This is a genomic window from Chimaeribacter arupi (assembly GCF_002858805.1).
In the GTDB taxonomy this organism is placed as follows: Bacteria; Pseudomonadota; Gammaproteobacteria; order Enterobacterales; family Enterobacteriaceae; genus Chimaeribacter; species Chimaeribacter arupi.
In genome coordinates this window covers 1-57671 of the sequence record NZ_PJZI01000008.1, presented here as the reverse complement: position 1 = coordinate 57671, position 57671 = coordinate 1, and the positions used below count along the sequence as shown (strand labels likewise).

The following is a 57671-nucleotide window of genomic DNA, read 5'->3' as shown; positions in this document are numbered from 1 at the left end:
GGGAAGAGGTCGCCCCGCTGTCATTGATGCCCGGCCAGCTGGTCATCCGCGACTCCATCGCCCAGGGGCCGTATGCGCAGTGAGGTTAACGTTGCTCCCCACTCATCGCGGCCGGTGTGCCTGCGTTAATCAGCAGGCAGCCGTTCATCCCTTCAACATCCCCTACACGGTGCAGTGCCGGTAAACACGCTTTACCGGCACCCTCTAAAAGCTCAGCCCCACCCTCAGCTCTCGATCGAGATATCTTTATTGCTGGTCTCTTTGCTGAAATACGTACATGCCGCAGATACCAGGGCTAAAAAGACCATATACCACGCGATGGCGTAAGGTGTTCCGAAATAGCTCAGTAAAAAAGCCCCAATGATCGGCGCAGTGCCGCCACCGACAATTCCCCCGACATTGGTTGCCATGGCAAAGCCGGTAAAACGGACTCCGGTGCTGAACGCCTCGCCGGTGAAAGAGGCGACGGCACCGTAAACCAGCCCATAGCTGATCATTAATAAGCTTGCCCCTGCCAGCATCGGCATAAATTCCCCGCTGGAATACAGGGTCCAGAACGGAAAGGCGGATAACGCCGTCACGGCAAACCCGATAAGCATCATTCTGCGGCGCCCGATTCTGTCAGAGAGCGCGCCCGCCAGGGGGACGACCACAAGATGCGTGCAAATGGCCAACATCACTACCGCTAGGACAAGGCTGTTGGACATGCCGAGATCTCTTTGCGCATAGCTCATTGAAAAAACGGTAAATAAATAGAAGGTAGAGAAGTGGCAAATGTTTGCCCCGGCCACCAGCAGGAGCTGTTTCGGGAATTTTGTAAACAGGGTCATGGCCGGGGACATTTCTGGTTTAGCTGCTTGCGCCCTTTTGGCGGCGGCTTCCACGAAGACCGGGGATTCTTTCACTTTCGATCTGACAAAAACGCCCACCACCAGGAGCGCCAGGCTGGCCACGAACGGTATTCTCCAGCCCCAGGCGTAAAACTCGTCCGTGGGCAGCACCGAACTGACGATCAGGAGTAAGCCTGCCGAACCAAAAAAGCCAAATACCGGGCCGATGTTGTTTATTGCGGTATAAAAGCCCCGTTTTCGCCGGGGTGCGTGCTCCAGCAGCATCAGAACCGCGCCGCTGTATTCACCTGCAAAAGCAAACCCCTGAATAAAGCGCAAGATACACAACATGATCGGCGCCCAGATACCGGCGCTGGCGTATGTCGGCAGTAAGCCTATCGCCACCGTACTCAGCCCCATGACAATCAGCGTCATGTATAATAATTTTTTCCTGCCTATTCTGTCCCCGAAATGGCCGATGACCAGGGAACCGAGCGGGCGGGCAATAAATGAAATGGCAAATGAGGCCAGTGACGCTAACCGCGACACGGTTTCATCCGCTTCGGGAAAGAACAAAGGCGCAAATATTAAGGCCGCAGCAGTGCCGTACAGGTAAAGGTCATAGGTTTCCAGGGCCGTACCAAACAGGCTGCCGGCAACCACATTTTTCATTGATTTATTATTATCGGCGTCAGTACTTTCACTATGTGTAGGTGTTTGTTCCGAGACAGAGATGTTCATCGTTATTATCCTTCAGTGCAGGTGCTTTTTATATCAGCCAACGTTTTTCAGCGTTGCTTACCCTTCAGTGCCTGAACAAAATAGGTTTCATCCCCCATTTGGCCGCCCTTCAGCGCTATTTCCAGCCCTGACAAAAACGGTTTTTCAGATAACGCCTTACATAAAGGCGCGCCGGGTGAAATAGCCGATTGGATAACCAGCGCATCAGGGGCGAGTATTTTCGTCACCTGGCTTGACGTATCGCCACCTGAAACCACGATCCGTTTAAGCGGGTGCCGCTCCAGAATTTTTTGGGTGATAAGCCCAAGCTCAATACTTAATGCCTTCCCCCCCTGGGTTTTAGCCGCTTCAGGGCTGGCCCCCCGGGACACCATGAACGTGATCATGTCGGCGATACGTGCATCATCCGGGCCTTTTGCCGTATGGATGACCACATTTTCCCCGCCCTGCAGCAGTTCAATGGCTTTATCAATGATGTCCTGCGCGGCCTGTTGCTTTTCGTTTTCAGAAATCAACGCCCTGGCCTCTACGCCAATCTCAACAAAGCCATGTTCTATGGCCTTTTTAATCTGTAAATAGCTAAACGGGGAGGCGCTGCCGGATATCACCAGCAATTGTTCCACCGGCGTTAAAGACGTATCCGGTGCCGGGCTGTGGTCAATCTGACCAGACTGCTGCCAGTGCTGGATAAGGCCATATTCAACCCCTGAGGAGCCGACGACAAACAGCGGCGATGACTGTTCAGCGAAGGTTGTCAGGATATTACCGACAGCCGTAAGGTGGGCGGGCGTTGCGCCATCAAATAAAATGGCATCGTCATTTTCAGCCATCTTTTCCAGCGCCGGTTTTAACCCGGTGTCGTCATCCAGTTGGTTAATCGTGACCCGGCCAAATTTCAATGATTTCTGTTTTCCGATATGCAATGCCAGATCGGCTTCATGCATTGGCGTAATAGGGTGGGATTTCATCACCGGATGACGATCAATACGGTGGACGGCATGATCTGTTTTTGAAAGCGCAAATAAATTGCCGAAAATACAGTACCGCCCCAGCGCAGGGTTACCGGCCACCACCGGTACGGCGCTTTTTCCAAATATTGCTGACGCCATACCGATAACATGGCCGATATTCCCGGTTTCAGGTGAACTGTCGAACGTTGAGCACACTTTGTAATGAACAACCTGTGGGGCCAGTGCTTTTAACGCCGAAAAGACCTCAGGAAGGGTGTTATCCATCTCGTCGGGAGACATGGCGCGGCTGTCTCCTGCTATGCCTATGGCGTCAAACGTCCCTAATGTGCTTAATAACCCGGCAGAAGGGGGCGTCAGGAACATCGCACATTTCAGCCCGGCAGCCGCCAGCACTTCCAGCGCATCCGATGACCCCGTGAAGTCATCGCCATAAAATGCCAGTCTGAGCCCAGGCTGCGTGGTTGTCTGCTGCGTGTTTGCATGCATAGTTATGCCCCTCCAAATTTTTCCAGGGCAGCCGCCAGCGCCGGCCTGGTTTTGGCATATTGATGAACAGGAACCTGATGAATAGCGGCCTCCCAGCCTTCGCGCATACTTTGTACGCCGGCAGCGATACCGCCCGGATGGCCGATGATGCCGGCACCTGCCAAATGCATCAGATCGACTGATTTAAGGTGGCGATAGAGATCGGGTGCCTGCCCTGCCCATTGCCCGGAAGAGAAAACAGGCATGACAGGTTGCACACCCGAAAAGGGCGTCAGGCAATGTAGTGCTGAATCAATGACGGAGTCATCAGGCTCCCAGAATTTGCTCTTGATACCGTTAACATGTAAATGGTCTATCCCGCACAGGCGCCAGATTTTCTGATAAGCCGGGAAGGAGAAGCCGAGACTGGGGTTCCGGGTTAACGCGCCCCATCCGTTACGGTGGCCATGAATCGGCAGCTGCGAGTGCTTGCGGATATGTTCAACGGCCGAATGGCCTACCCAGTTAAGATTCAGCATGATACAGGTGCCGCCTGCCTCTGCGACAGCATCATGCCTGCGCAGCATCTCATCCACACTGCCGGAGATATTGATGGCATACATCGGCATACGGCCCAGGCGATCGGCATGTTTTTTTATGACAGGCATCACCGCATTCAGGCGGGCATCGAAGGTCGCGTAGTCAGGGCTGGCGGTTAACTCATCATCTTTAATGAAGTCGATACCGCCTGCGCAAAGCTCATCCACGACCTGAGCGGTCTGCTCCGGCATCAGGCCAATGCTGGGCTTAATGATGGTGCCGATAATCGGCCGGTCATGAATATTGCAAAGCGTCCGTGTTCCTTCAATGCCAAACTGCGGCCCGGCAAACTTCGTCGCAAACGGCTCAGGCAGCGTGATATCCAGCAAACGCAGCCCGGTCACTTCACCGATTTCAAACAGGTTTCCCGCCACGGTTGTCAGTAAAGCAGGGATATTGACGCCAATGTTTTCGATGGGAAACGCAATTTCTACCTGTCCGCGGAAATAGTGTTCTGAGGCGTGTTTTCGCTTCAGAAACGCGCTGTGCAGCGAAGCCGCATTGGCCGGCGCCTGTTCGGTAATTGACACCACCCTGGCACGCGATCTCTCTTTAAGCTCAGCGGATTCCCCAGGCAGAGAGATAAACGTTCCGCTGGATTGTTCGCCGGCGATAATTTCACTGACTTTCTCAAGAGGGTAACTGCTTTCCACGAAAAACAGTGCGGTAAACTCTTCTCTTGCGGGTGAAGATGAAAGCATATTAATTCCTTATTTATTAATAATGTGCACAGGGTCTTAATACTGAAAATCAATTTTCAATATACATTGACGGCCTTTTTTGCCTATCGATATGATTTCCGCGGAAGAGGAGAAAAAGTCACAGCCAACCGGATCGGCGGTCATCAGCCTGTGCTGAAATATGGAGGAAAATCAGTATGTCCAGACCACTCAGGCCCTCGCTTAATGCACTCCGGGCGTTTGAAATGACCGCGCGAAAAGGGGGATTCACGGAAGCAGCAAATGCGCTTTCTGTGACGCATGGCGCAATCAGCAGGCATATCAGGGCGCTGGAAGAATTACTGGGCGTCACGCTGCTTATCCGCACGCCGCAGGGCACCACACTGACGGCGGAAGGGGCCAAACTGGCGGCCGGGCTGAGTAAAGCCTTCGGCATGATTCAGGAAAGCATTGATGACGTCCGGCCGCGGCCGCTTGAGTTGTCCTGTTCCGCGTCAATCATGATGTACTGGCTGTTGCCGAGAATGGGGCGGCTTCACAGCAGCTTCCCGGCTATGGAAGTCGGCTTACGCACCGGGCATGGCCCCATCGATTTCGCACTTGACGGCGTCAGCGTGGCCATCCGCCTGGCAAGCATTCCTGTGCCGTTCGGGATAACACCTGTGCCGTTAATCGATGAATGGGTCGGCGTCGTCTGTGCCCCGGATTACCTGGCGTCTTCCGGGGTGAAAGAGATTGCCGATCTTAAACATGCCCGACTGCTGGCGACCCGGACACGGCCGGATGCCTGGGAAAGCTGGTATCGCGCGAACGATGCGGAATTCCCCGCCGGGAGTGAGCTGGAGTTTTATGAGCATTTTTATCTGATGATAAAAGCCGCCAACGTCGGCCTGGGGTTTGCCAACACCCCAAGGATGCTGGTGCGTGAAGAGCTCGAAAAAGGCAGCCTGATCGCGCCTTTCGGCTTCGTCAAAGGCCCTGAGAAGTTAGTGCTCTGGATCTCACCGAATGCTGAATCGCGGGAAGACACCACCCATCTGGTTGAATGGATCAGTGCAGAGATGGCAGGAAATTAAGGCTGGCTCCAGGGGTTAATGACGCGCCTGCCCTGGCAGACAGGCGCGGGATACCTTAAATATCGCCGGCCCCCCAGGCCAGGAAGCCCCCGTCAACCGGCAGGACAATCCCATTGACATAGGCGGCGGAATCGGAGGCCAGATAGCTGACGGCACCGGCAATCTCGGATGTCAGGCCATAGCGCCCGAGCGGGATGGCTTTGCTGTATGCCTGACGGAATGTGTCGCTATGCAGCTCTTTCGTCATCGGGGTGTCAACCGGGCCGGGAGCCACCGCATTCGCCGTAATCCCGTATTCACACAGCTCTACGGCCATCTGGCGGGTCAGGGCGATAACCGCCCCTTTGGATGTGCCATACGCAGTCCGCCCTTTTCCCACTGCCCTCAGCCCGGCGACAGAGGCAATATTAATAATCCGGCCTGCGTTATTTTTTTTCATCAGTCTGGCTGCTGACTGGCAGCAGAGGAAGGTGCCGGTGACGTTGATAGTCATTGTTTTAGTGAACACGTCAGCATCGAACTCCAGGAACGGCATCGTTTTGGCGATACCGGCTGAGTTCACCAGTACGTCGCAGCGGCCAAACTCTTTATCTATCCACGTAAAGGCCGCATCAATACTTTGTGGTGAGCTGACATCCATATGACAGGTTGAGGCTGCCAACCCTTTGGCGGTGAGTTCTTCGCAAAACGCGTTCGCGGCATCGGCGTTAATGTCACAGATAATGACGTGGAAATGTTCCGCAGCCAGTTTTGTTACTACTTCTGCGCCAATGCCCATCGCACCACCTGTTACAACGGCAACTTTCTTATGTGTAGTAGTCATAATGTCCTTGAGCGTAGTTGAGGTAAGCATGATCTTCTTTTGCACTCTATGAAGAGCCACTTCAGAGCGCAATGGATAAAAAATCACTGGCCGCTGACAAAAAATCACCCGGCCACCCTCGCTCTGTTTAAAAAAACCGTTGGGACAGCCAGGCAGAAACAGGGGGAGTGCGCGCCCTGGATGTGAAAAAATGTTTACAGCACGGATCTATGCCGATTAACATTTACTCATACTAATCAGCGAAAACTATCGCAGTGATACGTAACGCGGGCGGGCGGGCTGCCGATAACTAGAGCTACCCTTACTTTATCCGGTGTATCTGATGCGATTGAGTTTCCTGAAAAAGTTCCCTTTCCTGAGCAGTTTGCGTTCAGCCGCGTCGTTCAACGCGCTTGGGCAAACCATGCCCGTTATCGAATTCAGCCCTGCTGGGATCATTCAAAAGGCCAGCCCGCTTTTTCTGGCAACGATGGGATACACGGCTGATGAAGTCCTGGGCCGCCACCATAGTCTGTTCTGCCCCCCTTCCCTGGTCAGTTCACCGGCATACCGCCGCTTCTGGCAACGCCTGGCGGCCGGGGAGACCTTCAGCGATAAATATCTGCGGCTGGCGAAGGGCGCGCGCCCGGTATGGCTGGAGGCGAGTTACATTCCGGTCACTGACTGGCGCGGCAGGGTATGCAAAATCATTAAAATCGCCGCTGACATCTCCGACCGTATGCAGTCAGTGCTTGAGCAGGAATCCGTCATCACCGCCATCAACCGCTCGATGGCGGTCATTTCCTTCGACCCGGCGGGCATCGTTCGCGATGTGAACGAAAACTTCCTGAAAACGACCGGTTATCAGCGGGATGAGGTGTTGGGGCAGCACCACAGGATGTTCTGTTCAGAAACGCTGCGCAACAGCGCGGAATACCGGCAGTTCTGGGAAAGGCTGAACCAGGGGGAGTTTTTCTCCGGCCAGTTCCCTCGCCTGAACCGCCGCGGTGAACCGCTCTGGCTGCGTGCGACCTATAACCCTGTTTTTAACAACGAAGGTCAGTTGTACAAAATTGTGAAGTTTGCGTCGGATGTCACGGAGCAGGTTCTGCGTAATCAGCGGGAACAAGAGGCGGCCGTTCATGCCTGGGATATGGCGGTGCAGACCCGCGGCAGTGCGCAGGCCGGAACCGAGGTGATTGAGAACAGCATCCGGATGGTGGAGAAAATTATGCAGGGGATGAACGTTGTCTCCGCTGATATAACGCGCCTCAACAGCCAGTCTGACAGTATTGACGGCATGGTGGAAACCATCCGCAGCTTTGCCACGCAGACACGGCTCATCGCCCTTAATGCCGCTATTGAGGCCTCCAGGGCGGGCACCTCCGGCAGAAGTTTTGCGGTTGTCGCGGCGGAAGTGCGTAACCTGGCAGCGAGTGTCAGTGATGCCACCGAAAAAATCGAACGGGTGGTGGCCAGCAATAACCAGCTGGCGAAAGACGTGCTTAAAGGCATTGAAAGCAGCCTTAAGAATACCTGTGAAGGGGGCACGCTCATGCGCGAAGCCGGTGAGGTCATCGCCAGCATCCAGAAAAATTCAGAAGGTCTGGAGAGTGCGGTTAAGGATGTGGCCCGCTCAGTGAAAGCGGGCTGACAGGGGTAAATGCAGCGCGTGGGCACCCTGCCCCACGCGCCGTGGGTGATCAGTGCCGGGCACCCATTGGCTGCCCGGAATGTGGCTGGGCGTCAGGGCGGATCCGGAACCAGATCGCATACATCGCAGGCAGGAAAACGAGGGTAATGATCGTGCCCCCCAACGTGCCGCCAATCAGCGTATAGGCCAGCGTCCCCCAAAATACCGAATGTGTCAGGGGAATAAAGGCCAGAATCGCAGCCATTGCCGTCAGCAATACCGGCCTGGCCCGCTGTACCGTCGCCTCGACCACCGCATGGAACGGCGCGAGGCCCTCTTTCTCGTTATGATGGATTTGCCCAATCAGAATCAGCGTGTTGCGCATCAGGATGCCCGACAGCGCAATCAACCCGACCAGCGCATTGATGCCAAACGGCTGATTGAAAAGCAGCAGCGTCGGCACCACACCGATCAACCCCAGCGGTGCCGTAAGGAAGACCATCATCATCGCCGACATGGAGCGCACCTGAAGGATGATGATCAGCAACGTCATGGCCAGCATGATGGGGAACAGCGGTGCCATCGCTTTGGTGGCTTTGCCTGATTCTTCAATTGAGCCGGCCATTTCAATGCGGTACCCGGCCGGAAGCGCGTCAATAACCGGCTGCAACTGTTTCATCAGTGCGGTGGAGACGTCCGGTGGTTGCAGGTTTTCAGCAATATCCCCCCGCACGGTAATGGTGGGCGTACGGTCACGACGACGCAGCACCGGATCTTCCATCCTGACCTCGACATCCCCAATTTGTGACAGAGGAATACGCTGGCCCGCACTGCCGACTAACGTGAAGCCGGCAATTTTGGCCGGATCGAGACGGATATCGCCTGCGGCACGGCCGGTCACCTGTACCTGGCGTATATCTTCACGCACCGTGGTAATCGGCACGCCCGAGAGCAGGAACTGGAGCTGCTGGGCGACACCGGCGGACGTCAAGCCGCTCGCCTGGAGGCGATCCTGATTCAGGGTGAAGTGCAGCGCCGGCACCCGCGGCCCCCAGTCGGTGTTGACGGTTCTCATCATCGGGCTTGCCTGTAACACGGTTTTCACCTTGTCAGCAATGCCGCGCAATGTGGCGGGGTCCGGCCCCATCACGCGCCAGGCGACCGGGAACGGTGAATACGGGCCAAACACCAACTGGGTCACCCGCACACGTGCTTCAGGTACCAGCCCATCGGCAGCCGCTTCCCGGAGCCGGAACTTGAGCGCCTCGCGTGACGTCTGGCTGTCTGTCAGTACCACAATTTTGGCGAAGGAGGGATCGGGCAATTCAGGCGCCATCGCCAGATAAAAACGGGGCGACCCCTGCCCGATGTAGGCCGTGACGATCTTTGCCTCCGGCTGCTTTTTCAGCCAGCCTTCGATTTTCGCCGCGGCGGCGCTGGTCTGCTCTATCGAGGTGCCGTAAGGCATCTGGACTTCCACCAGCACTTCCGGCCGGTCAGAGGTGGGGAAAAATTGTTTTTTCACCAGCCCCATTCCCAGCACCGCCAGCATGAAGAGGGCGACAACGGTTCCGGCCACGGCCCATTTCCGCGCGATAACGCGGGCCAGCACCCGGCGAAAGCGCTGATAGCGCGGGGTGTTATAGAGGGCGTCATGCCCGCCTTCCACCCTGGCAATCTCCGGCAGCATCCTGACGCCCAGATACGGCGTGAAGGCGACGGCCACCACCCAGGAGGCAATCAGGGCGATGCCCACAATCCAGAACATATTGCTGGTGTATTCACCCGCCGTGGACTGTGCAAAGCCATTGGGCATAAAGCCTACGGCCGTCACCAGCGTACCGGCCAGCATCGGCGCGGCGGTATGGCTCCAGGCATAAGCCGAGGCCTTGATTCTGTCGTAGCCCTCCTCCATTTTTACCACCATCATTTCGATGGCGATAATGGCATCATCAACCAGTAACCCCAGCGCCAGGATCAGCGAGCCGAGGGTAATCCGGTCAAAGTTTTTGCCCGTCGCCGCCATGACCACAAAAACCACCGCCAGCGTCAGCGGCACTGCCGCCGCGACCACCACCCCGACGCGCCACCCCATGCTGACAAAGCACACCACCATTACGACGAGCAGGGCGACAAAGAATTTCACCATGAACTCATCCACCGCAGAGCGGATGTTCACGGACTGGTCGGTCACTTTCGTCAGGGTCATGCCCAGCGGCATGTTTTCATTGATTTTAGCCGTGGCGGCATCCAGCGCGTGACCCAAATCCAGGCCGTTCCAGCCTTCACGCATCACCACGCCCAGCAGCAGCGCCGGTTCATTCTGGTTGCGGATCAGGAAGGTGGCGGGATCCTCATAACCGCGTTCGACCGTGGCCACATCGGAGAGCTTGAGCGTTTTGCCCTGTGCGACAAGCGGCGTTTCGCGGATCTTCTGCAACTCATCAAAGGCCCCATCAAGGCGGATAAAAATCTGCGCGCCGTGGGTCTCAATGGCCCCCGCCGGCGTCAGCGCGTTCTGGCTGTTTAACGCAGAGAAAATATCCTGTGGAGAGAGGCCCACCGTCGCCAGGCGATCATGCGAAAAGGCGACGTAAATCCGCTCGGCCTGTTCCCCGATAATATTCACTTTCTTCACACCGGGGACATGCAGCAACTGCTGACGCAATGCTTCTGCATCACGCACCAGCCGCCGCTGGGGCTCTCCTTTCGCTTTCAGCGCAAACAGCGCAAAAGTGACATCGGCAAACTCGTCATTCATCATCGGCCCGCTCACACCGGCAGGGAGATTTCTGGCCTCATCGCCCAGTTTCTTGCGTGCCTGATAGAACGCCTCCTGAACCTGTGACGGCGGCGTTTTGTCTTGCAGGGAAAGCGTAGTAAATGCCATCCCCGGCCGGGTATACGTCTCCGCCCGGTCATACCATGTGAGTTCTTGCAGCCGTTTTTCCAGCGGCTCGGCCACCTGATCCTGCATTTCCTGCGCGGTCGCGCCGGGCCAGGCGGTGATGATGGTCATCTGCTTGACTGTAAAAGGGGGATCCTCAGCCCGCCCAAGCCCGAAGAACGATATGATACCGGCGAGCGTGATGAGAAGAATCAGGAACAGCGTGATTGAACGCTCGCGTACCGCAAGCGCGGATAGATTGAACCCTCCGGCGCTCATGGCAGGCTCCCCACTGCGCCGGCGGCCTGTTCGCCCAGGCGCACCGCCTCCCCTTCATGCAGAAGGTGCGCGCCCAGCGCAACCACCTTTTCCCCCGGCATCACGCCGCCGGTGACACGCGCTGCCTCATCGCTCAGGCTGAGCACCCTGACGGGCTGCCACGACACCTTCGCCGGCTGGCCTGAAATCCGCCAGACACCAGGCCCGTTGCCCGGATCGTAAAGCGACGCCAGGGGCACCTGCATAACCTGGCTGTCGCCCCGGTTTGTCGTGAGGTGAAGCGTGACGGTTGCCCCCAGCGGCGCGTTCGCCAGCGCCCCCGTCAGCACATACCGCGCCTCAAAAGTGCGGGTCACCGGGTCGGCGGCATCGGAGAGCAGCCGCAGATGGGCAGCCACAGGCTGCGTTTCGCTGCCGTAGAGGGCGGCCTGCGCCTCGCTTCCGACAGCGGGGCGCAGCGTCTCCGGCAAGTGCACCAGCGCCTCACGCTGACCGGCCCTGGCCAGCCGGATGACCGCCTGCCCGGCGCTCACCACCTGGCCGGGTTCTGCCAGCGTCTCCATCACCACGCCGTCTGCATCGGCCGGCAGCACCGCATAACCCATTGCGTTTTGCGCCACCCCGGCCTGCGCCTGCGCGGCGCTGAGTTCAGCCCTGGCCGCATCAGCCGCCGCCTTGATCTGATCGAACTCAGACGCCGACACGGCCCCGGCAGCGACAAGCCCACGGTAACGCGCCTCATCATTACCGGCTTTTTTCGCCCGCGCCCTGGCGGCATCCACCGCCTGTTGCTGCGCCTGGGCCTGTAACCTGAGGTCAACCGGATCCAACTGCATCAGCGGCTGGCCGCGTTTAACGGTCTGGCCGGTATCCACAAGGCGTTCAAGAATTTTACCCTGCACCCGGAAGCCGAGGTCACTTTGCGTACGGGCGACCACCACGCCGGTGAAGGCGCGTGACGTATCGGCCGCACGCTCCACAGTCGCTGAGCGTACCCGCGGGGGCTGTGTGCGCGGATCGTGCGCGGGGGTGTTATCACCGCAGCCCACCAGGGCAAGCGGCAGGAGGCAAACCACCAGACGGGCTGAATAAAGCCTGAGCATGGGAACCCTGATTGGTTAATAGGAAGGTATCCGCATTCTCAGACCAGTGACCAATAAAGTCAATAGTCACTAATCAGGGTGACAGGCTTCTCAGGATGAGGGAGGAAAGCAGCACAGCCGCCGTCGGGGCGGTATCCAGGTTGTACTGTAACTGGACAGGACTGATGAAAGGACGCATCACGAGATAAATCGCCTGGGTGGCTTCATCCAGCGGGGTTTTCCGCTCGAACTCCCCGGCCTGCCTGCCTTCGGCAATGATGCTTTCAATCAGCGACCGCAGACGCGCCTCATATTTCTCCGTTGAAGGCCACTTGTCGCGCGCTGCCACGGCGGCAATGTCATAGAGCTTACGATCGTGGAAAAACAGGTCGCTGCCGGCCTCGGTAAGCGCCCTGAACAGGCGGCGCAGCTTCTCACAGGCTGACGGGGCATCCGCGATGGCGGCGTGCACCACCGACATCATCATGTCGAGCCGGTTGGCGCAAATCACCTCGCCGATAGCCTGCTTGGACTCAAAAAACTTGTAGATATAGGCTTTTGAAAAACCTATCGATTTTGCCAGTTCTGAGACAGTGGTTTTTTCATAGCCATAGTGACCAAAATGCGCCGTGGCGGCGTCCACTATCTGATCCCGGACGTTGTGGTCAAGCGGACCACGTGATGAGGGTACGTTCACATGTTTCGTCATTTTTTTAGCTTAGCCCGAAGGCTCTGATTGACAATAAGTAACCATTTAGTAATTTAGTCACTCTTTAAGGCTGATTCAAGGTGCTGCCTGTTCCCCTGACGGACGCAGAGGCCTGGCTCGTCATCCGAACGCGGAGTATAACCGCTGCGGCAACAGCGACGAAACGGATCTCAACACCCGTGCAGCAGTCGCCCGGCAGGTGCTTGCACCTTCGCAGAACTGGCCTGAGTCACTCATCACTGTGCCGGCGGTTTTGGAGAGGAAAATGAAAAGAGTGGGAATTCTGGGGGTTGATCTACGGGCTGAAGGCGTCATCAAGGCACTGTTTAAGGCAGCCCCGGACGCGCAAGTGTTTCTTTCGCCCGGAAACAGCGAAGCGGCCCAAAATGCGGCAAGGGAGTACCCCTGCTGGACACTGGATAATCATCAGGCGGTTGTTGATGAAGCAGACATCATTTTTATTAATACCGCCCCTGCCGCCTTGCCCGCACTCGCCGGCAGTATTGCGCTGCGGCCTTCACACACACTGATTTCACTGGTGCCGGGGGTTCAAATAAGCGAACTCCGGCAGAGGTTTACGCATTTTGATTGCGCCAGGGCGTTGCTCGCCCCGGTCAATGATGCGGGCCATTCAGTGGTGATTTTGACGGCGGGCCGTCAGGACATAACGCCTCTGTCTGCGTTGTTCGGCTCAGTCAACCTGCTGAGCCGGGAGTCGGAGTTCAATGTGGCAGAAACGGCGCTGCGTTAAACCCACCGCTGTTTTCACTCGTCCCCCAAAGGCCGGTTAGGGTATGCATCCGGCATGACGGCGAAACGCAACGGCCTGGTCAGGCAGGCAGGCGGAGGCCAAAAATCGTGTTCCCGCGCTCATGCCGGTAATACGCGCTGCCGCCGTGCAAGGTGGCTATCGCGCTGACCAGCGACAGCCCCAGCCCGCTTCCCGCCGTATGGCGGACATTATCGCCCCGCCAGAACCGTTCGAATACTTTATCCGGTTCGGCAAGCGCGTCACCGGCATTCGACACCTCAATCTCAATGACGTCACCGCGATCAACCGTGCTGACAGAGATCGTTCCTTTGCCGGGCGAATAACGGATGGCATTGGTCAGCAGGTTGGTCATCGCCCGCTGGAAAAGCATTTTGTCCGCGGTGAGGTCTCCTTCGGCATGAAGCTCGATGAACATCTCCCGCTCTTCCGCCAGGGGTTCAAGGAAATCGATCAGCATTTCCAGGGCATCATGGAGGGAGAACGTCTCTTTATTGAGTTTGATGTTGTGGTGCGTGGCGCGGGCAAGAAAGAGAATGTTCTCCGTCAGGCGCGACAGCCCCTCCAGTTCTTCAATGTTCCCTTCCAGCAGGGCCTGGTATTCCGCGGCTGAACGCTCATGGCCAAGCGCAACCTGATTCTGGCCGAGTAACACATTGATGGGGGTGCGTATCTCATGGGCCAGATCGTCGGCAAACTGGGTCAGCCGGATAAAGTCCGTTGATAAGCGCTGGCGCATATCATGCAGCGCCTCACCGAGCGGCAGCAGCTCCTTCGGTATCGCCTGGAGCGACACCGGGTGAGTGAGCCTGTCACTGCCGGTTTCTGCCATGATCTGGCTTAACCGGCCGATCGCGCGAAGCCCCCGGCGGATAAGGAGCGGGCTTACCGCGGCACACAGCAAAATGGCCGCCAGTGACACCAGAATGCTTTGCCGGCGATAACGTTCCAGCACCAGCGCCCGCTCCCGCGCGACGCGTGCCAGGGTAATCGTGACCGGCCCGGCCTGTGAGTTTGCCTGCAGGCTGAGCGCCGAGGCTTCCGTGTCGTCAGCATTGACCCAGCGGTGCAACTGTTTCTCATTGGGTGGGCTGCTGACCGGCGTCGGGGAGAGCGCGGGCAACGCAACACCGGTATGGTTGATACTGACGTTTTGCTCATGCGGCGACCGGATGCTGAGAATATCCTGGCGGATGTCGACCATACGGTTGAAATAGAGCGGCAGCGAGCCGGGCTGGGCACCATCTTCAAGCAACTGCCTTAATTGTGCAGCCCGGTTGATCAGCGTTTGATCGTCGCGCCACACCAGTTCGCTGCGTAATGCGTTATACAGTATCAGGCTGATGCCGCCGCAGGCCATCGCCATGATCAGCGTGAAAATCGCCGTCAGCCGGAGCGTGAGAGAGGGGCTATACACTGCCCGGCTCCTTTTCAGACAGGCAATAGCCCATGCCCCTCACCGTGGTAATGAGTTTTTTGGGAAAAGGATCATCCACTTTTCGGCGCAGGCGGCGGATGGCGACATCCACAATGTTGGTTTCACTGTCAAAATTCACCCCCCAGATTTCGCTGGCAAGCAGCGTCCGCGGCAGGATTTCCCCGTGCCGGCTGGCGAGCAGCCACAAAAGCATAAACTCTTTGCGGGTGAGCGCCACAGGTATGCCGTCACGCGTGACCTGAAAACGGGCCGAATCCATGACCAGATCGGCCACGCGAAGCACCGAGCTGTGCGGCTGGTGCTGCCGGAGCTGATTCTTTACCCTGGCCAGAAGCTCAGCAAAGGAGAACGGTTTTACCAGGTAATCATTCGCGCCAAGCTCCAGCCCCTTGACCCGGTCCTCCACGGAATCCCGGGCGGTGAGGCAAATAACGGGGGTGTTGCCGGCGGTACGCAGGGTTTTCAGCACCTGCCACCCATCCATACCCGGCAGCATAATATCCAGTATCACCAGGCTGTAGGGGTGCGACAGCGCCAGATGCAGGCCGTCCCGCCCGTCCGCTGCGTAATCCACAATATAGCCTGCCTCTTCAAGCCCTTTACGCACCCAGGCGCTGGCTTTCAGGTTATCTTCGATCAGTAACAGTTTCATCCGGGCAGTTTGCCACGAATTCTATGGCCGCCCCAGCGTTTCAGCGCCAGATGACAATATGGTCATCTTTCTGACAGGCAATGTGGAGACCCGCACGGGTATAACAGCACGGTGATTAACCCAGGGGAGTCAAACACAACGCGTTTCTGACATCCCGCTGCCATTCCAGTCAACGAACACGCCCTGTTGCGTCCCATTGTGGCTGAACCGGTACGGAGAGACCCCGTACCGGGGAAGCGCATTCAGAAGGAGAAGAAATGAAACGTTTTATGATTGCCATGATGCTTGCTGCGGCACCAGGCCTGGCCCTTTCTGCCGAACCGGCTGCCGTCTATGACATGACGCAGGAACTGAGCAGTAAACTGGCAACAGAGGCATTGGCTGTCTGCCACGGTATGAACCGTCAGGGCGTGGTGGCGGTGGTGGATCGGGGCGGGAACCTGGTGTCACTGATGAGGGATGACAACGTCGGGCCGCATAATACGCAGGCCGCCTGGCGTAAGGCTTTCACGGCACTCTCGACGAAGACGCCGACCAAACAGTTTGCCCGGCAGGCGCAGTCCTCCCCGGACACCGTTAACCTGAATACCGTAAATGAGTTACTGCTGCTTGGCGGCGGCGTACCGGTGAAATATCACGGCCAGGTGATTGGTGCCGTCGGCCTCGCCGGTACCGGCGGCGCAGAGTCTGATGACCACTGTGGGAGCGAAGCGATTAAGCGGGTACTCGGGGAGAGCGGGCAACAGAAATAACAGGGAAAGCGCGGGCAGTGTGTTTTCCCCTCTCGCCAGGGCGGGAAAGAAGCCTCTTCCCCGCCCTGGTTTGTTGCCGGTTTTTATTCACGCCTTACGCCCCAAATACCCGGCGCAGGTTATTGCGCCGGTGGGGTGTTTCCGGCGTTAAGGCTAAATTCCCTGAAGTAGTGCTCCATCATATTCCGCAGGGCTTTACCTATGGCGGCATATTCATATTCGTTAAGGTTGGCCAGAGAAATACGGCCGGCAGGTTGCTGGGTGCCGAAGCCTGAACCAGGCAACATCACAATGCCGGTTTCATCAGCAATCCGGAACAACAAGTCGGTGGGGTTAAGCGTTTGCTGCACCCAGCGGGCAAAATCGTCGCCATAAACCTGACGTGAGATCGCCTCCAGATCCAGCAGGGTATAATAATCGACTGCGTTATCATCTTCCTTGTGCGTAATCCCCAACTCCCGGTACAGCACCGCCTGACGGCGGCGGATAATTTCTGAGACTGCCGCCTTATAGCCGTTGTCACCGTCCATGAGTGCAAACAGGCTGAACAGCACCATTTGTACCTGCTGCGGTGTGGAGAGCCCGGCGGTATGGTTAAGGGCCACGCTACGGCTGTCTGCAACGACGCGATCAAGGAAACGCAGGGCCGCGACGTCGGGGGTCAGCGAGGTATAACGCTCATGCAGGCGGTTTTTTTCTTCCGCGCTGAGGTTGGCTATTTTGTCGTCCAGAATATTATTTTGATGCGTGGCAATCACGCCAAGCCGCCAGCCGGTGGCACCAAAATATTTCGAGAACGAGTACACCAGAATGGTATTTTGCGGGCAGGTGGCAAACAGAGATTTAAAATCTTTGGCAAAGGTGCCGTACACATCATCGGTGAGAATAATCAGGTCTGGCCGCTGTTCGACTATTTTGGCCATTTTTTCGAGGCTGCGATTATCCATTTTGACTGAGGCCGGATTACTCGGGTTGACGCAAAAGAAAATTTTCACCTCTGGGTCCAGCAACTTGTCGAGTTCCTCATCCGGGTATTGCCAGTTCTGTTCAGGAGAGGCATTAATCATCACGCTCTCAAGCCGATAATCTTCCAGCTTAGGAATTTCAATATAAGGGGTAAAAATAGGCGCACCCATCGCGACCTTATCCCCGGCTTTCACCAGCCCGTTTGTACGCAAGGTATTAAAGAGATACGTCATGGCTGCGGTGCCGCCCTCAACGGCAAATAAATCGACATCCTCTGCCGAGATCAACCCGCCTATCATCTCTTTAACGATATATTCCCGGGTAATCTTCTCGCTGATTCTGAGCATCCGGGGCGGGACGGGATAATTAGCCCCCAGGATACCCTCGACCATTTCATGCAAAAAAGCCGACGCAGAAAGCCCAAGCTGGTCACGGACATAGCTGACCGCCCTGGAGAGGAACGCGACCCCCGGCTGCTGATGCTCACGTGACAGGAACGCATCGAAGCGGGCTTCAATGCCATCCAGGCGGGGCAGCCCACCAATACCGTGCGGCAAATAAGAGTAGGAAAGCTCAGCCTCTTCCGTCGCAAACAAGCCAAGCCGCCAGAACCCACGCCGGGGAAGTGTGGCGAGGAAATTCGGATTGCCGCGGCCGGCGTTAAGCATCATCCGGTCGGTTTTACTGGACGCCAGATCAATCAGCGCATCTTTCAATTCAAACGGGCTGAGCGACGCATATTTCTCGTAAGGATTCGTCATGGTAAGCATCTCCTGATGACAACATGGTTAGGTAACGGGTTGTTCAGACAAGGGCGACAATCAACGGACCCAACAGGGTCAAAAACACATTGGCCAGTCCGTAGGTCACCGCAAAGGGTGCGGTAGGAATGGCATTGCCCGCTTTATCAAGAATTTCACCAAAGGCAGGATTTGCGCTGCGTGTTCCCGCCAACGCCCCGGCAAAAACAGCGGTGTTGTCATAGCGCAGGATGTAACGACCAATAAACAGGGTGATCATCAGAGGCACCACCGTCACGACGATGCCGATGAGAAATATGGAAATGCCGTTATGGCGTACGGTGTCGACGGCCTGCAAACCAGACTGTAACCCCACCACCGCAACGAAACCGGCCAGGCCCAGATCACGCAGCAAGCCGGACGCAGGCAGCGGCATATTGCCGGTCAGCGGTTTGCGGGCCTGGTACCAGCCAAACAGCAGCCCGGATAACAGCGCACCGCCGCCGCTGCCGAGTGTCAGAGGCACAGCGCCGATATGCACCACCAGCAGGCCGAATATCAGCCCCACAGAAAGGCCGAACCCGTGGAACATCAAATCCGTTTTCGGGCTTTTAATCAGCGGCGGCCCGGCTAATGCCACCGCCCGTTGGATATCCTGCTCGCTGCCGTACAGGGTGACGACATCGTTATGCTGGATGACGGTATCGTCCCTGAACGGGAGCAGGGTATCACCACGCCGCAGTGTGGTGACAAACACCCCGTGGCGCGCTTCACGTGAAATCTGATGGCGCAACTGGCCAATCGATTTGCCGGTCAGCGCCGGATTCGTCAGCAGCACCTCAGAGGATTGCATAATCATTTCCGGCCCTTCATCGGCATCCAGTTCCCGGCCGAGGGAAGGTGCCAGCGAAATAATGCCTTTCCGGCGTCCGACTAACAGCAACACATCACTGTCGGTGAGCTGCATATCCGGTGTGACGGAAATGACTTTATCTTTGCGTTTAAGGCGCTCCAGCGTGACGGGAAAGAGAGGGTCAGCGGTGGCTTCAATTTGTGCCACCGTTTTGCCGCTGGCGGGGCCGGCAAGAAAGACGCGCCCCACCAGCCCCGGCAGCGCAGGCTGCTGGCCGGCGGCAAGCACCGGTGCGCCCTGCATCATCTCCAGTTCCGCTTTTATGGCATCTTCACGGATAGTGCGGCCCATGATTTTAGGCAGGATATTGACGCAAATGATAATGGCGCCAAGAGAGCCAAAGATGTACGTCACGGCATAGCCTACCGCCACGTTTCCCTGCATTTGTTGCAACTGCGCCGGATCAAGGCCCAGCTTGGAGATGGCTGCACTGGCAGTGCCGATAATGGCTGACTGGGTAAGCGCCCCGGCAGCAATGCCGGCGGCAATGCCTTTATCCAGCGCAAACATTTTGGCCATGACGACCACCGTGCCCAGCGACGTGATAACCAGGACCAACGCCAGGGCAATTTCACGCAGCGTGCGTCGCCCTAATGATGAGAAAAATTTAGGTCCGCTTTCAAAACCGACGGCATAAATAAAGACCGCAAACAAAACGTTCTTTATTCCGCTGTCAATGGTTACTCCAACCTGGCTAATCAATACGGCAATCAGCAACGCCCCTGCCACCCCACCGAGCTGGAATGCACCCAGTTTCAGCTTTCCAATCCATGTGCCTACAGCAAGTGAGAGAAATAAAGCAAGTTCCGGAGACAGACGAAAAACTTCATGAAGCAAGTTCATAGAAGAGTATCCTGCTATTCGGTTTGTAAGGCTCTGCCCGGGCAGTTTATCGCCGCGGAATAAGATGAATAAGAGAAATGAATGTTTTCCAACACTTGATAAAAGGTAGCTACGAATTTTCGCATGGCAACGTGAAGCCAGGGAAATTATCCCTAAAAAACATTAAACCCTGCACAGCCGCCCATTTTTGAGCTTTAGTCCCGCGTTAATTATTTAAATCAGCACAATAAACTTATAAAACCGTTTTAATTTGTTATTTAACGCGATTCGCTTTATTTTTAGCCACGCTGAATTAAAAATAAAACAATGCATTGAAGCAGACTGCATTTTCTTTTTAAGGATAGTTTTTTATTGTGGGGTTCCGATATTCCCCATTAAACACAGCCGCCCTTTCCCGCTAAATTTTGATAATGGCGTTATTTAAATAAAATAACCCCAGCCGTTTCACGTCTGGGTTATTCGCGTAATTAACTGGGCTGCTCAGCCGGTATTCTGTTGGCAAGGAAAAACCATCGCTGACTTTCAGGGCTGCAACCGCAGCCCTGTGCCGGGACAGGGTAAGCGTCAATCAGCCTCGCGGGCAGACAATACTTCCCCCACCACCGGCGCTGCAGAAAACGCATTGGGCCATCCTGCATAGAACGCTGCCTGCGCCACCACTTCCCCGGCCTCTTCCGCGGTTAAGCCATTATCCATCGCCCGGTTAAGATGATAACCAATTTGCGCACTCTGCCCTGATGCGATTAACGCGCTGACCGTCACCAGGCTTCTGTCGCGGGGCTTGAGCGCAGGCCGCTGCCAGAGGTCAAGAAAGAGCGGATCGGCGGTGAATTTCACCAGGCCGGGGGAAACAGGGCCGACATTTTTTTCTACCGTCTCTGAACGCTGCTTTTCTGCTTGCTGATTGAGCGGTAAAAGCGCCGGTGAGGCATCCGGGAGATCCGCCGCCGTGACGCCCCGCTGCTGAAAAATAGCGTGGGTGACGGTGACAGCCGACATAGCATTGGGCCAGCCCGAGTAAAAGGCCAGATGCGTGATGATCTCCGACACTTCGGCCGGGGTGACGCCTGCGTCAAGCGCGACCTCAACATAATGCTTCAGCTCGGCGGGCTGGTTTCTGGCAATCAGGATAGCCACCGTCACGATGCTGCGGTCACGCACAGACAGCTCACGGCGCTTCCAGAGATCCTCCGCGATGGCTTCGCGGCCAAACCGGGCCAGTGCCGGGGAGACAGCCTGGATATCGGCCTCAGAAAGGCTTGATGGTTCTGTTTTCAACATGACTTCACCTCTTTTTTCATCAGCATTCACGAAATCTGTAAGCACCAGCGACAGTGCCGCCGCCGCAATCACCCTTTTCATGTTCACTCCTCTTCCCTTATCTGCACGGCTACGCTGACCCGCTATTCCACCGGCCCTATCCCGCCTTTGTTTCGCAGGTATACCGGGGCGACCGGGATGGATTCTTTACTGACCGCCATCTGTGCCGTCTGCGCGATATAGTCCCGGAAATGCGGCGTCTGCCTGTGTTGCTGATAAGCAGCCTCACTGGCGTAAATTTCATAGAAATACCAGCGATGGGTATTGTCCACCCCGGTAGCGGCATACATGGCAAGCACCCCTTCCTCAACCTTGATGGACTCAGCCATTTCAGGGAGGACAACGTGTTTAAATGCCTCCTGGAATTCAGGCTTCACATCGACAATCACCAGGTTATTGATGGTTTGCGCATTTTGGACAATGTGCTTATCGCTGAGGAATTGCGGGGTCAGCTGTATTTGGTGCTTCCGGTTAATAAGCTCAGGCGCACGTGCGATGAATGCCTGGTAATGCGCGGACTGTAAATGCCGGTGGTAAGCCTCTTTATCTTCATAAATCTCCACCATGTAAGTTTGATGCGATGCATCTTTGCGCTGGAGGGAATACATGGCAAGCGTACCTGTTTCCTGATCAATTGACGTGGAAATGGTCTGCCTGGCGAGCTCATCATATTGAGGGCGTTTATCAGGGTTGACGCTGATTTCAAAAATATTTATCACGGGCATATCCGGGGAGTTCGGGGCTTGCGCCAGGGTGGAGTGGCTCATCATCAGACTCAATAACATGACGATAATATTTTTCACGGCGAACCTACAGACAGCGGGAAACGAGTCACCAGTATAGGCAGGCTATGTTGATAAGATTAGGGCACGCTTGACTCAAAGATATTTAGCCTGTAGTTAATAATCGATGGTCGTTGATAATCACCCATAGTTAATAATACATATAGTGAATAGCCGGCTGTCGTGAATCGCCGGCAGGCAATTGCTTAGGGATGGCGCTATGAATAACGTGATGTATAACCAGCTACGCATTTTCCAGAGCATTGCCCGCGAGGGCAGTATTTCTGCCGCCGCCAGAAAGCTTGAAATCACCCCGCCGTCGGTCAGCAAGGCGCTGAGGGTGCTTGAGCAACACATCGGCCACCCCCTTTTTGTGCGTACTACACGGCGTATCGAACTCACTGACGTCGGGCAACAGTTGCTGGAGCAAACGTCAGCGGCAGTGGACTCCCTCGAGCAATCACTTGAAAGTATCCGCGATCAGCATCAGGAGCCGTCTGGCCTGATCCGGATAACGCTCTCCCGCTTCGCTTACCTGCTGGTGCTGAAACCGGTGATGGCAGCTTTTTGTCGGCACTATCCGGGCATCCAGCTTGAAGTGTCGGTGTACGACGGCACAGTAAATATTATTGATGAACGCTTCGATCTGGGGATCCGCTTTGGCGATGTGCTTGAAGGCGGTGTAGTGGCCCGCCAGTTGTTAAAGCCGTTCCGGGAAGGGTTGTATGCGTCATCCACCTATCTTAAAGAGTTCGGCACGCCCACGACGCCCGCCGATCTTTATCACCATAAGCTGATCGGTTATCGCTTTATCACCCATAACCGTATCCTCCCGCTGATCCTGGATGACAACGGCGAGCAATTAACCCTCGACATGCACAACCCATTAATCAGCAACGACATTGACGTGATGGCGGACGGAATAAGAAACGGGCTGGGTATCGGAAGGTTATTCGAGCCTGTTTACCGGCTTCAGCCAGACCGTGAGGCATTTATTCCCGTCATGGCGCGTTTCTGGAAAACCTATCCGCCGGTTTACCTCTACTACCTCAAAAGCGCCGGCAAGACCAACAGGGTGAAGGCACTGATTGATTTTCTTATCACACACACCCAGGGATAACCGCTTTTCGCGCAGGCAGCCGCTGCACCGCGGGGTCAGAGGCTGTCTGTCAGTTCTGCCTTATGCTCGTTCATCAGCCTGAGCAGTTCCCTCAGGTATTCATCCTCATTGCCTTTGCGCCAGGCCACACTGAGCTGGAGGCCTGCCAGCTGATCCGGAAACCTGAGCGGGATAAAGTGAATCCGGTCACTTTTCATCAGCCGGTAAGACGCGGGAACCACCGCCACGCCCAGACCGGCCGCGACCAGGCTGAGTATCGTTTGCTTCTCTTCCGCATACTGTGCGACATGGGGGCGCAGGCCGGCACTTTTGAACAGGCTCATCGTCAGGTCATGGCTGTGGGGGCGGGTACGGCGGTCAGGGATAATGATCGGTTCTGATTGAAAGTCAGTGATGGAGGCCTCTTTTATTCCGGATAAACGGTGATTGGCCGGTACGGCCAGAATAGATTTTTCCCGGGTGATAAAGCGCGTTGCCAATGCATCATCCATAACGTGAGGTTTACGGAAAAAGATAATATCCAGCCAGCCGGATTTTAATTTTGGGATAAGATTAACGGTTTTTTCTTCGATAATATGAATATCGGTTTCCGGGTGCAGGGGAACAAATAAATTCAGCAGGGCAGGAACGATGCCCTGCGCTGCGCTGTCAATCGCCCCAATCCGCAAGGTTTTACGTTTATCTTTTATTCCATTTTTGAAGCGCAGTTCCAGTGCATCAAATTGCTCCATCAGCCTGCTCGCCTCTTCAAAGAATTTTATCCCCTCCAGCGTTAAAGAGACATTACGGGTAGAGCGGTTCAAAAGGCGCACGCCCAGGTCATCCTCGAGCAACCGGATAAAGCGGGAAAGTGATGCAGGCATCATTTCCAGCTTTTGCGCCGCGCGGCCAAAGTGCAGTTCTTTTCCAACGGCAATGAAGCAACGTAATTGATTTATATCCATAATCTGCACCCCAACCCATTATTCAAATAATTTATATAATCCAACCCTGATGATTCGGCAAGCCAAAACTGCATACTGCAACTGATTACAAAAAAATAACATTCCCTACATTACATTAACCGGAGTACGTTCATATGCACTCTCACCTCGAAAAAACGGTGATGCGTAAAGTCACCTTGCGCATTATCCCCTTTATCATGCTGCTCTATTTCATTGCCTTTCTCGACCGCGTCAATATCGGGTTTGCAGCACTGACAATGAATCAGGATTTAGGTTTTTCACCCACCGTATTCGGGCTGGGGGCGGGTATTTTCTTTCTCGGTTATTTTTTATTTGAAGTCCCCTCCAACCTGATATTGCACAAAGTCGGCGCCCGCATCTGGATAGCGCGCGTCATGATCACCTGGGGGCTGGTCTCCGGCTGTATGGCCTTTGTCGAAGGCACCACCAGCTTTTACGTGCTGCGCTTTATGCTCGGTGTGGCTGAAGCCGGCTTCTTCCCCGGCATTATCCTCTACCTGAGCTATTGGTTCCCGGCCGCGAAACGGGCACAGGTGACGGCGATTTTTATGGCGGCCGCCCCGCTGTCAACCGCACTTGGCTCCCCCATATCGGCCGCGCTGCTTGAGATGCATGGCCTGCTGGGTTATGCCGGCTGGCAGTGGATGTTTATGCTCGAAGCCGTCCCGGCCGTGATTTTGGGGGTTGTGGTGCTGTTTTATCTGACCGACCGCCCTGAAAAAGCCAAATGGCTGACCGCGGAAGAGCGTACCTGGCTGCAAAATAGCCTGCGGACAGAAGAACAGGCGCGTGCCTCCGGCAACAGCCACACCAGCGCATGGCGTGGCCTGGCGGACAAACGGGTACTGGCCCTGGCACTGGTCTATTTCGGCACCTCTGCCGGGCTGTACACCCTGGGTATCTGGTCACCGCAAATTATCCACAGCTTTGGTGCCTCATCGCTGGAGATTGGCTTCCTGAATGCGTTCCCGGCGGTGATGGGGGTTATCGGCATGATCCTCTGGGCCCGCCATTCCGATCGTAAGAACGAGCGGAGCTGGCACGTCATTGGCGCCTGCCTGCTGGCAGCGGCCGGGCTGATTTATGCCGGTAATGTCAGCACCCTGCTGGCGGTCATCTTCGCCCTGACACTGGTTACGGTCGGCATCAGCGCCTCCAAACCGCCGCTGTGGAGTATGCCCACGCTGTTCCTGAGCGGCCCGGCCGCGGCGGCGGGCATCGCCACCATCAACTCTATCGGCAACCTGGGCGGCTTCGTCGGCCCGATGATGATTGGCGTCATTCGCCAGCAAACCGGCAGCTACACCTGGGGCCTCTATTTTGTTGCCGGGCTGCTGTGCATCTCAGCGCTCGTTGTTCTTATCCTGTCTGCCAGGGGCAATAAGCCCCAGCCGGCCGGACTGACCCATCCTGACACTCACTGACATGAACCGGAGAAAAGAAATGCGTACTTATTCTATTGCTGCAATCCCTGCTGACGGCATCGGCCCGGAAGTGATTTCCGCCGGTATTGAGGTACTTCACGCACTGGAACGCCAGGATCCTCAGCTTAAATTTGACGTGGAAACCTTTGACTGGGGGTCAGACTATTACAAACAGCATGGCGTGATGATGCCGGAAGACGGGCTGCAGACACTGAAGAAGTTTGACGCCATCTATTTCGGGGCGGTAGGCGCGCCGGATGTGCCCGACCACATTACCCTCTGGGGCTTGCGGCTGCCTATCTGCCAGGGGTTTGACCAGTATGCCAATGTCCGCCCGACCAAAATTTTGCCGGGCGTCACCTCGCCGCTGCGTAACCGCGGGCCGGGCGATCTGGACTGGGTGATCGTGCGGGAAAACTCCGAGGGTGAATACTCCGGCAACGGCGGCCGCGCGCACCGGGGGCTGCCGGAAGAAGTAGGCACCGAAGTGGCCATCTTCACGCGGGTTGGGGTAACACGCATCATGCGCTACGCCTTTAAACTTGCCCAGTCCCGGCCGCGCAAACTGCTGACGGTAGTGACAAAATCCAACGCCCAGCGTCATGGCATGGTGATGTGGGATGAGATTGCTGCGGAAGTGGCGCAGGAATTCCCGGATGTGACCTGGGATAAAATGCTGGTGGATGCCATGACCCACCGCATGACCCTGCACCCGCAAAGCCTCGATACCATTGTCGCCACCAACCTGCATGCCGATATCCTGTCCGACCTGGCCGGGGCGCTGGCGGGAAGCCTGGGTGTTGCGCCTACCGCCAATATCGACCCGGAGCAGCGTTTCCCTTCCATGTTTGAACCTATCCACGGTTCAGCCTTTGATATCACCGGCAAAGGGATCGCCAACCCAATTGCCACGTTCTGGACGGCAGTGCAGATGCTGGAACACCTGGGTGAGCGTGAGGCTGCGGCGCTGATCATGGACGCTATCGAATACGTGTGCGCCAATGGGATCCTGACGCCTGATGTGGGAGGCACGGCCAAAACGACGGAGGTGACGCGTGCGGTGGTGCAGTTTATTACGTCAAAATCGGCCATTGCTGAGACGGCCTGACGATGAACAATAAACAAGCCGCAAAGATATTGCAGGAGATCTTTCAGCAGGCAATTAACAGCGCCCGGCCAGGGCCTGTTATCCTTTCCGCCCTGCCGCCCAGGCCGGCAGGACGCTGCGTGGTTGTCGGGGCCGGTAAAGCCTCCGCCGCGATGGCTGCGGCAGTGGATGCAGCATGGCCGGACGTGGACGTCAGCGGTGTGGTGGTAACGCGTTATGGCCACGCCGTGCCGGCAGGCCGGATCCGCATCCTGGAAGCGGCCCACCCGGTGTCCGATGCCATGAGTGAAACAGCCGCGATGCTTATCGTCGAATCGCTGCGCGGGCTGACGCAGGATGATCTGGTGCTGGCCCTGATCTCCGGCGGCGGCTCGGCGCTGATGGCATTGCCTGTTGAAGGGCTGACCCTGGCGGATAAACAGGCCATCACCCGTGCCTTACTGCACAGCGGGGCGAACATCAAAGAGATGAACCTGGTTCGCCGCCATTTATCCGCCGTCAAAGGCGGAAAGCTGGCTGCACTGGCGCAACCCGCCAGGGTGGTATCTTTGATCATAAGCGATGTCCCCGGTGATAACCCGGCTGACGTGGCCTCCGGGCCTACCGTGGCGGATGACAGCTCACCCGCTGATGCCCTGAACGTCCTTGCGCGTTACGGCATTCAGGTGCCGGAACATGTGCGTTGTGTGCTGGAGCGGGCAATCCCCACCCCCAATAACGGGGCAGAAAGTGACGTCAGGATGATCGCCACACCGGCGATGATGCTGCAATCAGCCGCGGCGGCGGCCCGCCATCTGGGGATTACACCGCTGATCCTGGGGGATGCCATAGAAGGGGAAAGCCGCGAAGTGGCAAAAGTCATGGCAGCGATGGCGAAATCCGTCAGGCAGTATGGTCAGCCGGTTACTTCGCCCTCGCTATTGTTGTCGGGTGGTGAGACGACCGTCACAGTGAGCGGGGGAAAGGCAGGAAAAGGAGGCCGGAATACCGAGTTCCTGTTGGGCCTTGCCTGTGCCCTGGCTGGAGAACGTGGGATCTGGGCAGCAGCAGGTGACACCGACGGCATTGACGGCACCGAAGATGCCGCCGGGGCGCTGGTTTACCCGGATACACTGACGCGAGGCAGGGTAAAGGGGTTAAACGCTCAGGATTACCTGGAGGCGCATGACAGTTACAGCTACTTTCAGGCCACCGGTGATCTGATATTGACCGGCCCCACGCTGACGAATGTGAATGACTTCAGGGCCATCCTGGTTGCCTGAACCTGTGCTCTCCGGGTCAGGAGAGCATGTTACCCGAATGCCGCAGATTTTCCTGAGCAGAACGCCATCGCCTGATGGCGTCCTGCTCGCTCAGCAAGGTGGGGTGGCCGCACACCTGCATTTATTGATGGAAAATGACACTTTCTTCGAGCGGGGCTTTCTCAATTCTGTACTGGTTGGCAGGATGCTCCCTGTCAGGGTAGCCCAGTGATATCCCAAACAGTAATTTCATCGCCGGCGAGATGCCCAGCATTTCCCGGATGGTGTCGGCATAAAAGCCAAGCATGGTTTGTGGAATGCCGCCCAGGCCGTGGGCAGTGAGGGAAAGCAGAAGGGTCTGCGCATACATACCGATGTCACCGGCAACACGCACGTTGTCCCCGGCTTCAGGCATAAAAAGCAGGGCGACATGGGGCGCGCCAAAAAATTCCAGGTTGCGCCGTGATGCATCGCGGCGCTGCTCATACGCCTCTCTTTTTACGCCGATGGCCTGATAATAGGCCGCCCCCTGAGCTTTGGCGCGATCATGGTAAATGCCTTGAAAATCATGGGTGTCAAAGCTGAAATCAGGGGTCAGCTGGCCTGCGTCATCGGCTGCGAGGATGGCCTTGCTCAGTGCGTCACGCGTTGCGCCCGAGACAATATGGGTCTGCCAGGGCTGCGTATTACAGTTAGAGGGTGAGCGCTGCGCATCCTCTAATACCGAACGAAGAAGTGCTTCAGGAACCGGTTGAGGAAGGAAACTCCGGACAGAATGACGCTCACGCACCACGTCCCGGAACAGCATTGACTCAGACATTTTGCACCTCTTTTCTCTGTTCTTGTCATCGTGCCGCGGCCCATCAGCCGCCAGCGTCTTTTCTTATAAGATACGGATTGAAAAATGGAATGGAACAGCCAAAAATAGGAAGATGTTTTCCAGATATGGAAAGAGCAATGGATTTTAACGCGACGAAATTGTTTATCGCTGTGGTAAAAGCAGGCAGTTTTTCTGCCGCCAGTGAGAAAATTGGCGTGCCGGTTTCAACCTTAAGCCGAAAAATAAATGAGCTTGAGCAGGCGTTGAGCGTACAGCTGCTGGAACGCTCCCGGCTGGGGGTGAAGCCAACGCATAAAGGACAACAATTTTTTGAACAGGCCCGGCTGGGGTTGGAATTACTGGAAGAGGCGCAAAAAAACGTGCAGTCGATTCATAAACTGCAAGGAAAATTGCGTATCTCTGTGCCGCCCAATTTCCCCTTATGGTGGGATTTACTGGCTGACTTTCAGCAACACTATCCCGATATTAAAATATTCAGCCATTCAAGTGACAGGGTGGTTGATTTATTTGAGGATGGTATTGATGTTGCGCTGAGAATGGGTGATTTACATACTGAAGATGTGATTGCCAAACCTGTGATGACCGTCAACGGGGTATTTGTGGCAAGCCCTGAATTATTAGCACGCTGCGGCGCACCCAAGACGCTGGCTGACCTGGCGCGGTTTCCGGTTGTCGGCTGGGAAAATCTGAACCAGGGCTTTTTTGAATGGGTGTCCGGCGCAGAAAAGGTAAAATTCGAACCTTTCTTTTCAACCAATAATGTTCAGGGGCTATGTCATTATGCCGTAAAAGGCATGGGGGTCACCCTGTTGCTGGATTTTTTAGCGAAACCTTACCTCGAAAGCGGAGTACTGGTTGAGCTTTTACCTGACCTGCCTAAACACCCTGTGCCATTGCATCTGGTCTATGCCCGCCGTAAACACCCTTCAGCCATTATGATGGCTTATCTGGATTTTTGTTCTGCGTGGCTGGCAAAGCACGCATCGTGACGGGCGTATGAGGGATAAAGATTTTTCCACTCAGTGCGCCGGCCGGCAGAGGCGAAACCGGATATCACGCCTGATTTCAATGGGTTAAACTCAACACGCCCTGAAGCCTCTGTCGTTTCATGCGCTTTTTATCTGCCGGGCAAGCCAGTTGGCTAAATTTTTCCTAAAATAATCGGTGTAATCATGCAATACGCAGATAACCGGGAAAACAACGGTTACTGATTTTAGTGACTTATCTGACAACCTAAGGTTGTTGGTTGAATATAAGGGAAAATGATGCCATTGATATTTAGTGAGTTATCTGGCGCGCCATCATGGTTGGGTGCGGTATTGCTCGTCACGCTCTCCTTCGCAGTGGGTTTTCTGGCCCGGTATATCCTTCTCAGGTTTATCTGTTATTGGCAGGGGCGTGACAGAAAATTATTCAAATCACTTGAAAAGCACCTTCGTGGGTCGATATTTCTTTTCTTCCCGTTATTGTTAATCAATGTAGGGATTAATTATATCAATATTAATCCTGACGCCCTGAGCTTTATTACCACCACCCTCAATATATTTATTATAATATCATTTTGCTCCGTATTAATCCGGTTGATTAATGTGGCGCAGGATATGCTGTTCATACGCTACGACATTAATCTTTCAAATAACCTTCGCGCCCGTAAAATCCGCACGCAAATCATCTATGTTAAAAAGGTCGCTATCGTCCTCCTGGTGGCATTGTGTGTTTCTCTGATCCTGCTCAATTTCCCCGGTGTCCGGAAATTCGGCACGACCATTCTGGCCGGTGCCGGGGTGGCAGGTATCATCATTGGGTTTGCCCTTCAGAAGTCATTGGTCAACTTGTTTGCCGGTATTCAGATTGCCTTTACGCAACCGATAAAAATTGACGATGCCGTGGTCGTGGAAAATGAATGGGGCTGGATTGAGGAGATCAACCTGACGTACGTTGTGGTGCGCATCTGGGACCTCCGCCGGCTGGTGCTGCCCATTACCTACTTTACAGAAAAGCCCTTCCAGAACTGGACGCGTAATAACGCGCAAATATTAGGGTCTGTTTTTCTTTACCTTGATTATTCCATGCCGTTAGAGCCGCTGCGTCAGCAATTTGAAAAAATCCTCAGCGAAACAAAACTCTGGGACCAACAAACCCAGGTGCTCCAGGTCAGCGATACCACGGATAAAACCATGACAATCCGGTTATTGATGACGGCACAGAACTCCCCCACCGCCTGGGATTTACGCTGCCACGTGCGGGAAAAAATGATTGAGTTTATTCAGCAAAATTATCCGCAGAGCCTCCCTCAGGTGAGGGCCACACTGACGGATTCCGGCGCCCGGGAGACTCACGGGTGACGGGTCAACCGCGCACTTTTTTCTGGAAAGAGAAGGGAATGTACAGGAGTAAACCGGCAGGCGCAGGGCGCGCTTGCCGGTTGTTGCACAGCCGGGAGACTCAGGGCAACGGCACGTCCCGCAGTTCACCGCCCTCTTTTGCCAGACGCGCTAAGTAGTGTGACGCGTCCAGAATCTGGTAGGGGAAGTACAGGCCAGGCGCGACCGGCGGCTTTCCATCCAGCCCGACCAACCGTTCAAGCAGCAAGGCGATCCCCATCCCTGTCAGCGGGGCCGCGCCCCCCGGATGCACGACCGCATGCCGGGTGTGGTGGGGCATTCCCGCGACGTCCAGACCAGACATCTCCAGGATGATTTCCGTCGAGAACGCCCCGCCTTTGCGCCGGCTTGAACTGATGCCCATGCCCAGGTCAAACTGCACGCTGTGCGCCCCCGTGGCGGAGGCCAGCCCCACCACATCAATTGACGAAAAGCCCGTGGCGTCTATATGGGTGCCATCCAGCGCGGGGAACACCGATTTTGCCTCCTCGCCCTCACGCCAGAGATAGACGCCATCCCGCCGCGTGAGCGCCGCGGGCAGCAGGTGATTCAGGTGTTCAAAATCCGCGGCAACTGCCGGGCCGCCGACATCTTTCTCATCCACCAGCGCCCCGATGCGGATTTCATGCACCTGGCTGAATGCGCGGGCCAGATGGAGCGCAGGCACGGTAGTGGCCCCGACCAGCCACTCATAGCCGAGCACAATCGCTGATGCCCCCGGTGCCTGCATGAAGTTTGCGATTTCCGGGGCGATTTCAAACACCCCCGAAGAGATGCTCAGATGCGGCACGCGACGTGATTGCGCGAAGCGGAGGGCAGCGAGCGAATGGTCTTTGTAGAGCACCACCACGGCACTGATTTCCCGCTCGCCGAGGCCCAGATCGGCGGAGGTGAGGTCGATTTGCACGCCCTCCGCCCCCCCGATGTCAGCCGCCGCACGCTGCGCTTTGGTCACATCGCGGCCTCCTATCAACAGGGGCAGATCAGGGTACGTCGCGTGTAATGCACGGGCTGCCTGGTGACCAATCGCACCGGATCCGCCCAGTAGTAGTACGGGAGCAAAGGACATAGTTAAGGTTCCTTATTTGCGTGATAAGCTACTATTAGTAGGAAATGTAGCACCGACACCCACAGAAAGCTACTTTTAGTAGGTTAAATTGAGAGAGACATGGAAAGAGAAAACACAACGGTATCTGGCTCCGCTGCGCGCAGGTTAAAAAAGGCAGAACGACGTAAGCAGCTTCTTAACACGGCGCTCCTGATTGTGCAGGAGGAAAACGCCGATCAGCTGACGCTGGGGCACCTCGCCGTGCGCGCCGGCGTCTCCAAGCCTGTGGTCTATGATCACTTCCCTACCCGCTCGGCGTTGCTGATAGCCCTCTACCGGTGGATTGATATGGAACGGGTGAGGACTTTCACAGAGGCGATGACCACCACCCGCAGGGATACGCAGGAAACGATACAGATGCTGGCGAGCGCATATATCCATTGCGCAGCAGATAAAACAGACGCGTTTCACGCGGTAGGGGCGGCACTGGCAGGCAGCGAAGAGAAATCCGCGGTGTTTCAGGCGCTGCTGGAAAACTGCGTCGGGATGTTCGTCTCCGTCCTGACGCCGCATGTGACTAAGTCACCCAGGGCGTTGTTGCAGTGCTGCATTGGTCTGGTGGGGGCAGGAGAGGCACTTTCCGCTGCACTCGCCCGCGGGCAACTGAATCAGGATGAAGCCGTGGCGTCTTTCGCCTCGCTGATAAAAGGGGCGGTTCAGGTGAACGAAAGCTGAAGGCAGGGGGCAGAATATGGGCCACTTCCCCCTGACCTGACGCGCCGGGCGCTGCCGGCCTTAAAGCGCTTTCGTCAGATAGTAGCGCTCATGGTGGCGCGGGTAGGCGTCCAGGGTCATCCGGCATTCATAGCCCAGCTTTTCGTAGAACGGGCGGGCCTGAAAGCTCAGGGTGTCTACCTGCGCAAAGCGGCAGCCGCGGCGGCGGGCTTCCTGTTCGGCGGCCAGCATCAGCCGCCGCCCTTCGCCCCGGCCGCGCAGCGCCTCACTGACCCACAGCACATCAATCCGCAACCAGTTTCCGGCGGTAGAACCGGATAGCCCGCCCAGTTTGTTCTCCTCGTCATCCAGGATAAACAGCGCCAGTGCCTCAATTTCAGAGGTGTCTGCGAACTGGGAAGAGTAATGCAGCACGCCCTGTTTCAGCTCATCAATATCGGCATAACTGGGCTGGCTGGTGAGGTGTATTTTCATGAATGCTCCCTGAGTGAGTCGGCTGATGGCGTGTCAAACGTGACGTTACCACGGCAATGCGGTGCTGAAAAAGCAGCCGGAGGTTAACGCATCGCATTATCAGGATTCTGTCATCCCAGAATCCTGTAATCCTGTAATCCTGTAATCCTGTAATCCTGTAATCCTAGGATTATGGGTCTGCGTTTTCGTCGGCGGCGCCCTGACGCAGGTATTTCACCAGCGTCAGGGTATTGCGGCCATCCTGGCTGTCGTAGCGCATCTCATCCACACTGGCGCGGATAAACATCAGCCCCATGCCGTTCTCCGGCCAGCTGTCCATGTCATCCGGGTTAATGTTCAGGCACTTATCCTGCTCAAGCAGCACCGGCGGGATCGGGCTGCCGCTGTCTGTCAGCACCACCTCCAGCGTGCGCTGGTCATGTTGGTAGCGGAATAACAGCTGTATCTGTTGTGAGGCGTCATAGCCGTAACCGTGCTTGATTACGTTGGTGAACGCCTCGCTAAGCGCCAGATCCAGCGGGAACAGCCCTTCTTCTCCCAGCGGCAACGGTTGGGCGAACGCCTCCAGGGCGCGGCTGGCAATGGCCAGACTGTCCGGGACAGCCGGCAGCGTAAGATCAACATCCTCGGGAACCCAGTCATGCATGGCTGCATACCTATCGGTTGTTCAGCTTGGTCAGCGCCTCATCCTGAGTCGGGAACGTCATGAAGATCCGGTCCATGCGCGTGAGTTTAAACAAGTTCTGCAGGTTGGCATTCATGCCGCTCAGTGCCAGCGTGCCTTTGCCGTTCAGCATTTTCAGCAGGGAAACCAGTGCGCCCAGGCTGCTGCTGTCGATGAAATCGACGCGGCTGAAGTCGATCAGCAGTTCCGTTTCACCGCCGCGGATAATCTCCTGCACGCTCTCTTTGAATTTTTGTGACACCGACGCATCCAGCCGCCGGACCACCGGCGTGACGATGGTGATGTTGTTGTTTTTTGTGGTCTCAACATTCATGGTTGTTCCTCTTGACGCGTAAAGGAGGATGTCCGCTCAATCACCAGCAGCGAGACATCGTCATGCAGGTTGCTGTTGCCATATTTGACGCCGTTTTGCGGGTCAACCACCTCCAGCTGCACATTGCGCCACGCCAGCAAAGAAAGCTCGACCTGGAGAAAACGCTCCGCGCGCGGCAGCCGGTGGTGCTCCGCCAGCACGTTTTTCAGCCGGGATTCCCCATACTGTTCGCTGACCTGGTTTTCGCACTCGCTGATGCCGTCGCTGTAGAGGTAGAGGCATTCGCCCTCCTCCAGCCTGAAGGTGCATTCGTCCCAGGTCAGCATCTCAAACAGCCCCACCGGCCCGCCCCCTTCGCCCACCGAGGTGGTGCTGCCGTCCGGGTGCACAATAAATGGCGTCGGGTGGCCCGCCTGGCAGAGGCTGCCTTCGCCGGTCTGGGTATTGATCACGCCGTAAATCATGGTGAAGTAGCTGTGCACGTCGTCATTTTCATAACAGAAGCGCTGGTTCAGCAGGCTCACCACCTGGTGCGGCGGGGTAATGATCACCCCGCCATCCGGGCCGCTGCGGGCGAGGAAGTTCTCAACGGTGCGGCCATGCAGGAACTGGCGCGCCACCGCCAGCGAATGCATGGCCGCCGTCACCCCGTGCCCGGCCACGTCAATGCAGTAAAAGCCGATGTGGTGATCGGACAGGGCAAAGAAGTTAAACATATCGCCGGAGACATACGCGGACGGCACAAACAGCCAGTCGATACTGAACCCCTGCAACGCGAAATTACGCGCCGGTAACAGCGAGTGCTGGAGGCGCGCCGCCGCCTGTAAATCTGCTTCCATCTGCTGCCAGGCTTGCGCCAGTTTGGCATTGCGCAGCGCCAGGTTGGCTTCGAGGTCAAGGATCCGCCGCCCGGCGTAGAGGCGCGCCTGTAACTCCGCCGCGTTCACCGGCTTGCTGAGGAAATCATCCGCGCCCGCCTCAATGCCGGTGGTGAGGTCTTCTACCGTGTGGCGCGCCGTGACCAGGATCAGGTAGATATAACGGGTGCTGGTGTTGCTGCGGATGGCCCGGCAGAGCGTCGGCCCGTCCATCACCGGCATTTCCCAGTCGCTGATCACCATGTTGATCGGCTGCTGTGCCATCAGCGCCAGTGCCGCTTCACCCTGTTCAGCCTCAAACACCCGGTAGCCCCATTTTTTTAACAGGCTGGAGAGCAAAAGCCGGTAACTGGAGGAGTCATCCACCACCAGAATGGTGGCTGGCTCGCGCTCCACGCTCAATGATTGCATAGCACGCTCCTCAAAACGTTCACGCCTTAAAACGGGATGTAATAGATCAGGCTGACGGTGCCTTCTCTGAAATTGGCATTGGAATCTTTACGTCCGGGATAACGGGTACCGCTGTAGTTGTTGTATTGAATCGAAAATGTGCCGGGTTTATAGGTGGAATAGCCGAAACTGTAGGTATAGTCCGCATCCCACGGCTGTTGCTGGCTGCTGTCAGGATAGTAGAAGGCGGTAAAACGGATGAAGTAGTGCTGCACAAAACTGTAACCGCAGCCGCCCAGCACCACATGTTTATTGGTGAGGCGATCGTTCGCGTCCAGCGAGTAGAACCGCGGCACCCAGGTAGTGCCGACCTGGCAGGTCATTGCATCCCCTTTCTGGATCAGCAGGTGTTTCTCCAAGGCTTTCGGCAAACTGAATTTGTAGGCAAACGTCCAGGAGCCTTGCTCCGGGTAGGTGCGCCGGTTATTGGACGTCGGGAAGAAGCGGTTATCCCCGTAGTTGCCGTACACCAGGCTGAAGGTATTGGGATGCCAGTCGTCATAGCCGAAGCTGTAGCGGAAATCGGGGCTGTATTTGTTGACGTGGCGCACCGGCATCCGGAACGTGACGTTGGCGAACCAGTAACTGAACGGCGAATATTGCAGGCTGAGCAGCATCATCTGGCTCACGCGGTTTGACTGGTCCACCGAATCCTCGCCGGTCGGGATACTCACCCGCTGGTCTTTCAGCCCGCTGTTAAAGGTCAGCGCGCCGGAGAATTTGGCATCATCGCCGTAAAACAGCCGCCCCCAGAGGCCGGTGGAGACCCGTGCCGGGGTCGTTTCCTGCGCCCCGGCGGGTTTATCACCGGCCGCCTTGGGTGCCGGCCTGGCGGCGGCCGGTGCGGCTTTTTTCTGCCCCTGGCTGAACGGGTTTTTACCCACCGGCGCAGCGGATGCCGCCCCGGCGCAACAGAGCATCACTGACACGCAGCCCATTTTGCCCGCCGTTAACCACGCCTGGCTGCCTTTCCGTAAACGAATAATCACCCCCATGTTTTGCCTCGTCCCCTGTGCCTGCCGGCTAATTTGGAATAAATTTGCCGCCCACCTCATATTTCGCCATCAGCCATAACGCCATCAGCACCGCGACATGCACCACGGTGTTGGTCACCCAGGCCTGATGCCACAGGTCAAAATGCACAAACTGGCTGGCAATCAGCACGAAATAGACGTGAATGATGAAGGTATAGAGTGAGTGCTGACCCAAAGGGATCAGGAACCAGCCCACCAGCCGGTTAATCGGCGTCCAGAAGCGGCTGAGGACCAGGTAAACGGTGATGATCAGGCAGAAGTCATCCAGCACCCGCATCGGGCCAAGGCCGTTTTTGGCCGCCAGCGTCCGGTAGAACCAGTTGAAATCCGCCGGCGGGATAACATCCATCATCAGCGCGCGCGGCATAAAGGGGTTGGTGTGGTTCTGGGCAATAAACATCATGACCAGCGCGAACACCACCATCGCGCCAATCACCACATGGCCGAACGGCAGGCGTGCCAGCGAGGTCAGCTCATCTTTGTACCAGCCGCAGCTCATGCCCAGCACATAAATAAATTGCCAGGCCAGCAAGGGGAAAGCGAATTCAAATTGCGACACCGTCAGCCGGGCATGGGTGAGCTGGTAGCAGACATAAAGCCCCAGTGAGATAAGCAGCAGCCAAATAACATGGCCGCGCGACAACATCCATAACATCAGCGGGCTGGCCAGCAGCAGAAATACATATAACCCGAGGATTTGGGTCTGGTGCGGCCCTATTTGCAGGTAAAGGATAATATTGAACCAGGTTTCGCGGATCTGCGCCGTCACCGGCAGCAGGGAATAGGAGATGCCGGCATAACGGTCGGTAAAATGGGTTACCTCAAAAGTATTAATAAACGGGATTTTAGCCAGCAACAGCATGGAGAGAATAATAATGATATTGACCTGGTATATTTTCCAGGCGCGCCTTACCAGGGTATAGGAAACGGTCAGTAAATACTCTTTTTGCAGGCGAGCGCGGTTCAGCATACCGAGCATAAAGCCGGCCATAATAACGAACCCTTCGGCACCGGTGGTTAATCCCAGCCGCTCCCAGGTGAAGATATTAAATACCGACATCACCTCAGTGTGGGCCACCACCATCATCACCAGCGCAATACCGCGCAGCATATCCACACGCAGGTCGCGCCGCCCCGGCACCGCGTAGCGCCAGGAGACCGCAGCCGGGGCTTCAGTTAATACCGTATCCTGTACCGCCATAATTTCTCCGCCTGATCAACGTGCTTCTCACGATCGCCATTTTTCCGTGTGCCGGGGAGACTCACGTTAGGGAGGTTACTGTTTTAATGAGTGTAGACGACTTCATCCCGCCAATCGGCAGGAAACCGATTCACCCGGTGTAACGTGCGTCGTCTCACAGAATAATAGGTGATAATTCCGCTATGTCGCGGTAGTTTCGATGAAAAATGGCCTTGAAACCTTTTTTTGCTGCACTAGACTCAAATGACATTACGCGGTGACCGGTTGACGGCACTGAACGTAAACCAAATAAATAAGCATTTATAATTCAGCAGCATTTCTGTTTTTTGCACCGGGAAACGTAGCGCTTGCGCGCATTTGTTCTTGTGAATTGATGAACAGGAATGCTCATGGCTTTTTATTTTTCCCATTTTGAACACCGGAAACCCCCGGAACCGTTAAATACCCCCTGGTTTATTCAGGTGCTGTGGCAATGCCTGGCCGTGGCCGCCCTTATTCTGGGCGCAAACTATATCCGCTGGCGCTGGATGTCGTCCCTGAATTACGACGCGCTCTGGTATGCCGTCCCGCTGGTGGTTGCTGAAACGCTGGCCTATATCGGCACGGTATTTTTTACGATTAACCTGTGGAAAGAGTGGGATATTCCCCAGCGCCCGGCACCGACCGATGTGAATGAATGCCTCGGGCCGGATGAGCAGACAGAATCCCGGCCGCTGCGCGTTGACCTGTTTATCGCGACCTATTCGGAAGACGTGGAGTTGGTGCGGATTTCGATCCAGGATGCGCTGAAAGTCACCTACCCCGCGCCGATTGAATACAAAATTCATGTGCTCGACGATGGCCGCCGGCCGGAGATGCGCGCCGTGGCGGAGCAGGAAGGGGTGAACTACATCACCCGCGACACCAATATCGGCTACAAGGCCGGTAACCTGCGCAACGGCATGGAACAGACCGACGGCGATTTTCTGGTGATTTGCGACGCCGATACGCGGGTCTTCCCCACGCTGCTGACCCACACACTGGGCTACTTCCGTGACCCGGATGTCGCCTGGGTGCAAACGCCCCAATGGTTTTACGATCTGCCTGAAGGCAACCGCCTGCCGGAGCTGATGCGCCGCAAACTTGGGCGCATCGGCTATGGCCTTGGCAAGGCCACCGAAGCGCTGGTCGGCCCGATTGTGCTGGGGCGCGACCCGTTCTTTAACGATGCCCGCATGTTTTATGAAGTGATCCTGCGCCGCCGCAACTGGGCGAACGCCTCATTCTGTTGCGGGGCGGCCTCGATCCACCGGCGTGAGGCGGTGATGCAGGCGGCGCTGCGCAGTTACGTCTGGGCGGTGGATGAGGAAGTCGCGCGTTTTACCAAAGACATCCCGGACGCCGACACCCGCGAGGCGCTGGAAGAGGCGATGCGGCCGCAGGTGATCATGGACACCGAACTGACACCGTATAAATTCCACGTCTCCGAAGACATCTACACCTCGATCGTGCTGCATGGCGACACCGAACGGCGCTGGAAATCAGTGATGCACCCGCGGATTGAATCCAAAATGCTCTCCCCGCAGGATTTGCTGACCTGGATGATCCAGCGTTTCAAATACGCCGCCGGGTCAATGGACATCCTGCTGCATGACCCGATTTTCAGCCGCAAACGCTTCCGGCTCAGCCTGCCGCAAACGCTGATGTACGGCACCACCTTCTGGTCTTATCTGGCCTGCCTGTGGAATACGGTGTTTTTAATCTCGCCGCTTATCTACCTGTTTACCAATATTCCGCCGGTGTCCGCCTATTCACAGCCGTTTTACCTGCATTTCCTGCCGTTCTTCCTCGCCTCCGAGCTGGCCTTTATGTTCGGCACCTGGGGGTTGTCGGCGTGGGATGGGCGCAGTTCCTATTTGTCGCTCTATTCGATGAACCTGCGCGCGCTGGACACGGTGCTGCGCGGCGAAAAAATCAAATTCCACGTGACGCCGAAGGAGCGCCAGCAGGGGCGGTTCCTCTACCTGGTCAAACCGCAGATCGCCATTGTGGTGCTGACCCTGCTCGGGCTTCTCTGGGGCGGCATTAAAGTGTTTAACGGTGACATTGAAGACCCCTCCGGTTACATCATCAACATCTTCTGGGGCGGGGTGAACATTGCCGCCATGATGCCGATGATCCTGGCCGCCATGTGGAAACCTGACCCCGCCCTGTCTGACGAAGAGGTGGCCTGACATGTCCTGGAAAGCGAGCCTGCTGGCCACCCGCAGTTACATCACCATTCTCCTCGGGTTCCTGATCGGTTTCAGCATCGTGCTGTATGTGGAAAAACATATGCCGCCGGTGGTGGAGGAGAAAGCCGGGTATACCCTGAGCCGGGATTTCCCGCCGCTGCCGCAGCGGCGCGACCTGACGTTTGATGAGGCCGTCTGGGCGCGCGTCGCCTGGCAATATTTCGTCAATAACACCCAACTGACCGGCCTGGCGAATGCGCAGGACCAGCGCCCCTACACCTCCCTGTGGGACACCGGCAGCTACCTGATGGCGCTGATTGCCGCGCGCCAACTCGACATTGTGCCGGTGGATGAGTTTGACCAGCGGATTTCCAAAACCCTGACCGCCCTCAGCCTGTTGCCGCTGCTGCCGAACGGCGTGCCCGGCAGTTGGTACAACACCCAGACGCTGTCAATGATGGTTGACCCGGAGCAACAGGAGCCGCCCACCGGCTCCGCGGTGGACATGGGGCGTCTGCTGGTGCCGCTGACGCTGCTGGTCTGGCGCTACCCGACGCACGCGGCCCAGGTGCAGGAGGTGCTGGATCAGTGGAACCTTAATGCCCTGTTTGAGAGCAGCAGCCCGGCGACCGCCACCAGCATTGAGGTGTCACACTGGGATCTCAGCGCCAGCCAGACCCGCAGCGGCTATGGTTTCCGGCTCTATACCGCCGGGACGCTGCGCATGGTCAGCCCCTCGGCCGGGATCGCCGTCACCCAGCCGCCCGAGGGGGTCAAGCTGGTGCAAATCGACGGCTATGCGATCCCCAGTGACGGCTTCCGCAAAGGGGTCGATCAGGACGCGCCGACCATCATCACCCTGCCTTATGTGCTGACCGGGCTGGAGCTGGGCTTTGACAGCCGCAGCGCGGAGTTTGCCTGGCGCATCGTGCGCATCCAGCAGAGCCTGCACAAAGCCACCGGCAACTACACCTCCGTCAATACGGATTACGCCGAACAGGCCCCGGACTTTATCGCCGCCCTGCCCGGCCAGCAGCCGGTGCAGGATGCAACCGTCTCACGCAGCGATCAGGAACCTGTACGCCTGCTCTCCACCCGCTCCGCCTTTGGCTGGTATGCCCTGTTCCGCAACGCCTGGAGCGAAAGCCTGCGGGCGCAGGCGGCCGCGCTGCTGGAGCCGGGCAAAGGCTGGTATGAGGGCACCAGCGGCAACCAGAACGTTAACCAGACCCTCAGCGCGGACACCAACGCCGTGGTGCTGGAAAGCTTAAGTTATATCGCGCATGGGCAAATGTTATGCCTCGCCTGCGTCTCCCCTTCACCCATGCCGATGACCGATCGGAATAAAGGAGTACTCCCATGAGACCGTCGCTCGTTATCGTCTCTTTTTCTGCCCGGCGCTGGCTGGCCTGGTTGCCGCTGGTGCTGGGGTTATGGCTGGTGGCCGGCAGCGTGCAGGCGGCGGTTGAACTGCCGGCGCAGCACTACCCGGTGCGCCACGGGGCGCTTACGCCACGGGAGCAGGCGATGGCCGTGAACGCCTGGCAATATTTTATCGTCAACTACCAGCCCACCACCGGGCTGGTCAACGCGGTAAACAAATACCCCTCCACCACCATGTGGGACACCGGGTCTTATATCGCCGCAATGGTGGCGGCGCGTGAGCTGGGCATTATCAACAAGGCAGAATTTGACCAGCGGATGATCAAACTCCTGAAGACGCTGAACACTTTGGTGCTGTTCCAGAATGAGATGCCCAACAAGGTGTACAACACCATCACCGCGCAAAAGGTGAACTACCTGAACAAACCGGGCGAGATCGGGTTTTCCGCCATCGACATCGGGCGGATGCTGTTGTGGCTGAAGATCGTCAAAGAGCGCTACCCGGAATACGGTAACAGCGTCGATAACATCGTGCTCGGCTGGGATTTCACCCACACGGTGGATGACTGCGGCACGCTGTTCGGGGCGTATGTCGACGGCAACAAAAAAACCGTGTATGCGCAGGAGGGGCGGCTTGGCTACGAAGAGTACGCCTCTGCGGGCTTCCAGCTCTGGGGCTTCTCGACCTGCCAGGGGTCACGGCCGGAGCCCTATTCGCTCGCCAACATCTACTGCGTGCTGGTGCCGTATGACAGCCGCGACCCGCGCCTGACCAACCAGCACAACTATGTGGTCACGGAATCCTACCTGCTGCACGGGCTGGAAATGGGCTGGGACAAAGCCGATGACCGTGAGGACAACCTCAATAACTACTCGCACCCGTGGATGAAAAACTTTGCTGACCGCGTCTATCAGGCGCAGGAGAACCGCTACCTGATCACCGGCACCATGACGGCGCGATCGGAACACCAGCTCGATAAAGCGCCGTACTTTGTGTATGACACAGTGTTCTCTGACGGGTTTAACTGGAACACCATCACCGACAAAGGCAAGTACGTGCCTGAAACGGCAGCCATTTCACTGAAAGCCGCGCTGGGGATGTGGGTGCTGTGGGATTCGCCCTACACCGACCGGCTGCTGGACACCATTGAAAACGCCAACGAGAAAGCCAGCGGCTACTACGAGGGGATTTACGAAAACGGCGACGGCCCGATTAAAGAGTTCACCGGCAACAACAACGGCATCATGCTCGAGGCCCTGCTCTACAAAAAAGAGGGACGCCTGCTGAAATTCAACACCGACAAACCGAAATCCCGCGATTTCGCGCCGTCACTGTGGGAAAAACGGCTGGTGGATGCGTTTGAGGACAACAACACCAGGCGCAACCGCCCGTTTATGAGCCCAACGCCGGGCATCAAAAACTGGTGTGAACAGACCGGCGTGGCGATGCGTACTGCACCGGCCTGTAAAGCCTGTAAATGTGCCGCATGTGAAAATGAAGATGCGCCGATCAAACTGCCTCCGGTGGCGATGTCATGCTTAAAACCGTGAGAATCTTCAGGCTGGCTCTGTTGCTGCTTATCGCGGCGGCGCTGGCGTTCGGGTTCTCATGGCTGAACCGGACGCCGGGCGTGCGCTACGTCAGCAGCGGGGCCTGGCACTATCCGGGGCGGATGGGGGCGCTGACGGACGAGGAGCGCCAGTGGGCCGAGGTGGCGTGGCGCTATTTCAAAAATAATACCCAGGCAGGCACCGGGCTGATTAACGCCAGTGACAACCGCCCGGTCACCAACCTGTGGCAAATCGGCGATTCCCTGATCGCCCTGACGGCGGCGCGCCAGCTCGGGCTGGTGGATGAGGTGGAGTTTGATGACCGGCTGACGCGGATGCTCTCCACGCTTAACCAGTTACCGCTCACCAGCCTGAAAACGCCCAACCTGCTCTACAACACCACCAATGCCGCGATGGTGGACTACAGCAACAAACCGGCCACCCTGGGCTGGTCAGCGCAGGACATGGCCCGGCTGATGACCGGTTTACGGGTGGTGGCGCTGTGGCACCCGATCTACAGCGAATACCTGGATCGCATCATCCTGCGCTGGAACTTCTGTAACGTGGTGGACAACAGCGGCCAGTTGCTGCGCGGCGGTATGCGTGACGGCAAACTGACGCCGCAGCCGGAGGGGCGGCTCGGCTACAGCGAATATGGCGCAGCCGCGCTGGCGTTGTGGGGGTTTCCGTCTGAAAAATCAGTGACGCCGCCTTACCAGTCAGTGATTGTTGACGGCATCGCGATTGATGTGGATTCCCGCGATCCGCGCACCACCTACACGCCCGCCGTGGTCACCAATACGCCTTACGTGCTGGGCGGGCTGGAGTATGGCTGGCAGACGCCGGGCAACGACACCACCCTGCTGAGCGCCCAACGCCAGCGGGCGCAGAACATCTACCGCGTGCAGGAGCAGCGCTGGCAGAAGCTGAAAATCCTGACCGCGCGCGATGAATACAACCTCAATGCCGCCCCGTGGCACGTGTATGACACCATTTTCGGTAACGGCTACGCCTGGAACACACTGGGGGATGACAGCAAGTTTTACCCGACGCGGGCACTGGTGTCGACGCGGGCGGTGTTCGGCCTCTGGACACTGTGGGACACCGATTTCACCGACGCGCTGATGGCGATGACACGCCTGACGCGGGACAACCAGCGCGGCTGGTATGAGGGGCGCTTTGAGGCCACCGGCGGCTATAACCGGATGATCACCCTCACCACCAATGCGATGGTTCTGGAGGCGCTGATGTACAAAAGCAATTACGGCCCGCTGATCCGGTCACTCCCGCAAGAGAGTTATTTCAATACCCGCCTGAGCGATGTCTTTAACCTACCCCGCTTGTGCATGCCGCAGGAGCGAAAACCCGGAGGGCCCCAGCCATGACCTTCTCCTATGACACGGTTTTTAACGACAGCTATGCACGGATCACCGACAGCGACGGCGGGGACCGCTTTTTCAACCACTTCTACCAGCTTTTCGTCCACAGCACGGCGGAGATCGAGGCGACCTTCCTGGAGCAGGACGAGGCGCAGCTTCGTAAAATCGTCTACAAGACCTTTTTCTTTATGCTCTCTGTCTCCAGCACCCACAACGTCTCCAACTACCTGATGACCATTTCCCGTACCCAGGACGCCGAAGGGATCAAACTGCCGCCCGCGTTTTACGCCCACTGGCGGCGGGCGGTGCTGCAAACGGTACGGCAGCTCGACCCGCAGTGTGACGAAGATATCATCACCGCCTGGGCGATGGTGATCGCCCCCGGCCTGGAGTATATGCGCCGGCAGGCGGAGCTGTTCCACGCCAAGCCGCCGACAGGGGTCTCACCATGAAAAACGCCATTTTCGCGGCGCTGGATTACATCAATGCCGCGCTGCTTATCTACGACGCCGAGGAAAACCTGGTGGCCTTTAACCAGCAGGCGTTCGATTACTACCCGGCAGTGCGTGATTATCTGGTGCGCGGCACGCCGCTGACGGTGCTGATTGAGGCCTTTATCACCTCCGGCTATATCTCCGAAAGCACCGATCGCCGCGCGCTGGCCACCACCCTCGCCGAACGCTGCCGCGTGGACAACCATTACGAAATCCGCAAATTGCAGGGCCGCACGGTGTTTGTGCAGCATAACCGCACCCCGGAAGGCGGCATCGTCAGCCTGCATACCGATGTCACGCACTTTGCCGATATCCTGGCGTCGCGCCGCCAGTTGCATGATGACTTTATCCTGGCCGCCGAGGCGACCCACATCGGCATCTGGGACTGGGATTACCTCAACGACCTGGTGCAGGTGAATGATGCGCTGCTGACGCTGCTCGGCTACCCGCGCCGGAGCTGGAAATACACGGCGGACATGTGGCGGCAGTTGATTCACCCGGATGACCTGCCGACCGCCGCCCGGCTGTTGCAGGAGGCGGGCAATGACCGGCTGGCCGTGTTTGAGTGTGAACTGCGGATTATGCACCACGACCAGAACTACCGCTGGTGCCTGCTGCTGGGCCAGGTGATCAGCCTCACCACCGAGGGCAAAATCGCCCGCGTGATCGGCACCATGCAGGACATCACCCAGCGTAAAAAAGCGGAGGAAGCCTCACGGCAGGCGGTCGAGATGGCGAAAGCCGCCAGCCAGGCCAAGAGTGCGTTTCTCGCTAACATGAGCCACGAAATCCGCACGCCGATGAACGGCATCCTCGGCATGACGCAGCTCTGCCTCGACACCGACCTCACACCGGAGCAGCGGGATTACATCACGATGGCGCACAGCTCCGCCCAGGTGCTGCTGAAGGTAATTGATGACATCCTCGACTTCTCCAAAATCGAGGCGGGCAAAATCACCCTCGACATGGAAGAGTTTGCGCTGCGGCCGTTCCTGCAAGGGATCATGCGGCCGCTGATGCCCAAGGCCACCGAGAAAGGCATTGAGCTGCTGGTGGATGTCGCCCCTGATGTGCCCGAGTACATCCATTGTGACTCCGTGCGCCTGCGGCAGGTGCTGACCAACCTGGTCAGCAATGCGGTGAAGTTCACCCATGAGGGCGAAGTGGTGATGAGCCTCTCCCACGGCATCGCCGCCCAGCATCTGGCCTTTGAGGTGAAAGATACCGGCATCGGCATCCCGGAAGACAAACAGCGTGTGATTTTCGAATCCTTCAGCCAGGCGGACACCTCCACCACCCGCAAATATGGCGGCACCGGCCTTGGCCTCACTATCTCCGCCCGGCTGGTGGAGATGCTCGGCGGTGAATTGCAGGTTGCCAGTACACCCGGCAGCGGCAGCACCTTCTTCTTCTCCCTGCCGGTATTGAAAAAAACGCCGGTGTTAAGCGGCCCGGTGCATGTGCCCGCCAGCCTCCAGGGCGTGCGCGTCGCGGTGGTGGATGACAACCAGACCAACCTGCGGCTGATGCAGGAGATGCTGCGCCATATGGGGTTACAGGCCGTAACCTTCAGCAGCGGGCAGGCGGCACTGGATGCGCTGGACGACTCGCCCGATTTCCCGCTGATCCTGCTGGATGCGCAGATGCCGGACATGGACGGCATGACGCTGGCGCTTGAGATCACCTCCAACCCTGCCCTGCGCAACACCAAGCTGATCATGCTCAGTTCAATGGGGCGCTATATGGATACGGCCATCCTGAAAAAGATCGGCATCCTGCATTTCCTCAACAAGCCGGTTGACCAGAATGAGCTGTTCAGCGTGATTATCCAGACCCTCGCGCCCGGTGCGCAGGCCCCGGTGCCGGTGACCGCCACCCCGCTGGTCACGCCCGACATGGCAGGCACGCAGTACCGCATCCTGCTGGCGGAGGACAATATGGTAAACCAGAAACTGGCGATCCACTTCCTCACCAAACTGGGCCACCAGGCGGATATCGCCAATAACGGGCTGGAGGCGCTGGAACACATTGCGCAAACCCGCTACGACCTGATCCTGATGGATTTGCAGATGCCGGAAATGGACGGCCAGAAAGCCACGCAGATCCTGCGCGAGCAGGAAGCGCTCAGCACGCCGCCCCAGCACCTGCCGATTATCGCCATGACGGCCCACGCGATGCAGGGTGACCGTGAATATTGCCTGGAGCACGGTTTTGACGGCTACATCGCCAAGCCGGTGATGATTGATGCCCTCGCGGCGGAGATCGCCAGGGTGATGGCGGTCATGACCCAGCCGCTGGAAGAGGAGATGCCGCCGCCGGACATTCCCCCAACGGATGCGGTGAACTACCCGCTGATGATGGAGCGCGTCGGCCATGACCATGAATTGCTGACCATTGTTATCGGCATGTTCCTTGAGGAGCTGCCGGGGCTGCTCGCCAGTTTGCGCAGCGCGGTGGCCCGGCAGGACATCAAGGGCGTGAAACGTGACGCCCACAAAATGAAAGGCGAAGCCGCCACCTTTGCCTGTGAGACGTTGGTCCAGGTGTTGAGCCAATTGGAAGATGCCGCAGAACGCGGGGATTTCGCCACCATGAACGTACTGGACAGCCAGCTCGACGGGATGTGCCAACGCGTCACTGTTGCCCTGACGCAAATCAAGGAGAACTTATGAACAATGCCCTGGCCGCCCTGGCTGCCGCCCTGCTGCTGAGCGGCTGCGCTGCCGGCACACACTCCGCCGGTGAGCCGGTGACCCAATCGCTTGCCGGACAATGGCGGGTGCACGACGCCAATCAACAGGAAACGGAAGGCTGGCACAGCGACGACAGCCAATGGCAGACGCTGCGGGTGCCCGCCAACTGGTACGCCGCCGGGCTGGATCACCAGGGCGCGCTCTGGTACCGCACCCAGTTCGACCTGCCGCCGCTGCGGCCGGACAACATGGCGACGCTGGTGTTTAACGGCGTGGATTATCAGGCTGATGCCTGGCTGAACCAGCGGCGCATCGGCAGCCACACCGGCTATTTCCAGCGTTTCGCGCTGGACATCAGCCGGGATGCGCAGCGCACCAATCAACTGGCGGTGCGGGTCGACAGCCCGTTTGAATCCCCGGACAGCATCTGGCCGCTGCACAAAAACCTGATCAAAGGCGTCTTCTCCCAGCATGATGCGCGCCCCGGCGGGGCCTGGAGCAAGCAAGGCCAGGATGCCAACTCCGGCGGCATCTGGGCACCGGTGAATGTGCACATCAGCCGCGGCGCAGTGATTGATAACGTGCTGACCACGCCGGACTGGCAAAACGGGCTGGAAAACCCGGCCCTGAAAATAGCGATTGATTACCGGGCCAACCGCAGCCGCGAGGCGACGCTGCATGTCCGGGTGAAACCCGCGAATTTCTCCGGTAAAAGTTATGAGATTGACCAGCCGGTGACACTCACCTATGCCGGCCACACCGCGCAGGCGCTCAACGTCACGCTGCCGATGGACGCCGCCCGGCTGTGGTGGCCGAAAGGCTACGGCGACCCGAACCTGTATGACGTGGAGGTCAGCCTGACCGATAACCTCGGCACGCTGGACCGCAGCACCACACGCACCGGCCTGCGGCAGATCGTCAAACCCGATCAGGGCGGCTGGGAGATTAACGGTAAACGCATCTTCCTGCGCGGCACCAACTACATCGGCACCTCGTGGCTGAGCACCATGTCGCCTGAAGACTGGGAAAAAGATCTGGTGCTGCTGGAGGAGATGAATGCCAACACCATCCGCGTTCACGGCCACCTGGCCAGCCACCCGCTGTATGCGCTGGCGGACGCGCGCGGTATGTTGATCTGGCAGGATATGCCGCTGCAATGGGGCTATAACGACAGCCCGGAATTTGCTCAGGAAGCCGCACGCCAGGCCACTGACGCCATCCGCCAGTACGGCAATTACCCGTCGATCATTGTCTGGGGCGGGCAGAATGAGCCGCCGTTTGATTCTTTGTGGATGCAGAAACGTTTCCCGGACTGGCACCCGGATATGAACAAGCCGCTGGCACAGGCGGTGGCGGATGCGCTGGCGGCGGATACCTCCCGCATTACCCACCCGTGGTCTTCGGTGACTGAGCATTTCTGGCAGGGCTGGTATTTCGGCACCCTGAACGATTTCCTGCAACCGTCGAAAAGCGCCATCATTACCGAGTTTGGCTCAGAGGCATTGCCGAACCTGGAGACGCTGAAAACCATTATCCCGGAAAAAGATCTCTGGCCGGCCACCACTCAGCCGGGCGATCCGGGCTGGGTGGTGTGGAAATACCATAACTTCCAGCCGATCCAGACCTTCCAGTTCGCCAAAATTGAACGCGGGCCGAACATCGAAACGTTCATCGCCAATACCCAACGTTATCAGGCAGAGTCCGTCAGCCTGGCGGCAGAGAGTTACCGGCGTCAGCGTTACCAGCCGGTCACGGTGCTGTTGCAGTTCATGTTTGTCGAGAACTGGCCGTCGATTAACTGGGGCGTGATGGATTACCGCCGCCAGCCTAAACTCGGCTATTACGCGCTGAAAAAAGCCTACCAACCGGTGCTGCCGTCGATTGAGCCGGTCACGCTGAACTGGAAAACCGGCACGCCGGGGCGGGTCAATTTCTGGGCGATCAACGATACCCTGACTGCCTATCCCGATGCCCGGCTGGTCTGGCGCATCACGCAGGATAACCGTACGCTGAGCGAAGGCGAAAAACGGCTCGATATGGGTGCAGACAGCGGCAGCAAACAGGTGGAAGCCGGCGCGACGCCGCTCAGCGACAGCCCGGTGATGATCTCCAGCGTGCTGTATGACCGCAACGGCCACCAATTGGGTGCCAATGACCATTACTTTACGCTGAACGCACCGGGGGCAAAATGATGCGCCCTTCCCGCCTTCTCTGGCTCGGTGCCGGGCTGGTGCTGCTGACGTTGCGCAGCACCGCCGCCCCCTTGACCAAGCCCACAGATTTTGACGAAAACCTGCCCCTGAGCCAGGCGGTGACGCAGGTCAACCCTGACCGCAGCATCACCTTCCGCCTGATTGCGCCCGAGGCGCGGCAGGTGGCGGTGGTGCTCGGCGCGTTGCCGCGTACCCGCGTCGCCTACCCAATGACGAAGGATGAACAGGGTGTCTGGCACTACCGGCTGGCACCGCAAGCGCCGAACCTGTACGAATATTTTTTCAACGTCGATGGTTTCCGCAGCATTGATACCGGCAGCGCCATGCCGAAACCCCAGCGGCAGGTGAATACCAGCCTGGTGCTGGTGCCCGGCAGCCTGCTGGATGAACGCAAGGTGCCGCACGGCGAGGTGCACGGCCTGACTTATTCGTCAGCCGCGCTGAACAAGGAGCGGCACCTGTACGTGTGGCTGCCGCCGGGCTATGAAAGCGGCACCACGCCGCTGCCGGTGCTCTATCTCTACCACGGCTTTGGCGATACGGAGAGTTCATCGATTGTGCAGGGGCGGTTCCCGCAGATCATGGATAACCTGCTGGCGGAGAAGAAAATGCAGCCGATGGTGGTGGTGTTCCCGGATACCGAAACGGACGCCACCGGCGCTGTCCCGGAGAATTTCCCGCGTCAGGAGCGGCGTAAAATCTTCTACCCGCTGAACGCGACCGCCGCCGACCAGGAGCTGATGCAGGATATTATTCCGTTGATCGAGCATCGTTACCGGGTGCGCACCGATGCGGAAGGGCGCGGCATCGCCGGGATTTCCCAGGGCGGCTATCAGGCGCTGGTTTCCGGCATGAACCACCTCGACCGCTTCCGCTGGCTGGCGAGTTTCAGCGGCGTCACCACCGTGACCGTGCCCAACAGCGGCGTGGCGCAGGCGCTGGAGAACCCGGAGATGATTAACCAGCAGTTGAAAAACTTTACGCTGGTAGTGGGCAGTGAGGATGACGTCACCGGCAAAGACATCAACGGCCTGAAACAGCAGCTTGATGAGAAAAAGATCCGCGTCAATTTCCACAGCTACCCGAAACTCGGGCATGAAATGGATGTCTGGCGTCCGGCATACAGTGAGTTTGTGCAACAGGTGTTTAAGTAATTCCCCTCTCCCCGGCGCGGCGGCCGGAAAAAGCCGCTGACCGGGCCTGGTCACGCACGCCGGGCATGATATGCCCGGCTGCAGCTGCCCTTTTCCCACAGCGTCACGCACCCTTTTCGCTGCACATGACCGGCGCACGTCGGGTGGGCAGACTATTTCTCATCAACACATTGTGGAAAATTCAACAAAACGTTGATCACCTCAGGGCGCAGCGGTATATTTTTAAGAAAGCCTGCGCAAGGGCGACATCCTGAGATGAATTGATGAACGTTGAACATAAGCAGCAATCAGATGAGCTGATACGGACACTTGAAGCCGCCATGGATGCGCTGGCAAGCACAATCGCCGGGAACCATGAGATCGTTCTGCACGATCTGACCAAACCGGCCGCCTCCGTCCATAAAATTATCAATGGCCATGTCAGCGGAAGGAAGAAAGGTGACAGCTTGTTATCCGGCCCGGATAAAGATACCGGTTTTGCCGGGTTGCTTTCCGGCTCAACAGGAAACAACCGGCCCGTCGTAATAAAAAATTATAAAACAGTCACGTTTTCCGGGAAGGTGCTGAACAGCGCGTCGACGATTTATTACAGTGACGCGGGCGAGCCGCTGGTGGCATTTTGCAATAACATCGACGCCACGCCTTATGAAATGATTCGCCAGGGGGTTGATTTACTGCTCAATCATCAAGAACCCTATCCTGATGATAACGCGTTGGCCGTGGACACTCTTCTTGCCCAGACCCTCAACGAGATAATCAGTAAACATACCCTGCCCGGCAAAAAAACCCAGAAAGCCCAGCGCCTGAAAATCGTTAACGATATGCGTGCCAAAGGCATTTTTAAAATGAAAGGCGGGGTTCAACATGCCGCCGCCGCGCTGGGGGTATCACGTTATACCATCTATAACGATTTGGAGGCGTTAAGTGAAGAATAACCATCAGGCTCAATCAATGCGGGTGCCTTTCTTTCAGGTCGATGCATTCAGCCGCCATCCTTTTTCCGGTAATCCTGCGGCTGTCTGTATGCTGGAAAAATGGCTGGATGACACCACGCTGCAACGCATTGCACAGGAAAATAACCTTTCAGAGACGGCCTTTGTTGTCAAAACAGGTGACAGCTATGGGCTTCGCTGGTTTACGCCTGCCGTAGAAGTGGACCTCTGCGGCCATGCCACACTTGCCGCCGCCTGTGTGCTGTTTACCCGGTATGTTCCCCATGCAGAAGAGATCCGTTTCCACACCCGCAGCGGCGAACTGACGGTGAGAGGCAGCGACGAGGGGTATATTTTAAATTTCCCCCTGGTTCATCCCGTGCGGATTGATACGCCACCTGGCCTGCTGGCTGCGCTGGGGCTGGGCTCCGGGCCGGCTGAAATATGGCAGGCGTCAGATATCGTGGTCATCATAAATGATGAAAACGTGCTGGATTCCCTGTCACCTGATTTCTCCGCGTTAGCACAATTCGATACGCGCGGCGTTGTCGTGTGCACGCCGGCTAAAGCGTTTGATTTCCGCTCACGCTGGTTCGGCCCGCAGGTTGGGGTAAATGAAGACCCTGTTACCGGCTCTGCGCATACTTTCCTGGCCCCGCTATGGGGGGAAAAACTAGGCAAAAAAGTGCTGTCTGCCCAGCAAGGCGGTAAACGGAAAGGGGAAATAACCTGCCGGATAAAAGAAAATAATCGTGTGGAATTATGCGGTGAAGCCTGCATAGTGATTGAAGGCGAATTGTTCGTATCACTGCCCCACGGCGATAACGCTTCACGCTGAATTCACAGGCCCCCGGCACTAAGTCATAAAAAACCCGCCATAAAAAAACCCGGCAAGGCCGGGTTTTTCAGTTCTGATATCAGGATTAGATATTAACGCCGAAGCCTTTTGCCAGCGCCGACAGGCCGCCTTCATAACCCTGGCCGACCGCTTTGAATTTCCACTCGCCGTTGTGGCGGTAGAGTTCACCGAAGATCATCGCGGTTTCGGTCGCGGCATCTTCAGAGAGGTCATAACGTGCCAGCTCGGTCTGGTCGTCATTGTTCACTGCACGGATAAACGCGTTGGTGACCATGCCGAAGTTCTGTTTACGATCTTCTGCTTCGTAGATCGTCACGGCAAACACCACTTTCTTGGCAGAGGCGTCAACTTTGTCCAGGTGGATCAGCAGTTGCTCGTCATCACCCGCGCCTTCACCGGTACGGTTATCACCCTGGTGCACTACGCCGCCGCAGGCACTGGTTTTGTTGTTGAAGAAGATGAAGCTCGCGTCAGAGAGCACTTTGTCATCTTCGCCAACGATAAAGGCGGAGGCGTCCAGGTCAAAGGCGCTGCCGTCGGTTTTACGTGAGTCCCAGCCGAGGCCGAACAGCACGGTTTTCATGGACGGGGCTTCTTTGGTTAAGGAGACGTTGCCGCCTTTTTTCAGTGAAACTGCCATAATCTCTTCCTTATCGTGAAGTTGAATACGTGCCGCCGCATCGGCGGCACGGAGAAAGCGTTACTCAACGCATTACGCGGCGTTGATGCCAAAGTTGCCGCACAGGGCGGACAAGCCGCCCGCAAAGCCCTGCCCAACGGCGCGGAATTTCCACTCACCGTTGTGGCGATACAGCTCACCGAAAATCATCGCAATTTCCGTGGAGCTGTCTTCCTGCAAATCATAACGTGTGACTTCGTTTTTACTTTCGGCATTGACCAGGCGGATAAAGGCGTTGCTGACCTGGCCAAAGTTCTGGCGACGGGTATTGGCGTCATGGATGGTGACGGTAAACACGATCTTATCCACGTTCGCCGGCACCAGGCCGAGGTCCACCAGCAGCGTTTCGTCATCGCCATCGCCCGCGCCGGTGCGGTTATCCCCCTGATGCACGACAGAACCGCAGCTTGAACGCAGGTTGTTGTAAAAAATAAAGTCGTTGTCCTGCGCCACTTTGCCGTTGGCCTGCAACAGGAACGCTGAGGCATCAAGGTCAAAATCCTGGCCATCCGTTGACCGGGCATCCCAACCCAACCCCACCTGGACTTTTTTCAGGCTCGGATCGGTTTTACTTAAAGAAACGTTGCCGCCTTTGGAAAGTGATACACCCATGTGGTTCTCCTTTTACTGAGGTGATGGGGGGGCTCCCCCCATCGGATAATGCATTTATCGGCCCGATCAGCCCTGGCGATCGTCTGCCGGCGACTCTTTGCCGGGGAACAGTACGCTGGCCAGAATACCCAGCGCCAGCACACCCAATACCACATACAGGCTGGTGGTGGCGCTGATGCCGTAACCGTGGTGCCAGAGGTGATCGCTGGCGTTCAGGCCGAGTTTGAAGGCGATGAAGAATAGCAGCACGATGACCGCTTTTTCCAGATGCACCAGATATTTGCGCAGCGCTTCCAGCACGAAATAGAGGGTACGCAAGCCGAGGATAGCAAACATCATCGCTGAATAGACAATTAACGGTTCACGGCTCACCGCAATGACTGCCGGTACGCTGTCGAACGCGAACATCACGTCAGACAACTCCACCACGGCCACACACAGCAGCAGCGGCGTGGCATAGCGCGCGCCCTTCTTCACGGTGAACGCAAAACCTTTGTTCTCCGGTTTTGCCAGCTCAGCGCTGACTTCCTGCGAGCTCAGCAGGAAGCGGTTGCCGGCCAGTTTCGGCCAGACCGGGAAGAAGCGGCGTACCAGGCGGTTGGCCAGGTGATCGGAGTAGTCTTCGATCTCTTCGTCATCATCACCGGAACGCAGCATCATCACCGCTGTCCAGGCGACAATCACCGCAAACAGCATCTCGACCCACGGGCCGAGCATCAGCAGGCCGGAGCCAATCGCCACAAAAATCGCGCGGAAAATGATGGCCCCGATGATGCCCCAGTAGAGCACGCGGTGGCGGTAGCCATCCGGTACTTTGAACCAGGCAAAGATGGCCATCATCACGAACAGGTTATCGACAGAGAGCACTTTCTCCAGCGCATACCCGGTCACAAACAAGCTGGCCACTTCCTGACCGTGGTGGAAATAGAGGAAAGCGGCAAAGCCCAGGGCTGTTGCCACCCAAAATACCGACCAAAGCGCTGCGCTTTTCAGGCTGATGGCCTTATCGCCGCGGTGGGCCAGCAGGTCAATCAGCAGTGCGGCAACCGCCAGCACCACAAAGACGATGACCGTCTCGGCGGGGAAACCAATCAGGGTAGATTCCATCATTTACTCTCTGTTAAAAGAATTCGTCAGGCTTAAGGCCCAACTCGTTGCAAATCTCAATCAGCGCCCGTTTTTCGGCGTCGTCGAAATTGGCATCACTCTTGGCGATCATCACCCCGAGCCGTACCGCTGCGCGTGCTTCGTCCGGTTTGCTACGCAATTTGCCGATAATTTTCAGGCACTCAGAGCGGCCGATGTCCAGGTCAAAATCAAATTTCTCTGACAGTTTCTGGAATTCGCGGATCACTTCCTCAGTGCTGAACACTTTCAGCGCATCGCTAATCTCGAAATATTTGACCAGTTTCTGCTTTTCCTGCGGCGTCACCACGCCGTCAGCAAAGGCCATGTAAGTCCCGGCCGCCACACACCCCTGCATGAAGTCTTTGCCTTTATAACGGCTGACTTCAGTCATGAAGGTGTCACGGCCCTGATTGAATTTATTCTTTGCCCAATCAAACATGGTTCTTTCCTCTTTGTTGTTATTTGCTGCTTGTGTGTTATTTACTGCCGGCCCGCCAGTTGAATCCCCAACCGTAGGCTTTATCCATTGGCTCATGGCCGGCAAAGTAGTCGTTCAGGCGCTCCACCTTCAGGGTGCCGTTGACGTTTTCCAGGCGGGCAATCGCACACATGTTATGGCGGTTGCCGCCTTCGGTGAGGCGTGTTTCTACCGGCGGCTGCTCCGGCAGTTGCAGGGTAACGACACCGTCGGTTTTCGCCCAGTTCGGCGCGCCTTTGTAGATAAAGGCGAACACCACCACTTCGGCGATCTCATCCCACTGGGCGCCGTTGATGTTCAGCCACTCTCCTTCAGACACCGAACCGGTGCGATCATCCCCTTCCAGATGCACATAAGGGAACTGGTCATAACGGCCGAACCGGTTGCCGAGCGCCTGGATCAGATCTTTCTCGCCGTTCTTCAACCGCACATAAGCCCCGAGGTCGAGGTCAATGGCACCCAGTTTGCTGAAGAAGCCGCCGCCGGTGCCGCGGTTCCAGTTGAGGTTTACGCGGATACGGCCGAAGCCCTGGCTTTTGCTCAGGTTAACCGATTTGGTCAGATTGATGGTGGGCTGTTCTTTGGTCAGCGTGACTTTGCTGAGATTGACCGGCTGCGGTTTGGCGGCCGGGGCCGGAGCGGGTGCAGGTGCAGGCGCGGCCTCTTCCGGCGTGTCATCAATGGTGACGCCATAATGCTCTGCCAGCGGTTGCAGCCCGCCGTTGAACCCCTGGGCAACAAAGCGGAATTTCCATTCGCCGTTACGGCGGTAGAGTTCCCCAAGGATCAGGGCCGCTTCACTGCGCCCGGCCAGGTCAACATCCCCGTTGAGCTGCGGCTGGCCGTTATACTCCACGCCTACCGCCAGTGAACGCAGTGCCTGCACCGACTGGCTGCCTTCCGGCGTAATGGTAAAGGCAACTTTCTGCACATCCGCCGGCAGTGCCGCCAGATTCACGGAAAACGCGCTGACCGCCCCTTCTGTCAGCAGGATCAACGCGCGATCCTGGCTCTGTTTCTGCCCGTAAAATACGAAGTCGTCATCCACACGGGTTTTGCCCTGATCGTTCAGGCGGAAAGCAGCCACATCGGCGGCCACGCCACTTTTGATGCGGACAATCACGGTGGTTTCAGGCAGGGCAGCATTGCCGCCGGCGATAAGCTGGGTTGTCATGGTTAGCCCACCAATTCACGGACGATCATCGGGATCATGCTTTCAACGGTGCGGCCGTTGGCAGGCGTACCGTGCGCTTTGAATTGCCAGTCATCCCCATTGCGGGACAGGGACGCAATAAACAGCGCGGTGTGTTCGCCCTTTTGCGCCAGGTTATAGTTCGCCAGCTCTTTTTTCGCCTGATCAAGAATACGCACACCGGCGTTTTCAACTTTGGTGAAGTTCTGGCCGGTAAAGCTGTTTACGGTGAACGCCAGGTGATGGACGTTGGCCGGAACGCGGCGCAGGTTGATGGTGATCACCTCGTCGTCGCCGTCACCGGCGCCGGTGCGGTTGTCCCCGCTGTGGATCACGGAGCCGCAGCTTGATTCGAGTTTGCGGAACCAGACGGTGTCAACCTCACGGCCTGCGTTATCAAGCATCAGGCAGGAAGCGTCGAGGTCAATATCCCCGCCGCCCCCGCCAAACATGCCGAAGATGCCTTTGCTTTTTACCGCGTCCCAGCCTAACCCCACGTGGACAGCAGTAACGGCCGCCCCGGATTCCTTGGTCAATGACACGGATTGATTTTTACTCAGTGAGATAGCCATAGCGAGACTCCTTGCTGTAAAGGTAAGCGGGCTGATTAACCGCCGGCATGGCCATATTATGAATTTTTTATTTCGTGCAACGTCATCGCAGAAATGGGCAAAAATCCGACAATGGCCAGGTAAATAACATGATGCTGGCGACAGTATTACAAGATTTACGTTAACTTGTTTAGGTATGGCCGATTGATTTACATATTAAATGATTATCCTATAAAAACTGACCATCTTTGTAATAGTAATCCTGGAAACTGTCACTGAAGTTACGAATAAACATAGATAAACGTGATGTCATTGTAAATCTATGTAAT

Annotated in this window: 50 protein-coding genes (1 of these 50 running past the window's edge); 22 read left to right on the top strand and 28 right to left on the bottom strand. The window is 56.9% G+C overall.

Features of this window, described 5'->3' with window-relative positions; genetic code table 11:
- Positions 1-83: the final stretch of a LacI family DNA-binding transcriptional regulator gene (locus tag CYR52_RS06720; protein ID WP_072928200.1), read on the top strand. The gene continues 934 nt to the left of window position 1, outside the view; the window shows 83 of its 1017 coding nt (coding positions 935-1017); the start codon falls outside the window, past its left edge; its stop codon occupies positions 81-83.
- A gap of 141 nt (positions 84-224) precedes the next feature.
- Here CYR52_RS06720 and CYR52_RS06715 read toward each other — a convergent pair whose 3' ends face one another.
- From CYR52_RS06715 to CYR52_RS06705, 3 genes are read right to left on the bottom strand one after another with little or no spacing between them, the layout of a single operon-like run.
- Positions 225-1571 carry an MFS transporter gene (locus tag CYR52_RS06715; RefSeq protein WP_072928201.1) on the bottom strand — a complete coding sequence of 449 codons (1347 nt, stop codon included), beginning with the start codon at positions 1569-1571 and terminating at the stop codon, positions 225-227.
- A gap of 47 nt (positions 1572-1618) precedes the next feature.
- Complete coding sequence (locus CYR52_RS06710) at positions 1619-3028, bottom strand: four-carbon acid sugar kinase family protein (protein ID WP_101828238.1); 1410 nt, start codon at positions 3026-3028, stop codon at positions 1619-1621.
- Between the two features lie 2 nt (positions 3029-3030).
- Positions 3031-4308 (bottom strand): ribulose-bisphosphate carboxylase large subunit family protein, encoded by a 1278-nt coding sequence (locus tag CYR52_RS06705; RefSeq protein ID WP_072928203.1) that lies wholly within the window; start codon positions 4306-4308, stop codon positions 3031-3033.
- 176 nt (positions 4309-4484) lie between these two features.
- Between CYR52_RS06705 and CYR52_RS06700 the strand changes: the two genes are divergently transcribed.
- Entirely contained in the window at positions 4485-5363 is an 879-nt protein-coding gene (locus CYR52_RS06700) for a LysR substrate-binding domain-containing protein (protein WP_101828237.1), read from the top strand.
- A gap of 55 nt (positions 5364-5418) precedes the next feature.
- Here the strand turns inward: CYR52_RS06700 and CYR52_RS06695 are convergent, their stop codons facing one another.
- On the bottom strand, positions 5419-6186 hold the full coding sequence (locus tag CYR52_RS06695) for an SDR family NAD(P)-dependent oxidoreductase (protein WP_072928205.1): 768 nt from the start codon (positions 6184-6186) through the stop codon (positions 5419-5421).
- A gap of 322 nt (positions 6187-6508) precedes the next feature.
- Here CYR52_RS06695 and CYR52_RS06690 point away from each other — a divergent pair, with 322 nt between their 5' ends.
- The gene (locus CYR52_RS06690; protein WP_101828236.1) at positions 6509-7819 is read left to right on the top strand and encodes a methyl-accepting chemotaxis protein; all 1311 of its coding nucleotides are present in this window, start codon (positions 6509-6511) and stop codon (positions 7817-7819) included.
- Between the two features lie 49 nt (positions 7820-7868).
- Here CYR52_RS06690 and CYR52_RS06685 read toward each other — a convergent pair whose 3' ends face one another.
- The 3 genes from CYR52_RS06685 to CYR52_RS06675 all read right to left on the bottom strand — a co-directional run bounded on the left by CYR52_RS06685 (position 7869) and on the right by CYR52_RS06675 (position 12755).
- The gene (locus tag CYR52_RS06685; RefSeq protein WP_101828235.1) at positions 7869-10964 is read right to left on the bottom strand and encodes an efflux RND transporter permease subunit; all 3096 of its coding nucleotides are present in this window, start codon (positions 10962-10964) and stop codon (positions 7869-7871) included.
- A complete protein-coding gene (locus tag CYR52_RS06680; protein WP_101828234.1) occupies positions 10961-12067 on the bottom strand; it encodes an efflux RND transporter periplasmic adaptor subunit in 1107 nt (368 codons plus the stop codon). Before CYR52_RS06680 ends, CYR52_RS06685 begins: the two co-directional genes overlap by 4 nt.
- 73 nt (positions 12068-12140) lie before the next feature.
- A complete protein-coding gene (locus CYR52_RS06675; protein WP_072928209.1) occupies positions 12141-12755 on the bottom strand; it encodes a TetR/AcrR family transcriptional regulator in 615 nt (204 codons plus the stop codon).
- 199 nt (positions 12756-12954) lie between these two features.
- On the opposite strand from CYR52_RS06675, the gene CYR52_RS06670 reads away from it, so the two are divergent.
- Positions 12955-13506: an NAD(P)-binding domain-containing protein gene (locus tag CYR52_RS06670; RefSeq protein WP_241522394.1), complete on the top strand. Its 552-nt coding sequence runs from the start codon at positions 12955-12957 to the stop codon at positions 13504-13506.
- A gap of 79 nt (positions 13507-13585) precedes the next feature.
- Here the strand turns inward: CYR52_RS06670 and CYR52_RS06665 are convergent, their stop codons facing one another.
- Together CYR52_RS06665 and hprR are read right to left on the bottom strand one after the other, a co-directional pair.
- Entirely contained in the window at positions 13586-14941 is a 1356-nt protein-coding gene (locus CYR52_RS06665) for a heavy metal sensor histidine kinase (RefSeq protein WP_101828232.1), read from the bottom strand.
- Positions 14934-15614 (bottom strand): response regulator transcription factor HprR, encoded by a 681-nt coding sequence (gene hprR / locus CYR52_RS06660; protein ID WP_072928212.1) that lies wholly within the window; start codon positions 15612-15614, stop codon positions 14934-14936. Before hprR ends, CYR52_RS06665 begins: the two co-directional genes overlap by 8 nt.
- Before the next feature lie 257 nt (positions 15615-15871).
- Here hprR and CYR52_RS06655 point away from each other — a divergent pair, with 257 nt between their 5' ends.
- Positions 15872-16366 carry a GlcG/HbpS family heme-binding protein gene (locus CYR52_RS06655; protein WP_072928213.1) on the top strand — a complete coding sequence of 165 codons (495 nt, stop codon included), beginning with the start codon at positions 15872-15874 and terminating at the stop codon, positions 16364-16366.
- A gap of 119 nt (positions 16367-16485) precedes the next feature.
- Here the strand turns inward: CYR52_RS06655 and CYR52_RS06650 are convergent, their stop codons facing one another.
- The 4 genes from CYR52_RS06650 to CYR52_RS06635 all read right to left on the bottom strand — a co-directional run bounded on the left by CYR52_RS06650 (position 16486) and on the right by CYR52_RS06635 (position 21951).
- Positions 16486-18093 (bottom strand): bifunctional aspartate transaminase/aspartate 4-decarboxylase, encoded by a 1608-nt coding sequence (locus CYR52_RS06650; protein ID WP_072928214.1) that lies wholly within the window; start codon positions 18091-18093, stop codon positions 16486-16488.
- A 43-nt stretch (positions 18094-18136) separates the two neighbouring features.
- The gene (aspT, locus tag CYR52_RS06645) at positions 18137-19828 is read right to left on the bottom strand and encodes an aspartate-alanine antiporter (protein ID WP_072928215.1); all 1692 of its coding nucleotides are present in this window, start codon (positions 19826-19828) and stop codon (positions 18137-18139) included.
- A gap of 564 nt (positions 19829-20392) precedes the next feature.
- Positions 20393-21190: a carboxymuconolactone decarboxylase family protein gene (locus CYR52_RS06640; protein ID WP_072928216.1), complete on the bottom strand. Its 798-nt coding sequence runs from the start codon at positions 21188-21190 to the stop codon at positions 20393-20395.
- A 41-nt stretch (positions 21191-21231) separates the two neighbouring features.
- On the bottom strand, positions 21232-21951 hold the full coding sequence (locus tag CYR52_RS06635; RefSeq protein ID WP_241522393.1) for a putative quinol monooxygenase: 720 nt from the start codon (positions 21949-21951) through the stop codon (positions 21232-21234).
- A gap of 199 nt (positions 21952-22150) precedes the next feature.
- Between CYR52_RS06635 and CYR52_RS06630 the strand changes: the two genes are divergently transcribed.
- Positions 22151-23050 carry a LysR family transcriptional regulator gene (locus tag CYR52_RS06630; protein WP_101828231.1) on the top strand — a complete coding sequence of 300 codons (900 nt, stop codon included), beginning with the start codon at positions 22151-22153 and terminating at the stop codon, positions 23048-23050.
- 35 nt (positions 23051-23085) lie between these two features.
- Here the strand turns inward: CYR52_RS06630 and CYR52_RS06625 are convergent, their stop codons facing one another.
- Positions 23086-23994 (bottom strand): LysR family transcriptional regulator, encoded by a 909-nt coding sequence (locus tag CYR52_RS06625; RefSeq protein ID WP_072928327.1) that lies wholly within the window; start codon positions 23992-23994, stop codon positions 23086-23088.
- A 134-nt stretch (positions 23995-24128) separates the two neighbouring features.
- Between CYR52_RS06625 and CYR52_RS06620 the strand changes: the two genes are divergently transcribed.
- Genes CYR52_RS06620 through CYR52_RS06610 form a run of 3 tightly spaced genes read left to right on the top strand, consistent with a single transcriptional unit; the run spans position 24129 to position 27809 of the window.
- Positions 24129-25439 (top strand): MFS transporter, encoded by a 1311-nt coding sequence (locus CYR52_RS06620; protein ID WP_101828230.1) that lies wholly within the window; start codon positions 24129-24131, stop codon positions 25437-25439.
- A 19-nt stretch (positions 25440-25458) separates the two neighbouring features.
- Positions 25459-26547: a tartrate dehydrogenase gene (locus CYR52_RS06615; RefSeq protein ID WP_072928220.1), complete on the top strand. Its 1089-nt coding sequence runs from the start codon at positions 25459-25461 to the stop codon at positions 26545-26547.
- Positions 26548-26549: 2 nt separating this feature from the next.
- Positions 26550-27809, top strand: coding sequence for a glycerate kinase type-2 family protein (locus tag CYR52_RS06610; protein WP_101828229.1), 1260 nt, complete (start codon positions 26550-26552; stop codon positions 27807-27809).
- Positions 27810-27930: 121 nt separating this feature from the next.
- Here the strand turns inward: CYR52_RS06610 and CYR52_RS06605 are convergent, their stop codons facing one another.
- Positions 27931-28608 carry a nitroreductase gene (locus tag CYR52_RS06605; RefSeq protein ID WP_101828228.1) on the bottom strand — a complete coding sequence of 226 codons (678 nt, stop codon included), beginning with the start codon at positions 28606-28608 and terminating at the stop codon, positions 27931-27933.
- 89 nt (positions 28609-28697) lie between these two features.
- Between CYR52_RS06605 and CYR52_RS06600 the strand changes: the two genes are divergently transcribed.
- Both CYR52_RS06600 and CYR52_RS06595 read left to right on the top strand, forming a co-directional pair.
- Positions 28698-29618 (top strand): LysR family transcriptional regulator, encoded by a 921-nt coding sequence (locus tag CYR52_RS06600; protein ID WP_241506116.1) that lies wholly within the window; start codon positions 28698-28700, stop codon positions 29616-29618.
- 276 nt (positions 29619-29894) lie between these two features.
- Positions 29895-30974 carry a mechanosensitive ion channel family protein gene (locus tag CYR52_RS06595; RefSeq protein ID WP_175558143.1) on the top strand — a complete coding sequence of 360 codons (1080 nt, stop codon included), beginning with the start codon at positions 29895-29897 and terminating at the stop codon, positions 30972-30974.
- A 100-nt stretch (positions 30975-31074) separates the two neighbouring features.
- Here the strand turns inward: CYR52_RS06595 and CYR52_RS06590 are convergent, their stop codons facing one another.
- Positions 31075-32082 carry an SDR family oxidoreductase gene (locus CYR52_RS06590; RefSeq protein WP_072928225.1) on the bottom strand — a complete coding sequence of 336 codons (1008 nt, stop codon included), beginning with the start codon at positions 32080-32082 and terminating at the stop codon, positions 31075-31077.
- A gap of 99 nt (positions 32083-32181) precedes the next feature.
- Here CYR52_RS06590 and CYR52_RS06585 point away from each other — a divergent pair, with 99 nt between their 5' ends.
- Complete coding sequence (locus tag CYR52_RS06585; protein WP_101828227.1) at positions 32182-32796, top strand: TetR/AcrR family transcriptional regulator; 615 nt, start codon at positions 32182-32184, stop codon at positions 32794-32796.
- A gap of 60 nt (positions 32797-32856) precedes the next feature.
- Here the strand turns inward: CYR52_RS06585 and CYR52_RS06580 are convergent, their stop codons facing one another.
- The 6 genes from CYR52_RS06580 to opgC all read right to left on the bottom strand — a co-directional run bounded on the left by CYR52_RS06580 (position 32857) and on the right by opgC (position 37831).
- Entirely contained in the window at positions 32857-33270 is a 414-nt protein-coding gene (locus tag CYR52_RS06580; protein WP_101828226.1) for a GNAT family N-acetyltransferase, read from the bottom strand.
- Positions 33271-33439: 169 nt separating this feature from the next.
- A complete protein-coding gene (locus CYR52_RS06575) occupies positions 33440-33916 on the bottom strand; it encodes an ATP-binding protein (RefSeq protein WP_072928228.1) in 477 nt (158 codons plus the stop codon).
- Between the two features lie 10 nt (positions 33917-33926).
- Positions 33927-34268: an STAS domain-containing protein gene (locus tag CYR52_RS06570; RefSeq protein ID WP_072928229.1), complete on the bottom strand. Its 342-nt coding sequence runs from the start codon at positions 34266-34268 to the stop codon at positions 33927-33929.
- Complete coding sequence (locus CYR52_RS06565) at positions 34265-35557, bottom strand: PP2C family protein-serine/threonine phosphatase (RefSeq protein WP_101828225.1); 1293 nt, start codon at positions 35555-35557, stop codon at positions 34265-34267. Before CYR52_RS06565 ends, CYR52_RS06570 begins: the two co-directional genes overlap by 4 nt.
- 26 nt (positions 35558-35583) lie before the next feature.
- Positions 35584-36591, bottom strand: coding sequence for a hypothetical protein (locus CYR52_RS06560; protein WP_420845513.1), 1008 nt, complete (start codon positions 36589-36591; stop codon positions 35584-35586).
- Between the two features lie 28 nt (positions 36592-36619).
- Positions 36620-37831, bottom strand: a complete 1212-nt coding sequence (opgC, locus tag CYR52_RS06555; RefSeq protein WP_101828224.1) for an OpgC domain-containing protein — start codon at positions 37829-37831, stop codon at positions 36620-36622.
- Between the two features lie 389 nt (positions 37832-38220).
- Here opgC and CYR52_RS06550 point away from each other — a divergent pair, with 389 nt between their 5' ends.
- From CYR52_RS06550 to CYR52_RS06505, 10 genes are all read left to right on the top strand, one after another.
- On the top strand, positions 38221-40044 hold the full coding sequence (locus tag CYR52_RS06550; RefSeq protein WP_072928231.1) for a glycosyltransferase: 1824 nt from the start codon (positions 38221-38223) through the stop codon (positions 40042-40044).
- Between the two features lies 1 nt (position 40045).
- On the top strand, positions 40046-41407 hold the full coding sequence (locus CYR52_RS06545; protein WP_072928232.1) for a DUF3131 domain-containing protein: 1362 nt from the start codon (positions 40046-40048) through the stop codon (positions 41405-41407).
- Positions 41404-42978 carry a DUF3131 domain-containing protein gene (locus CYR52_RS06540; RefSeq protein WP_072928233.1) on the top strand — a complete coding sequence of 525 codons (1575 nt, stop codon included), beginning with the start codon at positions 41404-41406 and terminating at the stop codon, positions 42976-42978. Before CYR52_RS06545 ends, CYR52_RS06540 begins: the two co-directional genes overlap by 4 nt.
- Positions 42963-44363, top strand: coding sequence for a DUF3131 domain-containing protein (locus tag CYR52_RS06535; protein WP_072928329.1), 1401 nt, complete (start codon positions 42963-42965; stop codon positions 44361-44363). The genes CYR52_RS06540 and CYR52_RS06535 overlap by 16 nt, the downstream gene beginning before the upstream one ends.
- Positions 44360-44809: a Globin gene (locus CYR52_RS06530; RefSeq protein WP_101828223.1), complete on the top strand. Its 450-nt coding sequence runs from the start codon at positions 44360-44362 to the stop codon at positions 44807-44809. Before CYR52_RS06535 ends, CYR52_RS06530 begins: the two co-directional genes overlap by 4 nt.
- Positions 44806-47523 (top strand): hybrid sensor histidine kinase/response regulator, encoded by a 2718-nt coding sequence (locus tag CYR52_RS06525; protein WP_101828222.1) that lies wholly within the window; start codon positions 44806-44808, stop codon positions 47521-47523. Before CYR52_RS06530 ends, CYR52_RS06525 begins: the two co-directional genes overlap by 4 nt.
- Positions 47520-49736 (top strand): glycoside hydrolase family 2 protein, encoded by a 2217-nt coding sequence (locus tag CYR52_RS06520; protein ID WP_101828221.1) that lies wholly within the window; start codon positions 47520-47522, stop codon positions 49734-49736. The genes CYR52_RS06525 and CYR52_RS06520 overlap by 4 nt, the downstream gene beginning before the upstream one ends.
- Entirely contained in the window at positions 49733-50911 is a 1179-nt protein-coding gene (locus tag CYR52_RS06515) for an alpha/beta hydrolase (RefSeq protein ID WP_101828220.1), read from the top strand. The genes CYR52_RS06520 and CYR52_RS06515 overlap by 4 nt, the downstream gene beginning before the upstream one ends.
- A gap of 263 nt (positions 50912-51174) precedes the next feature.
- Entirely contained in the window at positions 51175-51846 is a 672-nt protein-coding gene (locus CYR52_RS06510) for a helix-turn-helix transcriptional regulator (RefSeq protein ID WP_101828219.1), read from the top strand.
- Positions 51836-52681: a PhzF family phenazine biosynthesis protein gene (locus tag CYR52_RS06505; RefSeq protein WP_206605013.1), complete on the top strand. Its 846-nt coding sequence runs from the start codon at positions 51836-51838 to the stop codon at positions 52679-52681. The genes CYR52_RS06510 and CYR52_RS06505 overlap by 11 nt, the downstream gene beginning before the upstream one ends.
- Before the next feature lie 85 nt (positions 52682-52766).
- On the opposite strand, the gene CYR52_RS06500 is transcribed toward CYR52_RS06505, so the two are convergent.
- The 6 genes from CYR52_RS06500 to CYR52_RS06475 form a co-directional block, all read right to left on the bottom strand.
- Positions 52767-53342: a TerD family protein gene (locus CYR52_RS06500; RefSeq protein WP_072928239.1), complete on the bottom strand. Its 576-nt coding sequence runs from the start codon at positions 53340-53342 to the stop codon at positions 52767-52769.
- A gap of 72 nt (positions 53343-53414) precedes the next feature.
- On the bottom strand, positions 53415-53993 hold the full coding sequence (locus CYR52_RS06495; RefSeq protein WP_072928240.1) for a TerD family protein: 579 nt from the start codon (positions 53991-53993) through the stop codon (positions 53415-53417).
- A 66-nt stretch (positions 53994-54059) separates the two neighbouring features.
- On the bottom strand, positions 54060-55100 hold the full coding sequence (locus CYR52_RS06490) for a TerC/Alx family metal homeostasis membrane protein (protein WP_072928241.1): 1041 nt from the start codon (positions 55098-55100) through the stop codon (positions 54060-54062).
- Between the two features lie 13 nt (positions 55101-55113).
- On the bottom strand, positions 55114-55560 hold the full coding sequence (locus tag CYR52_RS06485; RefSeq protein ID WP_072928242.1) for a tellurite resistance TerB family protein: 447 nt from the start codon (positions 55558-55560) through the stop codon (positions 55114-55116).
- A 37-nt stretch (positions 55561-55597) separates the two neighbouring features.
- The gene (locus CYR52_RS06480) at positions 55598-56773 is read right to left on the bottom strand and encodes a TerD family protein (protein ID WP_072928243.1); all 1176 of its coding nucleotides are present in this window, start codon (positions 56771-56773) and stop codon (positions 55598-55600) included.
- Between the two features lie 2 nt (positions 56774-56775).
- Positions 56776-57363, bottom strand: a complete 588-nt coding sequence (locus tag CYR52_RS06475) for a TerD family protein (RefSeq protein ID WP_072928244.1) — start codon at positions 57361-57363, stop codon at positions 56776-56778.
- Between the last annotated feature and the right edge of the window lie 308 nt (positions 57364-57671).

Coding starts and splice junctions, on each gene's coding strand:
- CYR52_RS06715 (WP_072928201.1), bottom strand. CDS start 1,571: ATGAACATCTCTGTCTCGGAACAAACACCTACACATAGTGAAAGTACT.
- CYR52_RS06710 (WP_101828238.1), bottom strand. CDS start 3,028: ATGCATGCAAACACGCAGCAGACAACCACGCAGCCTGGGCTCAGACTG.
- CYR52_RS06705 (WP_072928203.1), bottom strand. CDS start 4,308: ATGCTTTCATCTTCACCCGCAAGAGAAGAGTTTACCGCACTGTTTTTC.
- CYR52_RS06700 (WP_101828237.1), top strand. CDS start 4,485: ATGTCCAGACCACTCAGGCCCTCGCTTAATGCACTCCGGGCGTTTGAA.
- CYR52_RS06695 (WP_072928205.1), bottom strand. CDS start 6,186: ATGACTACTACACATAAGAAAGTTGCCGTTGTAACAGGTGGTGCGATG.
- CYR52_RS06690 (WP_101828236.1), top strand. CDS start 6,509: ATGCGATTGAGTTTCCTGAAAAAGTTCCCTTTCCTGAGCAGTTTGCGT.
- CYR52_RS06685 (WP_101828235.1), bottom strand. CDS start 10,964: ATGAGCGCCGGAGGGTTCAATCTATCCGCGCTTGCGGTACGCGAGCGT.
- CYR52_RS06680 (WP_101828234.1), bottom strand. CDS start 12,067: ATGCTCAGGCTTTATTCAGCCCGTCTGGTGGTTTGCCTCCTGCCGCTT.
- CYR52_RS06675 (WP_072928209.1), bottom strand. CDS start 12,755: ATGACGAAACATGTGAACGTACCCTCATCACGTGGTCCGCTTGACCAC.
- hprR (WP_072928212.1), bottom strand. CDS start 15,614: ATGAAACTGTTACTGATCGAAGATAACCTGAAAGCCAGCGCCTGGGTG.
- CYR52_RS06655 (WP_072928213.1), top strand. CDS start 15,872: ATGAAACGTTTTATGATTGCCATGATGCTTGCTGCGGCACCAGGCCTG.
- CYR52_RS06650 (WP_072928214.1), bottom strand. CDS start 18,093: ATGACGAATCCTTACGAGAAATATGCGTCGCTCAGCCCGTTTGAATTG.
- aspT (WP_072928215.1), bottom strand. CDS start 19,828: ATGAACTTGCTTCATGAAGTTTTTCGTCTGTCTCCGGAACTTGCTTTA.
- CYR52_RS06640 (WP_072928216.1), bottom strand. CDS start 21,190: ATGAAAAGGGTGATTGCGGCGGCGGCACTGTCGCTGGTGCTTACAGAT.
- CYR52_RS06630 (WP_101828231.1), top strand. CDS start 22,151: ATGAATAACGTGATGTATAACCAGCTACGCATTTTCCAGAGCATTGCC.
- CYR52_RS06625 (WP_072928327.1), bottom strand. CDS start 23,994: ATGGATATAAATCAATTACGTTGCTTCATTGCCGTTGGAAAAGAACTG.
- CYR52_RS06620 (WP_101828230.1), top strand. CDS start 24,129: ATGCACTCTCACCTCGAAAAAACGGTGATGCGTAAAGTCACCTTGCGC.
- CYR52_RS06615 (WP_072928220.1), top strand. CDS start 25,459: ATGCGTACTTATTCTATTGCTGCAATCCCTGCTGACGGCATCGGCCCG.
- CYR52_RS06610 (WP_101828229.1), top strand. CDS start 26,550: ATGAACAATAAACAAGCCGCAAAGATATTGCAGGAGATCTTTCAGCAG.
- CYR52_RS06605 (WP_101828228.1), bottom strand. CDS start 28,608: ATGTCTGAGTCAATGCTGTTCCGGGACGTGGTGCGTGAGCGTCATTCT.
- CYR52_RS06600 (WP_241506116.1), top strand. CDS start 28,698: ATGGAACAGCCAAAAATAGGAAGATGTTTTCCAGATATGGAAAGAGCA.
- CYR52_RS06595 (WP_175558143.1), top strand. CDS start 29,895: ATGCCATTGATATTTAGTGAGTTATCTGGCGCGCCATCATGGTTGGGT.
- CYR52_RS06590 (WP_072928225.1), bottom strand. CDS start 32,082: ATGTCCTTTGCTCCCGTACTACTACTGGGCGGATCCGGTGCGATTGGT.
- CYR52_RS06585 (WP_101828227.1), top strand. CDS start 32,182: ATGGAAAGAGAAAACACAACGGTATCTGGCTCCGCTGCGCGCAGGTTA.
- CYR52_RS06580 (WP_101828226.1), bottom strand. CDS start 33,270: ATGAAAATACACCTCACCAGCCAGCCCAGTTATGCCGATATTGATGAG.
- CYR52_RS06575 (WP_072928228.1), bottom strand. CDS start 33,916: ATGCATGACTGGGTTCCCGAGGATGTTGATCTTACGCTGCCGGCTGTC.
- CYR52_RS06570 (WP_072928229.1), bottom strand. CDS start 34,268: ATGAATGTTGAGACCACAAAAAACAACAACATCACCATCGTCACGCCG.
- CYR52_RS06565 (WP_101828225.1), bottom strand. CDS start 35,557: ATGCAATCATTGAGCGTGGAGCGCGAGCCAGCCACCATTCTGGTGGTG.
- CYR52_RS06560 (WP_420845513.1), bottom strand. CDS start 36,591: ATGGGGGTGATTATTCGTTTACGGAAAGGCAGCCAGGCGTGGTTAACG.
- opgC (WP_101828224.1), bottom strand. CDS start 37,831: ATGGCGGTACAGGATACGGTATTAACTGAAGCCCCGGCTGCGGTCTCC.
- CYR52_RS06550 (WP_072928231.1), top strand. CDS start 38,221: ATGGCTTTTTATTTTTCCCATTTTGAACACCGGAAACCCCCGGAACCG.
- CYR52_RS06545 (WP_072928232.1), top strand. CDS start 40,046: ATGTCCTGGAAAGCGAGCCTGCTGGCCACCCGCAGTTACATCACCATT.
- CYR52_RS06540 (WP_072928233.1), top strand. CDS start 41,404: ATGAGACCGTCGCTCGTTATCGTCTCTTTTTCTGCCCGGCGCTGGCTG.
- CYR52_RS06535 (WP_072928329.1), top strand. CDS start 42,963: ATGCTTAAAACCGTGAGAATCTTCAGGCTGGCTCTGTTGCTGCTTATC.
- CYR52_RS06530 (WP_101828223.1), top strand. CDS start 44,360: ATGACCTTCTCCTATGACACGGTTTTTAACGACAGCTATGCACGGATC.
- CYR52_RS06525 (WP_101828222.1), top strand. CDS start 44,806: ATGAAAAACGCCATTTTCGCGGCGCTGGATTACATCAATGCCGCGCTG.
- CYR52_RS06520 (WP_101828221.1), top strand. CDS start 47,520: ATGAACAATGCCCTGGCCGCCCTGGCTGCCGCCCTGCTGCTGAGCGGC.
- CYR52_RS06515 (WP_101828220.1), top strand. CDS start 49,733: ATGATGCGCCCTTCCCGCCTTCTCTGGCTCGGTGCCGGGCTGGTGCTG.
- CYR52_RS06510 (WP_101828219.1), top strand. CDS start 51,175: ATGAACGTTGAACATAAGCAGCAATCAGATGAGCTGATACGGACACTT.
- CYR52_RS06500 (WP_072928239.1), bottom strand. CDS start 53,342: ATGGCAGTTTCACTGAAAAAAGGCGGCAACGTCTCCTTAACCAAAGAA.
- CYR52_RS06495 (WP_072928240.1), bottom strand. CDS start 53,993: ATGGGTGTATCACTTTCCAAAGGCGGCAACGTTTCTTTAAGTAAAACC.
- CYR52_RS06490 (WP_072928241.1), bottom strand. CDS start 55,100: ATGGAATCTACCCTGATTGGTTTCCCCGCCGAGACGGTCATCGTCTTT.
- CYR52_RS06485 (WP_072928242.1), bottom strand. CDS start 55,560: ATGTTTGATTGGGCAAAGAATAAATTCAATCAGGGCCGTGACACCTTC.
- CYR52_RS06480 (WP_072928243.1), bottom strand. CDS start 56,773: ATGACAACCCAGCTTATCGCCGGCGGCAATGCTGCCCTGCCTGAAACC.
- CYR52_RS06475 (WP_072928244.1), bottom strand. CDS start 57,363: ATGGCTATCTCACTGAGTAAAAATCAATCCGTGTCATTGACCAAGGAA.